This is a genomic window from Brachybacterium sp. p3-SID1565, from assembly GCF_025143785.1.
In the GTDB taxonomy this organism is placed as follows: domain Bacteria; phylum Actinomycetota; class Actinomycetes; order Actinomycetales; family Dermabacteraceae; genus Brachybacterium; species Brachybacterium epidermidis.
The window spans coordinates 1-55502 of sequence record NZ_JAMBDS010000007.1; the positions used below are offsets into that span (position 1 = coordinate 1).

Annotated in this window: 54 protein-coding genes (1 of these 54 running past the window's edge); 30 read left to right on the forward strand and 24 right to left on the reverse strand. The window is 71.5% G+C overall.

Annotation, left to right across the window (positions count from 1 at the left end; genetic code table 11):
* Nucleotides 1-36: 36 nt before the first annotated feature.
* Together M4D54_RS03035 and M4D54_RS03040 are read right to left on the reverse strand one after the other, a co-directional pair.
* The gene (locus M4D54_RS03035; protein ID WP_259890226.1) at nucleotides 37-1059 is read right to left on the reverse strand and encodes a siderophore ABC transporter substrate-binding protein; all 1023 of its coding nucleotides are present in this window, start codon (nucleotides 1057-1059) and stop codon (nucleotides 37-39) included.
* 178 nt (nucleotides 1060-1237) lie between these two features.
* On the reverse strand, nucleotides 1238-2008 hold the full coding sequence (locus M4D54_RS03040; RefSeq protein ID WP_259890227.1) for an IclR family transcriptional regulator: 771 nt from the start codon (nucleotides 2006-2008) through the stop codon (nucleotides 1238-1240).
* A gap of 251 nt (nucleotides 2009-2259) precedes the next feature.
* Here M4D54_RS03040 and M4D54_RS03045 point away from each other — a divergent pair, with 251 nt between their 5' ends.
* From M4D54_RS03045 to M4D54_RS03055, 3 genes are all read left to right on the forward strand, one after another.
* A complete protein-coding gene (locus tag M4D54_RS03045; protein ID WP_259890228.1) occupies nucleotides 2260-3612 on the forward strand; it encodes an MFS transporter in 1353 nt (450 codons plus the stop codon).
* A 72-nt stretch (nucleotides 3613-3684) separates the two neighbouring features.
* Entirely contained in the window at nucleotides 3685-4614 is a 930-nt protein-coding gene (locus tag M4D54_RS03050; protein ID WP_259890229.1) for a hypothetical protein, read from the forward strand.
* Nucleotides 4615-4873: 259 nt separating this feature from the next.
* Nucleotides 4874-5629 carry a VIT family protein gene (locus tag M4D54_RS03055; RefSeq protein ID WP_259890230.1) on the forward strand — a complete coding sequence of 252 codons (756 nt, stop codon included), beginning with the start codon at nucleotides 4874-4876 and terminating at the stop codon, nucleotides 5627-5629.
* A gap of 28 nt (nucleotides 5630-5657) precedes the next feature.
* Here the strand turns inward: M4D54_RS03055 and M4D54_RS03060 are convergent, their stop codons facing one another.
* The gene (locus tag M4D54_RS03060; RefSeq protein ID WP_259890231.1) at nucleotides 5658-6077 is read right to left on the reverse strand and encodes a hypothetical protein; all 420 of its coding nucleotides are present in this window, start codon (nucleotides 6075-6077) and stop codon (nucleotides 5658-5660) included.
* A gap of 341 nt (nucleotides 6078-6418) precedes the next feature.
* On the opposite strand from M4D54_RS03060, the gene M4D54_RS03065 reads away from it, so the two are divergent.
* From M4D54_RS03065 to M4D54_RS03075, 3 genes are all read left to right on the forward strand, one after another.
* Nucleotides 6419-7936: a cytosine permease gene (locus M4D54_RS03065; protein WP_259890232.1), complete on the forward strand. Its 1518-nt coding sequence runs from the start codon at nucleotides 6419-6421 to the stop codon at nucleotides 7934-7936.
* Between the two features lie 157 nt (nucleotides 7937-8093).
* Nucleotides 8094-8321: a hypothetical protein gene (locus M4D54_RS03070; protein ID WP_204411306.1), complete on the forward strand. Its 228-nt coding sequence runs from the start codon at nucleotides 8094-8096 to the stop codon at nucleotides 8319-8321.
* Nucleotides 8322-8330: 9 nt separating this feature from the next.
* Nucleotides 8331-9110: an SDR family oxidoreductase gene (locus M4D54_RS03075; RefSeq protein ID WP_259890233.1), complete on the forward strand. Its 780-nt coding sequence runs from the start codon at nucleotides 8331-8333 to the stop codon at nucleotides 9108-9110.
* Between the two features lie 570 nt (nucleotides 9111-9680).
* Here M4D54_RS03075 and M4D54_RS03080 read toward each other — a convergent pair.
* Nucleotides 9681-9947, reverse strand: coding sequence for a hypothetical protein (locus M4D54_RS03080; RefSeq protein ID WP_259890234.1), 267 nt, complete (start codon nucleotides 9945-9947; stop codon nucleotides 9681-9683).
* 216 nt (nucleotides 9948-10163) lie between these two features.
* On the opposite strand from M4D54_RS03080, the gene M4D54_RS03085 reads away from it, so the two are divergent.
* Nucleotides 10164-10766 (forward strand): cysteine hydrolase family protein, encoded by a 603-nt coding sequence (locus tag M4D54_RS03085; protein WP_259789303.1) that lies wholly within the window; start codon nucleotides 10164-10166, stop codon nucleotides 10764-10766.
* Nucleotides 10767-11279: 513 nt separating this feature from the next.
* Nucleotides 11280-11825, forward strand: coding sequence for a DUF488 family protein (locus tag M4D54_RS03090; protein WP_259890236.1), 546 nt, complete (start codon nucleotides 11280-11282; stop codon nucleotides 11823-11825).
* Here M4D54_RS03090 and M4D54_RS03095 read toward each other — a convergent pair.
* Complete coding sequence (locus tag M4D54_RS03095) at nucleotides 11822-12730, reverse strand: sulfite exporter TauE/SafE family protein (RefSeq protein WP_259789300.1); 909 nt, start codon at nucleotides 12728-12730, stop codon at nucleotides 11822-11824. The two genes, M4D54_RS03090 and M4D54_RS03095, sit on opposite strands and share 4 nt — an antisense overlap.
* A gap of 105 nt (nucleotides 12731-12835) precedes the next feature.
* Here M4D54_RS03095 and M4D54_RS03100 point away from each other — a divergent pair, with 105 nt between their 5' ends.
* The 3 genes from M4D54_RS03100 to M4D54_RS03110 are packed head-to-tail and all read left to right on the forward strand — an operon-like array spanning nucleotide 12836 to nucleotide 15300.
* Nucleotides 12836-14011: a phosphotransferase family protein gene (locus M4D54_RS03100; protein ID WP_259890237.1), complete on the forward strand. Its 1176-nt coding sequence runs from the start codon at nucleotides 12836-12838 to the stop codon at nucleotides 14009-14011.
* A complete protein-coding gene (locus M4D54_RS03105) occupies nucleotides 14004-14834 on the forward strand; it encodes a fructosamine kinase family protein (protein ID WP_259890238.1) in 831 nt (276 codons plus the stop codon). Before M4D54_RS03100 ends, M4D54_RS03105 begins: the two co-directional genes overlap by 8 nt.
* Nucleotides 14835-14847: 13 nt before the next feature.
* Nucleotides 14848-15300 carry a pyrimidine dimer DNA glycosylase/endonuclease V gene (locus M4D54_RS03110; protein WP_259789297.1) on the forward strand — a complete coding sequence of 151 codons (453 nt, stop codon included), beginning with the start codon at nucleotides 14848-14850 and terminating at the stop codon, nucleotides 15298-15300.
* Nucleotides 15301-15309: 9 nt separating this feature from the next.
* Here M4D54_RS03110 and M4D54_RS03115 read toward each other — a convergent pair whose 3' ends face one another.
* Nucleotides 15310-16836, reverse strand: coding sequence for a hypothetical protein (locus M4D54_RS03115; RefSeq protein WP_259890239.1), 1527 nt, complete (start codon nucleotides 16834-16836; stop codon nucleotides 15310-15312).
* Between the two features lie 177 nt (nucleotides 16837-17013).
* Entirely contained in the window at nucleotides 17014-18357 is a 1344-nt protein-coding gene (gene gdhA / locus M4D54_RS03120; protein WP_259890240.1) for an NADP-specific glutamate dehydrogenase, read from the reverse strand.
* 279 nt (nucleotides 18358-18636) lie between these two features.
* Here gdhA and M4D54_RS03125 point away from each other — a divergent pair, with 279 nt between their 5' ends.
* Nucleotides 18637-19158 carry a hypothetical protein gene (locus M4D54_RS03125; RefSeq protein ID WP_259890242.1) on the forward strand — a complete coding sequence of 174 codons (522 nt, stop codon included), beginning with the start codon at nucleotides 18637-18639 and terminating at the stop codon, nucleotides 19156-19158.
* A gap of 53 nt (nucleotides 19159-19211) precedes the next feature.
* Here M4D54_RS03125 and M4D54_RS03130 read toward each other — a convergent pair whose 3' ends face one another.
* The 7 genes from M4D54_RS03130 to M4D54_RS03160 all read right to left on the reverse strand — a co-directional run bounded on the left by M4D54_RS03130 (nucleotide 19212) and on the right by M4D54_RS03160 (nucleotide 25070).
* On the reverse strand, nucleotides 19212-19412 hold the full coding sequence (locus tag M4D54_RS03130; RefSeq protein WP_259789293.1) for a helix-turn-helix transcriptional regulator: 201 nt from the start codon (nucleotides 19410-19412) through the stop codon (nucleotides 19212-19214).
* Nucleotides 19413-19422: 10 nt separating this feature from the next.
* Nucleotides 19423-19839: a hypothetical protein gene (locus tag M4D54_RS03135; protein ID WP_259890243.1), complete on the reverse strand. Its 417-nt coding sequence runs from the start codon at nucleotides 19837-19839 to the stop codon at nucleotides 19423-19425.
* A gap of 80 nt (nucleotides 19840-19919) precedes the next feature.
* Nucleotides 19920-20648: a glycerophosphodiester phosphodiesterase family protein gene (locus M4D54_RS03140; RefSeq protein WP_259890245.1), complete on the reverse strand. Its 729-nt coding sequence runs from the start codon at nucleotides 20646-20648 to the stop codon at nucleotides 19920-19922.
* Nucleotides 20645-21547, reverse strand: coding sequence for a glycerophosphodiester phosphodiesterase family protein (locus M4D54_RS03145; protein WP_259890246.1), 903 nt, complete (start codon nucleotides 21545-21547; stop codon nucleotides 20645-20647). Before M4D54_RS03145 ends, M4D54_RS03140 begins: the two co-directional genes overlap by 4 nt.
* A 2-nt stretch (nucleotides 21548-21549) precedes the next feature.
* A complete protein-coding gene (locus M4D54_RS03150; RefSeq protein ID WP_259890247.1) occupies nucleotides 21550-22950 on the reverse strand; it encodes an ABC transporter substrate-binding protein in 1401 nt (466 codons plus the stop codon).
* Nucleotides 22951-23082: 132 nt separating this feature from the next.
* Entirely contained in the window at nucleotides 23083-23985 is a 903-nt protein-coding gene (locus tag M4D54_RS03155; RefSeq protein WP_259890248.1) for a carbohydrate ABC transporter permease, read from the reverse strand.
* Nucleotides 23982-25070 (reverse strand): carbohydrate ABC transporter permease, encoded by a 1089-nt coding sequence (locus M4D54_RS03160; RefSeq protein WP_228018779.1) that lies wholly within the window; start codon nucleotides 25068-25070, stop codon nucleotides 23982-23984. Before M4D54_RS03160 ends, M4D54_RS03155 begins: the two co-directional genes overlap by 4 nt.
* Nucleotides 25071-25484: 414 nt before the next feature.
* On the opposite strand from M4D54_RS03160, the gene M4D54_RS03165 reads away from it, so the two are divergent.
* The 12 genes from M4D54_RS03165 (at nucleotide 25485) to M4D54_RS03220 (ending at nucleotide 40638) form a co-directional block, all read left to right on the forward strand.
* Nucleotides 25485-26507 carry a LacI family DNA-binding transcriptional regulator gene (locus M4D54_RS03165; RefSeq protein WP_193865047.1) on the forward strand — a complete coding sequence of 341 codons (1023 nt, stop codon included), beginning with the start codon at nucleotides 25485-25487 and terminating at the stop codon, nucleotides 26505-26507.
* Nucleotides 26508-26737: 230 nt separating this feature from the next.
* On the forward strand, nucleotides 26738-27808 hold the full coding sequence (locus tag M4D54_RS03170) for an LLM class flavin-dependent oxidoreductase (RefSeq protein ID WP_193865046.1): 1071 nt from the start codon (nucleotides 26738-26740) through the stop codon (nucleotides 27806-27808).
* Between the two features lie 187 nt (nucleotides 27809-27995).
* Entirely contained in the window at nucleotides 27996-28943 is a 948-nt protein-coding gene (locus tag M4D54_RS03175) for a hypothetical protein (protein ID WP_259890249.1), read from the forward strand.
* Between the two features lie 338 nt (nucleotides 28944-29281).
* Entirely contained in the window at nucleotides 29282-29935 is a 654-nt protein-coding gene (locus tag M4D54_RS03180) for an S-layer homology domain-containing protein (RefSeq protein ID WP_259890251.1), read from the forward strand.
* 318 nt (nucleotides 29936-30253) lie between these two features.
* Nucleotides 30254-33880, forward strand: a complete 3627-nt coding sequence (locus M4D54_RS03185; RefSeq protein WP_259890252.1) for a S41 family peptidase — start codon at nucleotides 30254-30256, stop codon at nucleotides 33878-33880.
* 6 nt (nucleotides 33881-33886) lie between these two features.
* Nucleotides 33887-34132: a hypothetical protein gene (locus M4D54_RS03190; protein ID WP_259890254.1), complete on the forward strand. Its 246-nt coding sequence runs from the start codon at nucleotides 33887-33889 to the stop codon at nucleotides 34130-34132.
* 131 nt (nucleotides 34133-34263) lie between these two features.
* Nucleotides 34264-35364 (forward strand): WD40 repeat domain-containing protein, encoded by a 1101-nt coding sequence (locus M4D54_RS03195; RefSeq protein ID WP_259890255.1) that lies wholly within the window; start codon nucleotides 34264-34266, stop codon nucleotides 35362-35364.
* Nucleotides 35365-35440: 76 nt separating this feature from the next.
* Entirely contained in the window at nucleotides 35441-35965 is a 525-nt protein-coding gene (locus M4D54_RS03200; RefSeq protein WP_259890256.1) for a hypothetical protein, read from the forward strand.
* A gap of 153 nt (nucleotides 35966-36118) precedes the next feature.
* The gene (locus M4D54_RS03205) at nucleotides 36119-36829 is read left to right on the forward strand and encodes a hypothetical protein (protein WP_259890257.1); all 711 of its coding nucleotides are present in this window, start codon (nucleotides 36119-36121) and stop codon (nucleotides 36827-36829) included.
* A 138-nt stretch (nucleotides 36830-36967) separates the two neighbouring features.
* Nucleotides 36968-37660 carry a copper chaperone PCu(A)C gene (locus M4D54_RS03210; protein ID WP_259890258.1) on the forward strand — a complete coding sequence of 231 codons (693 nt, stop codon included), beginning with the start codon at nucleotides 36968-36970 and terminating at the stop codon, nucleotides 37658-37660.
* Nucleotides 37657-39006: a Dyp-type peroxidase gene (locus M4D54_RS03215; protein WP_396121468.1), complete on the forward strand. Its 1350-nt coding sequence runs from the start codon at nucleotides 37657-37659 to the stop codon at nucleotides 39004-39006. Before M4D54_RS03210 ends, M4D54_RS03215 begins: the two co-directional genes overlap by 4 nt.
* Nucleotides 39007-39150: 144 nt before the next feature.
* Nucleotides 39151-40638, forward strand: coding sequence for a gluconokinase (locus M4D54_RS03220; protein ID WP_259890259.1), 1488 nt, complete (start codon nucleotides 39151-39153; stop codon nucleotides 40636-40638).
* A 114-nt stretch (nucleotides 40639-40752) separates the two neighbouring features.
* Here the strand turns inward: M4D54_RS03220 and M4D54_RS03225 are convergent, their stop codons facing one another.
* The 7 genes from M4D54_RS03225 to larE all read right to left on the reverse strand — a co-directional run bounded on the left by M4D54_RS03225 (nucleotide 40753) and on the right by larE (nucleotide 47180).
* Nucleotides 40753-42090: a mannitol dehydrogenase family protein gene (locus tag M4D54_RS03225; protein WP_259890261.1), complete on the reverse strand. Its 1338-nt coding sequence runs from the start codon at nucleotides 42088-42090 to the stop codon at nucleotides 40753-40755.
* 2 nt (nucleotides 42091-42092) lie between these two features.
* Nucleotides 42093-43538, reverse strand: coding sequence for a glucuronate isomerase (gene uxaC, locus M4D54_RS03230; protein ID WP_259890262.1), 1446 nt, complete (start codon nucleotides 43536-43538; stop codon nucleotides 42093-42095).
* Between the two features lie 164 nt (nucleotides 43539-43702).
* Nucleotides 43703-44704: a LacI family DNA-binding transcriptional regulator gene (locus M4D54_RS03235; RefSeq protein WP_259890263.1), complete on the reverse strand. Its 1002-nt coding sequence runs from the start codon at nucleotides 44702-44704 to the stop codon at nucleotides 43703-43705.
* A gap of 51 nt (nucleotides 44705-44755) precedes the next feature.
* Nucleotides 44756-45076, reverse strand: coding sequence for a multidrug efflux SMR transporter (locus M4D54_RS03240; protein WP_193865035.1), 321 nt, complete (start codon nucleotides 45074-45076; stop codon nucleotides 44756-44758).
* Nucleotides 45073-45501 (reverse strand): SMR family transporter, encoded by a 429-nt coding sequence (locus M4D54_RS03245; RefSeq protein ID WP_311199664.1) that lies wholly within the window; start codon nucleotides 45499-45501, stop codon nucleotides 45073-45075. The genes M4D54_RS03240 and M4D54_RS03245 overlap by 4 nt, the downstream gene beginning before the upstream one ends.
* Nucleotides 45502-45535: 34 nt before the next feature.
* Nucleotides 45536-46315: a nickel pincer cofactor biosynthesis protein LarB gene (gene larB, locus M4D54_RS03250; RefSeq protein WP_259890264.1), complete on the reverse strand. Its 780-nt coding sequence runs from the start codon at nucleotides 46313-46315 to the stop codon at nucleotides 45536-45538.
* A complete protein-coding gene (larE, locus tag M4D54_RS03255) occupies nucleotides 46308-47180 on the reverse strand; it encodes an ATP-dependent sacrificial sulfur transferase LarE (protein ID WP_259890265.1) in 873 nt (290 codons plus the stop codon). The genes larB and larE overlap by 8 nt, the downstream gene beginning before the upstream one ends.
* A 192-nt stretch (nucleotides 47181-47372) precedes the next feature.
* On the opposite strand from larE, the gene M4D54_RS03260 reads away from it, so the two are divergent.
* Complete coding sequence (locus M4D54_RS03260; protein WP_259890266.1) at nucleotides 47373-48422, forward strand: Gfo/Idh/MocA family protein; 1050 nt, start codon at nucleotides 47373-47375, stop codon at nucleotides 48420-48422.
* A gap of 76 nt (nucleotides 48423-48498) precedes the next feature.
* Here the strand turns inward: M4D54_RS03260 and M4D54_RS03265 are convergent, their stop codons facing one another.
* Nucleotides 48499-49839 carry a lactate racemase domain-containing protein gene (locus tag M4D54_RS03265; protein ID WP_259890267.1) on the reverse strand — a complete coding sequence of 447 codons (1341 nt, stop codon included), beginning with the start codon at nucleotides 49837-49839 and terminating at the stop codon, nucleotides 48499-48501.
* A gap of 306 nt (nucleotides 49840-50145) precedes the next feature.
* Here M4D54_RS03265 and M4D54_RS03270 point away from each other — a divergent pair, with 306 nt between their 5' ends.
* Nucleotides 50146-50391 carry a hypothetical protein gene (locus M4D54_RS03270; RefSeq protein ID WP_228018777.1) on the forward strand — a complete coding sequence of 82 codons (246 nt, stop codon included), beginning with the start codon at nucleotides 50146-50148 and terminating at the stop codon, nucleotides 50389-50391.
* Nucleotides 50392-50403: 12 nt separating this feature from the next.
* Nucleotides 50404-50718, forward strand: coding sequence for a CueP family metal-binding protein (locus M4D54_RS03275; RefSeq protein WP_228018852.1), 315 nt, complete (start codon nucleotides 50404-50406; stop codon nucleotides 50716-50718).
* A gap of 13 nt (nucleotides 50719-50731) precedes the next feature.
* Here M4D54_RS03275 and M4D54_RS03280 read toward each other — a convergent pair whose 3' ends face one another.
* A complete protein-coding gene (locus M4D54_RS03280; RefSeq protein WP_396121469.1) occupies nucleotides 50732-52669 on the reverse strand; it encodes a heavy metal translocating P-type ATPase in 1938 nt (645 codons plus the stop codon).
* A 30-nt stretch (nucleotides 52670-52699) separates the two neighbouring features.
* On the opposite strand from M4D54_RS03280, the gene M4D54_RS13790 reads away from it, so the two are divergent.
* Both M4D54_RS13790 and M4D54_RS03285 read left to right on the forward strand, forming a co-directional pair.
* Entirely contained in the window at nucleotides 52700-52996 is a 297-nt protein-coding gene (locus M4D54_RS13790; protein ID WP_193865028.1) for a hypothetical protein, read from the forward strand.
* A gap of 182 nt (nucleotides 52997-53178) precedes the next feature.
* The gene (locus M4D54_RS03285) at nucleotides 53179-54558 is read left to right on the forward strand and encodes a LarC family nickel insertion protein (protein ID WP_193865027.1); all 1380 of its coding nucleotides are present in this window, start codon (nucleotides 53179-53181) and stop codon (nucleotides 54556-54558) included.
* Between the two features lie 11 nt (nucleotides 54559-54569).
* On the opposite strand, the gene M4D54_RS03290 is transcribed toward M4D54_RS03285, so the two are convergent.
* Nucleotides 54570-54953, reverse strand: a complete 384-nt coding sequence (locus M4D54_RS03290; protein WP_193865026.1) for a hypothetical protein — start codon at nucleotides 54951-54953, stop codon at nucleotides 54570-54572.
* Nucleotides 54954-55255: 302 nt separating this feature from the next.
* Here M4D54_RS03290 and M4D54_RS03295 point away from each other — a divergent pair, with 302 nt between their 5' ends.
* Nucleotides 55256-55502, forward strand: the 5' portion of a protein-coding gene (locus M4D54_RS03295) for a hypothetical protein (protein WP_193865025.1). Its footprint extends 122 nt past the window's final position; the window shows 247 of its 369 coding nt (coding positions 1-247); it begins with the start codon at nucleotides 55256-55258; its stop codon lies beyond the right edge, outside the window.

A 55502-nucleotide genomic window follows, 5' to 3' on the forward strand; every position in this document is an offset into this window, starting at 1 on the left:
CGCCGTGATGGTCGATGCGGGTGGTTCTCAGGCTGATCAGGCCTTCTTCTCGAGCGCATCGGCGAAGGTGCCGAAGAACTCGGTGTAGGTCTGGATGCCCTCGTTGGTGTAGGTATCCGTCGGCATGTACACGATGTTGCCCTCGGTCACGGCGGTGACGCCGGCGAGCGCCTCGGAGGCCTCGAGCACCTCGGCGGCCGGCTCGTAGGCGGGGTCGTCGGCGTTCACGGCGGCGTCGCGGTCCATCACCAGGATCCAGGTGGGGTTCGCATCGGCGATGGCCTCCACGGAGATGTCATCTCCCTGGTGGTCGTCGCTGGCGGCCTCGACCTCGAGGGCGGGCACCAGATCCAGGGCGTCGAAGACCCAGCCCAGGGTGCGGCCCTTGCCGGGGGCGATGTAACCGATCTCACCGCCGGAGACGTTCACGGCCATGACGGTGTCGGAACCGTTGTAGGCGCCGGTGACGCGCTCCATGGCGGCGTCGAGATCCGCACCGAGCTGCTTGGCCTCGCTCTCCTTGCCGAAGATGGTGCCCAGAACGGTGGTCTGGCGCTTGAGCTCCTCGGCGAAGGGCTTGTCCTCGCGCGGATCCAGCTCGAGGATCACGGCGTCGGGCGCCAGGCGCTCGAAGTCGGCGTGGAACTCGGCGAAGCGCTGGCCGTTGATGATCAGGGTGGGCTCGGCGGCGACGACGGCCTCGAGCTTGGGCTCGCGGTGGTTGCCCAGGTCGACGATGGACTCGTCGTCCTTGTAGCTGTTGCTCGCGGGCATCAGCGCGCGGGCCGCTGCGGTGAGGGTGACGCCCCAGGTCTCGAGGGTCTCGAAGGTGCGGTTGTCGGTGGCGACCACCGACTTCGGCGGCACCTCGACGGTGTGGGTGCCGTTGTTGTCCTCCACCTCGACGGTGCCCTCGCCCGCGCCGCCAGCGTCGGAGCCGGAACCCCCGGCCGCGGCCCCCTGGCCGGATTCGGTGGTTCCGCCGCAGGCGGTCAGGGCGAGGCCCACGGTGGTGGCCACGGACAGGGCGCCGAGGCGACGGCGGGAGATCGAGGTCATCGGTGTTCCTTGAGATGGAAAGCAGGGAGATCACGGGCCCCGGACGGGCCGGGATGCGCACTTAGGCTAGCCTCACCTGTCCCCATTACGCCACTGCCATGTTGCGAAATTGGCGAGCGCTGGCGTGCGCACGCGATCCACGCTGGTGAGAGGACCGATCCAGGCTTGCGAAAAACGGTCAGCCCGGTCGCCTGCCTGAGACCACGCGCGCGATCTCGTCGGCCGCTTCCCGCACCCGCTCCGCCAGCAGGGAGCCCCGATCCTCCTCCGACCGACTGCTCTCCCAGGTCAGGGCCACGGCCGCGAGCGGCCACCCGGCCTGGTCCAGCACGGCTGCGGCGACGGAGCGGAATCCGTCGGTGACCTCGCCCGACTCCCAGGCCACCCCGTCGGTGCGCACCTGCTGCAGCAGCTCCCTCAGCTGCCGCGGAGTGGTCGGGGAGGGGGCGTCGGTGCGGCGCAGCAGCTCCTGACGTCCCGGGTACAGGGTGCGCAGCTGGGCAGGGGTGAGCTGGGCCAGCATGGCCCGCCCGGTGGCGGTGAGGTGAGCGGGAAGTCGCACACCGATGTCACTGACCAGGGACGTCCGTCCCCGGGCGCGCTCCTCGACGATGTAGAGAACGTCACTTCCGGAGAGGCTCGCGAGGTGCCCGGATTCCCCGGTGGCGTCCACCAGGCGCTCGACCACGCCTCGCCCCACCCGGGCCAGGGGTGCATGGCGGGCGTACCCGGCGGCGACCTCGTAGGCCGCCGGCCCGATCGCGTACCTGCGCTCCTGCGGCAGGTGCAGCACGTACCCGTGCTCCACCAGCACAGTCAGCAGGTCGTAGGTGGTCGATCGGGGCAGGTCCAGCTCGGAGGCGATCCGGGCGGCCGGCAGCGGGCTGCGCTGGCGGGACAGCAGGCTCAGCACCCGCAGGGTCGCATCGGCCGCCGGCACCTTGGTCATGGCCCCATCCTGCCCCGACATCACCTGCGCCGCGGCAGCTCCCCTGCCCGGACCCGCGGCGTGATGCTGCCTTCCTCCTGACCCGATCCCCTTGGGCGCCGCCGACCCTGCTCGGTACAGTGGTCCGGCTCGCCGCCGCGGATGCGGACGCGGGCACCCGCTTGCACCGCACCCGGCCCTGCCCCGCTCCCAGCGGCCGTCGGCCCGGCCCGGTCCCTGGCGGGAGGAACGTCCCGAAAGACCTGACTCCCATGGTCTCCTCCGCACCCGGCGCTCTCGCGCGCTACCGCTCCCTGCCCTCGATCGCCTCCGGCCCCTGGATGGCGCTGGCGATGGCCGCCCGCGCCCCGTACGCGATGATCCCGCTGGGCACGATGACGGCGATCACCGTCTCCACCGGCTCGATCGCCACCGGCGGGCTGGCCTCGGGCCTGGTCGCCGCTGCCAGCGCGGTGGCCGGCCCCCTGATCGGCCGCGCCGCCGATCGCTCCGGTCAGCGCCTGGTGCTGACGATCCTCACCCCGATCAACGCGCTCGCCCTGAGCCTGCTGCTGGTGGCGGCGCTCTCCTCCTGGGACGGTCCGCTGCTGTGGGCGATCTGCCTGCTCACCGGTGGCTCCGCCGTCCCCGTCGGATCCTTCACCCGTGCCCGCTGGGTGGAGCTGGCCCGCGACCCGAAGGACCTGGGCACGGCCCTGTCCTACGAGTCCACGGTGGACGAGCTGAGCTTCGTGCTGGGCCCGGCCCTGGTGGGCATCGCCGCCTCCACCGCGTTCTCCGCGGCGCCCCTGGCGATCGCCGCGGCCCTGGTGGCGATGGCCGGCATCCCCTTCGCCGTGACCACCCCGCGCCGTGAGCGCGACGGGGCCGGCCTCACAGACCGCAGTGCCGATGGCGCGCCCGATCCCACCGATCGCGCGGCCGCGCGCCGCGTCCCCGCGCGCACCGTGACCGGGGAGATCCCCGCCGTCGGGTCGGTGCCGCCCGAGGCTCCGTTCGCCGAGCACCCCGCCCCCGCCTCGGTGGCGGATGCGGCCCCGGCCCCGTCGATCCATCGGGTGCTGCTGGCGGTGCTGCCGGCGATCGTGGTGATGGTGTGCATCGGCGCCTTCTTCGGGTCCGTGCAGGCCGGCACCACGGAGCGGGCCGACATGCTGGGTGCGGCCGGCTCTGCGGGCATCGTCTACGCCTTCATGGGCCTGACCTCTGCGCTCACAGCCTTGCTGGTGGTGCTGTTGCCGGACTCGGTGACCCTGGCCGCCCGGGTTCTGATCGGCGGCGCGGGCATGGCCGCGTTCGTCGCACTGACGGCGCTGATGGGCACGCTCACCACCACCGGGGCCACGCTGATGCTGGCGGGCCTGTTCATCGGGCCGACGATGGTCACGGCGTTCTCCCTGACCGAGCGGCGCACCCCGCCGGGCGGGACGGGAGTGGCGATGACCTCGATGCAGTCCTCGGTGACGGTGGGCCAGGCGGCCGGCGCCTCCCTGGGCGGCGTGCTCGCCGCGGCGATCGGAGCGCAGGGCGCCTACGGCCTGGCCGCCGCCGTCAGTTTGGTGATCGCCCTGGTGGGCGGGTTCGTGGTGCTGCGTCGGCGCTGAGCACCGAGCTGCCGATAGTGTGATGCCATCCGGGCAGATCGGAGCACCAGAGCTGGGTCAGGGGAGGACGCGATGACACACCCGTCGGGGAACCAGCAGGGACCTCACCTGCCGGATTTCCACGGCGGGGAGCGGCCGCGCGGCCGTGGCAGCGGGCGGCACGGCGAGGTCGACGACCTCGATGGGAACCACCGCTCGGCCGGCCGGCCGCGCCTGCCCCTGGCCCGGGCCGGCATGGCGGCGGGGGCGGTCGCGGTGCTGCTGGTGATCGCCCTGATCGTGCTGGCGACGACCCTCTTCCGTCCCTCCGACGAGCCGCCGGAGGCGGCCCGGCCCGCGGTCTCCGAGCCGGAGCGGCGCGAGCCGGCCGGCGGCGAGTACGTGCCCGAGGGGGAGGAGTCCGAGCCCGACTCCGAGGAGGTCACCACGATCACGGCCCCCACCGAGGAGTGCGAGTTCCACCCCCAGGAGGAGTCCGAGCCCCAGTCCGGCAGCCGGCGCACCAGCGGTGATCTGTCCTTCACGGTCGCCGCGGGGTGGGGGGAGACCGGCGTGGACTGGAGCGAGTCGCTGCCGTACGCCACGGACGTGGCCTCGGCGGACAGGCAGGTGGACGAGGGCTACTACGCCCTCGCCCAGGTGGGCCAGGTGGAGTGGCCCCAGGAGCAGGGCGGCTATCCCGGCCCGGAGCGCGCGGCGATGGCGTACGTGCAGTGCCATCTGACCCGGCCGGAGGGCATCGCGGTGTACGGGGAGGAGCCGCTGATGACCGAGTACGTCTCCGAGGCCACCGAGGTGGATGGCCACGAGGCGTGGATGGTGCGCGGCGTGGTGGAGCTGAAGGAGCCGGGCACCATCACCGAGTACGGCTCGGTGGAGATCGTGGCGATCGTGGTGGAGACCCCCAGCGGTCCGGCCGTGTTCAAGGTGTCCGCCCCGGCGGACGTCCCCGACCGCGCGGCCGACGTGGACGCGATGGTGGACAGCATCAGCGTGGGGTGAGTGCGTCGTCGGGGGCGAGCCCCGGCCCTCGGGGGTGGCGTACAGCTGCGTCGAGGCCGACGGGGTGACCTCGGCGAAGCCCACCTGGTGAGCCCAGGCCAGCAGGCGCCGACCGGCGTCGGGGGTGCCGCCGTTGGCGTGGGCGGCCCGCAGGTACAGCTCGCGCCGATCCGAGCACCGCCGAGTGTCCCGCACACAGCTGGTGAGGTAAGGCGAAGCTTGCTTGCGCAGCGCTCTGAACAGGAGTTTCATCAGTTCCATGAACACCGAGCACACCCCTCCCGCCCCCGTCCTCGCCACGGCCGACTCGTCGGGGGCGCCCCGGCGCACGACCGGGTACCAGCAGCGCCTGAACCAGCTGCGGGCTGCGGTTCTCGGCGCGAACGACGGCATCGTCTCGGTGGCGGCGACCGTCGTCGGCGTCGCGGGCGTGACCACGGCGACCGGTCCGATCCTCGCGGCAGGCACCGCCGCTGTAGTGGGCGGAGCCATCTCGATGGCGCTGGGTGAGTACGTCTCGGTCTCCAGTCAGTCCGACTCCGAGAGGGGCAGGATCGCCACGGCCGAGAGAGAGCTGGCCACTGACCCGGAGGCGGCGCGCGAGGAGCTCGCCGAGCACTGGCAAGAGCTGGGCCTCACGCAGGAGACCGCCGAGCAGGTGGCCTCGGAGCTGCACCGGCGCGATCCGCTGGCCGCGCGCCTCACCATCGCCGGTGACATCGATCCGGACGACATCGTGAGCCCGTGGCACGCAGCGATCGCCTCCTTCCTGGCGTTCTTCCTGGGCGCGCTCCTGCCGATGGCGGCGATCCTGCTGCCCCCACCGGATCTGCGGATCCCGGTGACGTTCATCGCGACGCTGATAGCGCTGGCGCTGACGGGCTGGATCGCCGCGAAGGTGGGCGATGCGAACCCGGTGCGCGCCTCCCTGCGCGTGGTGATCGGCGGCGCGCTGGCTCTGGGGATCACCTTCGTGATCGGCTCCCTGCTGGGGTCGGCCGGGCTCGACATCTGAGCTGGCGCACCGGCCGCGCCGTCCCGTCTCAGATGCGGGGCGGCGCTCCGTTGGCGGCAAGGTGGTCGAGCAGGCCCACGATGTGCCCGCACCAGTCGCTGTTGCCGAGGCCCACCTTCACGGTCATGGGCTTCCCGTTGCGCCGATGCACGTGCACGCGGCCGGTGATCCACTTCTTCTCGAAGGAGGCGCCCGCGACATCGGCGGCGACCACCTGATCCCGTACCCTCCAGCCGCGGAACATCCCGTACCAGGCGTGCACCACGCGCCGGTCCGTGATCACCAAGAACGGCCAGGAGTCGCCCACCATCCTGCACATCAGGATCTCGTAGACCGTTTCGTCCGGTTCCAGGACCTGCTCGGGCAGCGTGATCGTGAGGCCGCCTCCGCGCTGAGGGTTGCGCATGTCGGCAGCGAGGAACGTCTGCTGCGCCCGGGTCCACGCCATGCACCCACGGTAACGCCCCGCCCACGTTCACCCCGCGGGCACCCTCGGCGGTGGTGAGGCGGGGTCCGGGCCGAGGGGTGCGGGGCACGCAGTTCCTTCCGGGGTGCAGGGACGGTGCGCGCTGGGCGAGGGTGGCTCCCACGACGCAGCTCGTGGCGTGCCCCCGTCGGCCGGGTCGCCGGTCTGCGAGGATATGCCCACGCATCCACTTCCTCTCCTCACCCTCGGAGGCGACTGTGTCGTCCACTCCCCCCTCCTCAGACCGCCTCGGTGAAGCACCCCGCTATCCCGGCACCGGCCCCGACGGGCCGCGGAGCGGCGCAATCCCGCCCGGCGCCCCCGTGGCCACCACCGCCACCGCCGGCGGCGGGCTGATCGAGACCGCAGGCATCGAGATCATCGGCGAATCCGAGCGCACCGCGAAGCCGCGGGACCTGTTCTGGCCGTGGTTCGCCGCCAACGTGTCCGTGTTCGGCATGAGCTACGGCTCCTACCTGCTGGGCTTCGGCATCTCCTTCTGGCAGGCCACGATCGTGGCGCTGATCGGCATCCCCATCAGCTTCGCCCTGTGCGGGCTGGTGGCGATCGCCGGCAAGCGCGGCAGCGCGCCCACGATGGTGCTCTCCCGCGCGGCGTTCGGCGTGCACGGCCAGAAGGTGCCAGGCATCGTCTCCTGGCTCACCTCGATCGGCTGGGAGACCAGCCTCGCGATCACGGCGGTGCTCGCCACCGCGACCGTGCTGCGCACCCTGGGTCTGGCCTCCGGCGGGGTGGTCACGGTGATCGCCGCGATCCTCATCGCCCTGCTGATCGTGACCGCCTCGGTGCTGGGCTACCACACCATCATGAAGCTGCAATCGGTGCTGACCTGGGCAACCGGCGCCATGACCATCCTGTTCATGATCCTCACCATCCCCCACATCGACATGGCTGCGGTGGTGGCCGCCCCGTCGGGTCCGCCGCAGGCGATGATCGGCGCACTGGTGATGGTGATGACCGGTTTCGGGCTGGGCTGGATCAACATCGCGGCCGACTGGTCGCGCTACCAGAAGCGCTCCACCTCCGACGGGAAGATCGTCGCCTGGAACACCATCGGCGGTGCTGCGGCCCCGATGGTACTGGTGATCTTCGGCCTGCTGCTGGCCGGGTCCGATCCGGCCCTCAGCGAGGCGATTGCCGATGACCCGATCGGTGCGCTGATCTCGATCCTGCCGATCTGGGCGCTGATCCCCTTCTGGATCGTGGCGGTGCTGACCCTGGTCTCCGGCGCGGTGCTGGGCATCTACTCCTCGGGCCTGACCCTGCTGAGCCTCGGGATCGACATCCCCCGCCCCGCGGCCGCCGCGATCGATGGCGTGATCCTCACGATCGGCACCATCTGGGTGGCGTTCTTCGCCTCCAGCTTCATCGGGCCCTTCCAGAGCTTCCTGATCACCCTCGGTGTCCCGATCGCATCCTGGGCCGGCATCCTCATCGCCGATGTGCTCACCCGCCGCGCCGACTACGACGAGGCCGCCCTGTTCGATGCGAACGGCCGCTACGGCGCCTTCGACTGGACCTCCCTGATCACCATGGCGGTCACCTCGATCCTGGGCTGGGGCCTGGTGGTGAACTCCTTCGCCGAGGACGCCCCGTGGAACAACTGGCAGGGCTACCTGCTGGAGCCGCTGGGCCTGGGCACCTTCGTGGAGGACCCTGCCGGCTCCTTCTGGGACGGCAAGTGGGCCTACGCCAATCTGGGCGTGCTGCTGGCCCTGGTGCTGAGCTTCCTGGTCACCCTGGTGGCGCGCCGCGGGAAGATCCGCCGTCAGGAGCAGGGCGCGGTGGCGCGGGGCGAGGCCGTGCTGAGCGCGGACTGAGGCGCCGGGCCCGGCGAGATCCGCGTGGTCGTTGTTCGCGGTCCTCGTCGGCGTCCATCCACATCCCTCCAGCGGGGGTGGCGGGCCCGGCCATAGGGTCAAGGGACGATTCCAGTGGAGCGCGGGGCCGGGCAACGGCGCCGGGAAAGAGGAGACGATGGCCCACAAGCCCGTCACGGTGACCGCGGCCGAGCGTCAGGTGACCTGCACACACTGCCGCGGTGTCTGGTTTTGGCCGCGGAACGTGGTGATGAGCAGCGGCACGGCGACGTTCTTCGACCTCGACGCGTTCAGTCCCCAGGTCACCATGCTTTCCTGCTCCGGCTGCGGGAAGGTGGAGATGTTCCAGCCGTCGACGATCCAGCTGCACCAGCATCCCGGATAGCGTCGGCCCATGCACTCCAGGTCTCCACTCCCCGGCACCGCTCTGATCACTGGCGCCGGCCGTCGGCGGAACATCGGATCCGCGATCGCGCGCGGGCTTGCGGCCGACGGCTTCGATCTGGCCCTGTCCTGGTCCGCGCAGTACGACCAGCGGGTCAACCGCGAACACTCCGACGTGGAGCTGCTCGCCCAGGAGCTGCGGGAGGCCGGGGCCCGGGTGGAGCTGTTGCCCGGGGACCTCTCCGACCCGGAGGTGCCCGCCGCTCTGGTGGAGGCGGCCCGGGAGGCGATCGGCCCTCTCGGTGCGCTGGTGATGTGCCACTGCGAGTCGGTGGACTCCTCGATCCTGGACACCACGGTGGAGAGCTTCGACCGGCACTACGCGGTCAACGTGCGCGCCACCTGGTTGCTGCTGAAGGCCTTCGCCGAGCAGGTGGAGCCCGGCACCGACACCCCCGGCGGGGCGGCGATCGCCCTGACCAGCGACTACACGGTGCACAACCTCCCCTACGGCGCCACCAAGGGGGCGCTGGACCGCCTGGTGCTGGCCGGCACCGCGGAGCTGGCAGATCGCGGCATCCGCACCAACGTGATCAACCCCGGACCGATCGACACCGGCTGGATGACCGAGGAGATCCGCGCCGCCGGTGCCGCGGCCACTCCGGGCGGGCAACTGGGCGGGCCGGAGACCGTCGCTGATCTGGTGCGCTTCCTGCTGTCCGAGCAGGGCGGCTGGATCCGCGGCCAGCTGCTGTTCTCCAACGGCGGGTTCCATACGCCGGCGGTGTGAGAGTCGTGTGGAGCGCCCAGCGAGGCGACTCACCCAGAGAGGGGACTCATCTGTCAGACGGCCCTCCTAGTGTCGGAGTCCGATGGACGCGTACGATCAATGACGAGGGAGGACTTGCCATGACTTCATCAACGGTACAGATTCTCGACCAGGCAGAAGCACGTCGACGCCTTGCGAGTTTGACGATGATGATCGATGACGTGGATTCATTCAAGGCGCGCGGCTACCGATACGAGCTGGATGCAGCCGACGCAGCGCTCTACGACGAGATCCGCACTCTCGAGTACCTGCTCGATGAGGGATGAAACCTCACGACTTCAGTTCGACGCGCAGGAGTTCGCTGACGAGTTGACTGCGACTGTGCGCGCAGTGTCCCCTCAGTGCAGGCCATTCTCTGCTACCTCGGTCGGCAATCGTGTGGTTGTCCAGCAGTCGCCGAACATCGGCATTCCGTTGATGGTCAGCGAGAGCCTGCTTATCACTCTCAAGGTCCGATACCAGTGCCGCTGGAGCGACGCGGGCAGGTTCCTCACCGTGGACAGCTCGAGCATCAGTGCGTTTGCCGGCACATCAGACCGGCAACCAATTTTCAGATACGAATACGAGCGTGGAGCGCGGACCGTCCCGGCCGCACACCTCCATGTCCATGCGCATCGGGATGCCTTCACCTACACGATGACCAAAGCCGGGGTGAGCACGGCCCGGAGCGGGCGCAGGGCCGCCGGTGATCAGGTCCCATCCCTCCAGGAGATTCACTTCCCACTCGGGGGTCACCGTTTCCGACCTGCATTGGAGGATGTCCTTGAGATGCTGATCGACGAGTTCGGAGTCGATCATGATGGCCTTGCGCGTACGAAACTCGCTGAGGGAAGGAAGCGGTGGCGTCTGGTGCAGACGCGCGCGGCGGTCCGCGATGCTCCTGAAGAAGCTGCCGAGACCCTCCGCGACTTGGGATATTGCGTGGAGCTTCCTGACGGCGCCACCCCTCCGCCGGGCCGGCGAGACCGACTCATGTCGCCGTGATCGATCCTCATTGCGCCTACAGTGCCTCGTATGAACACCGTCGCGCCTGGTACCCCCACTCCTGAGACTGCCCCCTGGTTGCTGGTCGTGGACCCGCAGCGGATCTTCGCCGACCCGGCCTCGGAGTGGGCCTCCCCGTTCTTCCCCTCGGCGATGGGGAACATCCGCGCCCTGGCCGCCCACGTCGGTTCCGAGCGCACCCTGGTGACCCGCTGGCTGCCCACCGCCGATCGCGACACCGCCTGGGGCGCCTACTTCGCGGCCTGGCCTTTCGCCGACGTTCCCGCCGAGGACCCGCTGTACGAGCTGGTGGAGGATGCCCAGGCGCTCTCCGCGCACCCCACCGTGGACGAGCCCACCTTCGGCAAATGGGGGCCGAAGCTCGCGTCGCTCGTAGGCCGCGCCCCGCAGCTGCTGGTCACGGGGGTCTCGACCGACTGCTGCGTGATCACCACCGTGCTCGCCGCGGCGGACGCCGGCGCGCACGTGACCGTGGTGACCGACGCCGTCGCCCACTCCACGGCCGAGAACGGGCAGGCGGCACTGCAGGTGATGGGGCTGTTCCCGCCCCAGGTGCAGCTGCGCTCCACGCGGGAGGTGCTGGAGTCGGTGCCACCTCGGCCTGGGGCCTGAGTCTTGGTCTCCCGTGTCGAGGCCGATGGCGGGAGGCTCACCCGGAATGCGGGGCGAGGGCGGACATGACCGTCACGGTGCGCTGACCGGCCCCCCCCGCTCCCGCGCACGAATGCGAGCGCTTCGCGCACCAGCGGCAGCCACGCCTGGTAGGCCTGGTCAGGCGTGTCGGCGGAGGGCAGTTCGAACCACTCCTTCATGGTGCGAGTTCCCATGGTGACCGGGGCGGCTTCGCCGGCCGCGATCAGTTCCTGCCCCCGGGCGTTGGGGAGCTTCACGATCAGTTCGCCGTCGAACCCCAGGAAGGCGAAGATCGTGCCGTCCAGCCGCAGGCCGGGGCTGCGGAACATGGTGCCCACCTCGACGTCGCCCTGGGGTGCCGCGAGACCCCCCACGTCGAGCGGCCCCGGCCAGTCACGGATCAGCGGTGGTTCCACCCGGCCAGGGTACGTACGGCCCTTCCGTCCCACCGCCCTCGGTCCGCACCGGTACCCGGCGTGCCATGCTGGGTCGATGGCCCCTCCCCTGATCACCGTCGGCCACGGCCGTCTGGACCGCGACGAGCTCACCGCGCTGCTGAGCAGCGCAGGAATCGAGCGCCTGGTGGACGTGCGCCGCTTCCCCGGCAGCCGGGCGAACGACGCCGCAGCCCGCGGCCAGGTCGAGGAGATCTGCGAGGCCGCCGGCATCGAGTACCGGTGGGAGGAGCGCCTGGGAGGCAGGCGCCGACTCACCACGGAGCAGGATGCCGCCTCCCCGGACACCTGGTGGCGCGTGGCCGCGTTCCGCGCCTACGCCGCCTGGACCCGCGAGGACGACTTCCGGGCCGCGATCAGCGATCTCACCGTCGACATCGAAGTGGCGCGCACCGCGGTGATGTGCTCGGAGTCGGTGTGGTGGCGCTGCCACCGCCGCATCATCGCCGACGTGATCGCACTGGAGCGCAGCATCCCGGTGGAGCACCTGATGCACACCGGCCGGCTCAGCGCGCACGAGCCCAGCGAGGGCGCCCGTCTCGATGGGAGCGGACGCATCCTCTGGGACGGTGCGGACGCCTAGCCCAGCAGCGTGGCGCCCAGGGTCACCGCCGCCACCCCGCCCAGGAGGGTCGCGAAGATCAGGGTGAGGGTGGAGGGGCGGGCCTTGGCCGAGAGCGGGCCGCCCAGCATTCCGCCCACCGCGGAGCCCGCCGCGAACAGCAGCGTGACCGTCCAGTCGATGGAGACGTGGGTGCCGATGCGCGCCAGCAGGCTGACCACGGTGGCCACGATCATCACCAGCAGGCTGGTGCCGGAGGCGCGGCGCATGGCCAGGCCCAGGGCGATCACCAGCATCGGCACCACGATGAACCCGCCGCCCACACCGAAGAAACCGGTGAGGAAGCCGGTCAGGGTGGCGGTGACGACCACGACCGGCAGGCGCCACCTGCCCGGTCCTGCCCTGTGGTGGGCGGGCTTGCCGTGGTGGGTGGGGGTTCCATCGGCGGCGATCACGGTGTCGGGCCCGGGGGCGTCCAGCACCGGGTCGTCGTGGGTGAGCAGCGGCTGGTCCGCTTCGGAGGTGCCGTGCGCCGCCCGTTCCAGATTCTCCTGCCGCCTGCCCCGGACGCCGCGCACGGCCATCAGCACGGCGACCGCCACCAGCATCGAGCCGAACAGCACCAGCAGCAGCTGCGGGTCCACCAGCACCGACAGACGCGACCCTGCCACGGCACCGACCACCGAGACACCCGCGAAGACGAGCCCCTCGCGCCAGTTCACGTTCCCATTGCGGGCATGGTGCGGGATGCTGAACAGCGCCGTGACAAGCACGATGATCAGACTGGAGGCGGTGGCGGAGTGCGGATCCTGCGCCAGCAGGAACACCAGCACCGGCACCGCGAGGATCCCGCCGCCCGCACCGAGCGCGCCCACCACCAGGCCCACGCCCACGCCCACGGCGATCGCGAGCAGTGCCAACTCCATGGGGGAAAGCCTCCGCGGTGAGGAACGGGTGCGAGCGTCGATCGGCGCCGGATCCATCGTAGATCCGCGCGGGACAGTGGGATAATCGACCGGCAGGAGGCACCGATGCAGAGCACCCACCCGCAGGACCCGTCCGTCGCTCCCGATCCCGTGAGCGCCGCCATGGGCGAGCGACTGCTGCAGGCGTGGCGCCACGGGACGCTGGTGCTGCCCTTGCGCGACGAGAACTCCCCGGTGCGCCTGCCCGGCCTGCACACCTCGGTGCTGCCGGCCTCGCTGTCGGGCCAGGCCCGGGTGTCCCTGGTGGGGGTGGGCGAGCGCTTCGCCGCCTGGCGCCTGGTGCCGCAGCAGAACGCGCCGGTGATCGTGCGGATCCCGCACGTGGCACCGAGCGAGCTGCACCAGAGCCTCTCCCATGAGATCGCGGCCCTCACGCTGATCCCTCCGGAGGTTGGCCCGGATCCCATCGCCTTCTACGACGACGCCGCCACCAGCCCGATCGGGCACCCCTATGTGGTCGCCACCGACATGCCGGGCTCGACCGCCGCGCCCGAGGCCTGGACACCGATGCAGCTGGAGCTGCACGCCCGCCACCTGGCCCGCCTGCACACGGTGGCGGCACCGGGGCGAGGCCCGGTGTCCCTGGGAGTGGACCCGTGGTCGCAGATCCCGCCCGGCCCGGCGTCGCTGCTGGGCGAGGTGGAGCAGCTGGTCGCCCAGTGGCGGGACCGGTACGGGTTGGTGATCGCGGAGCACGGCCTGGAGCCGTTCCTGGAGGCCGCCCTGGAGGCGGTGGCGGGGATCGAGCCCGAGATCGCGGCGATGTCGACGTCGTCCTCGGGAGGTTTCGTGCTCGCGCACGGTGACCTGTGCGCCACCAATGTGCTGTGGAGCAGGCCGGAGCTCGGACGTGAGCACCCGGTGGTGCGCTACATCGACTTCGAGTGGGCGCAGGCCGACGATCCCGCCCGTGACCTGGCGATCATCGGCGGCAGCGTGCACGGCGGGCCCTGGTACGTGCCGATGGACGAGCAGCGAGTGACGCGGTTCGTGGAGTGCTACCTGCAGGCCCGCGCTGAGACGGGGGAGGTCCCGGAGGCGGTGGCCGACGTTGCGGCGCTGCGCCGCCGCATGCACGCCTGGACCGCGTACGAGCGCACGGCGATGCTGGTCCACGTGGCCTCCGCGGCCTCCACCCGGGTGTCGCATCAGCGAGTGCTGCCGTGCCTGCGCTCCACCCTCGCCGCTCACCTGGAACTCGAGGACCGGGCCGATGGCTGAGCAGGAGCAGGCGGGCGCAGGACCCCGCGCCGAGCGGGCCTCCTTCGTGAAGTCCCGTTCCGGAGCCCCCTCGGGGTTCTTCGCGGCCGAGGCCGATGGTCTGCGGTGGTTGGCCGAACCGGGTGCCGTCCCCGTCGTGGAGGTGCTGGAGGTGCGGGAGGACGCCCTGCACCTGGTGCGCCTGGAGTCCGCTTCGCCGGATGCCGAGGCCGCCCGCGACCTCGGCGCCCGCCTCGCGCGGCTGCACGACGCCGGTGCCCCGGGATTCGGCTGGGCGCCGGGGGATTCGGCCTGGTTCGGGCCGCTCACCGATCCCTTCGAGGTGTCCAGGGACTCCCGCGAGAGCTTCGCCCGCTTCTGGGCGGAGGACCGTCTGCGGCCCCTGCTGGCCTCCTGCGCCGCCACACTGGGCAGTGACGGCAGCGCTCGGGTCGAGGCCGCGATCGACGCGATCGCGGACGGCTCGTTCGACGGGATCTGCGGGCAGGAGCCGGAGCCGCCCGCCCGGGTGCACGGCGACCTGTGGTCCGGCAACGTGATGTGGACGGGCGGGGGTGCCGTGCTGATCGACCCGGCCGCGCACGGCGGCCACCGCCTGGAGGACCTGGCGATGCTGTCGCTGTTCGGCGCCCCGCACCTGGAGCAGATCTACGCCGGGTACGAGCAGGCCCATCCCCTGCCGCAGGGCTGGCGCGAGGACCTGCCGGCGCACGTGCTGTTCGGACTGCTGGCCCACGTGCACCTGTTCGGCTCCGGCTACACGTCTCAGGCGATCTCGACGGCCGACGCGGTCAGCGCCCGCGCGCGGCGCGTGGCCGGCTGAGGGGAGGAGGACCGTGCGCTTGTGGAGCCTGCACCCGTCCCTGCTGGACCGGGCCGCCCTGGTGGCGGGCTGGCGTGAAGCGCTGCTGGCCCAGAAGGTGCTGGCCGGCGGTACCCGCGGGTACACGAACCATCCGCAGCTACACCGCTTCCTCGCCCACCCCGACCCCATGGTGGCGATCGGCGCCTACCTCAGCGCCCTACAGGAAGAGGCAACCGACCGCGGCTACCGCTTCGATGCGACCCGGATCCTGCGGCCACCCGGTGCCGGCACCCGCTCCCACCCCGTCGAGGCCATCCCGGTGACCAGCGGGCAGCTGGAGTACGAACTGGAGCACCTGCGACGCAAGGTCACCGCCCGCGCACCCGAGCACCTGCCGCACCTTCCCACCGTGGGGACCACGCCGCGGGCCCACCCGCTGATGCGAGTGGGCCCGGGGGACGTGGAGGACTGGGAGGTTCGCTGACCGGGAGGGTCAGTGGCCGTGGTCCTCGTGGCCGTGGTCCTCGTGGCCGTGGTCCTCGTGACCCTCATCAGCGTGGTCGTGGTCATCGTGACCCTCATCAGCGTGGTCGTGGTCGTCATGACCCTCCTCGCCGTGGTCGTGGCCCTCGTGGCCGCCGGCATCGCTGGCACCGGAGCCGTGCTCATCGTCCGCGTGCGCGTCATCCTCATGGTCGTGGGCGTGCCCCACCGTGTACTCGCCCGAAGCGGTGCCGGTGGTCACCTGGATCTCGTGCGGCTCCACGGTCAGCTCCAGCTCGCGGTAGGTCTTGCCGCTGGCCACGTCCACCATGGTGATCTTCTTGGAGGCGGGGTCCACCACGAAGGCGGTGCCGTCGGCCACGGCCATCATGGGGCCGGGGGTCTGCCACTCCTCGGGCTCGGTCCACTCCGCGGCGACCGGCACCTCGTGCAGGATCTCACCGGACTCCGGGTCGAGGATGTTCAGTTCGCCGTCGTAGGTGAGCACCAGGGCCTCGCCGTTCGGGCCGCGGTCCAGGGAGCGGAACCAGTAGGGCGAGCCCAGGTCCACGGTTCGCATGGTGGCGTCACGGGTGTCGATCAGGGCGATCTCGGTGGGGCGCTCGATACCGCCGGCCGGGTCCTTCTCCACCTTGTGGTCCGCCAGCACGATCGGCGAGGAGGGATGGCCCTTCTGGTTGCCGGAACGCTGGTACTCCTGGTCCACGGCGACCTTGTGGAACTCGCCGTCGCGGTAGACGACCGGTCCGTTCTCGCAGCCGATGGAGATCACGTCACCGGACTCGGTGGGCTGCGCGGCCGCCTCGCCATGGATGCCGGGGCAGTCGTCGGTCTCGGCCACGACAGCGCCGGAGGCATCCTTGACCTGCACGGTGCTGCGCTCGTCCTCGGTGCCCTGGGTGAGCAGCAGCCCCCCGTCCTCGAGCGGCACGGCAACGCCATGGTGCGGATCCTCGGTGCTGGTCTCCTCGACCTCGCCGAGGGAGCCGTCGGCCAGGGAGGCGGGATCGAACAGGGTGATGGCACCGGTGCCGTCGGCGAACAGGGCGGTGCGGCCGGCATGCGGGACCACGTGGCCCGGGTGGGGCGCCGCCACGCTGATGTCGGTGAGCGCGGGGTCCTGCACGTAGTAGTGGAAGTGGTCGCCATGGCCCTGGGCCAGCAGACCGGTGTCGTACATCGTGAAGCCGTCCGCGGTGCTGAGGGCGACATGGCGGCCGTCACCGGCCGGGTTCAGCCGCACGTAGCCCTCCACCTCGGCGGTGCCCAGCTCGGTGCCGTCCGCGGAGTCGATCGTGGTCACGCCGCCGTCGTGGGCGAGCACGATGCGCGGGGTGAGGGCAGCGACCTCGGTGCGGTCCGAGCTGGTGGCGGTCTGGCCGTCCGAGGCTCCCCCGCCGTCGGAGGCTCCCCCACCGGTAGTGGCGCTGGGGCTGCAGGCGGCCAGGGCGAGCACGCCGATGCCGAGCAGCGACGCCGCCCGACGACTAGTGATAATCGTTCGCAGTGATGTCATGCACTGCAGGCTACCAGCGCATGAGAACCATTCCCATCTGACGAGGTGAGTCGGCCATCACAGGCGGTGTCTCGGTGCAGGCAGCGGTCGCTCGACGCCCGACGGCCGGCACCGCAGGGAAGCGATGCCGGCCGTCGAGGGGTCGGTGTGCGGGAGGGAGCCCCTAGGGCTCGGGGATCAGATCACGCCGAAGGCGATCATCGCATCGGCCACCTTGCGGAAGCCGGCCACGTTCGCCCCCACCACGTAGTCACCCGGACGCCCCGCCTCCTCGGCGGTCTCCAGGCAGGTGGTGTGGATGTTCTTCATGATCTGGGTGAGGCGCTCCTCGGTGTGCTCGAAGCTCCAGGTGTCACGGGAAGCGTTCTGCTGCATCTCCAGCGCGCTGGTGGCCACGCCGCCCGCGTTCGCGGCCTTGCCGAGGCCGAAGGCCACGTCGGCCTGGCGGAACACGCTGACCGCTTCGGGGGTGCAGGGCATGTTGGCACCCTCGGAGATGGCCTCGACGCCGTTCTTGACCAGGGTGCGGGCGGCATCAGCATTGAGCTCGTTCTGGGTGGCGCTGGGGATCGCGATCGCCACGGGCACGTCCCACACGCAGCCGTCCTTGACGAAGCGAGCGCTGCCGCCGCGACGCTCGGCGTACTCGTGAATGCGACCGCGCTCCACCTCCTTGATCTGCTTGAGCAGCTCCAGGTCGATGCCGTCCTCGTCGACCACGTAGCCCGAGGAGTCCGAGGCGGTGATCGGCACGCCGCCCAGCTGGTGGGTCTTCTCGATCGCGTACAGGGCCACGTTGCCGGAGCCGGAGACGGCCACGCGACGGCCCTCGAAGGAGGAGCCGCGGGCCCGCAGCATCTCGTCGGCGAAGATGGCCGCCCCGTAGCCGGTGGCCTCCTTGCGCACCAGGGAGCCGCCCCAGTCCAGGCCCTTGCCGGTGAGCACACCGGCCTCGTACCTGTTGGTCAGGCGCTTGTACTGGCCGAACAGGTAGCCGATCTCGCGCGCGCCGACCCCGATGTCACCGGCGGGCACGTCGGTGTACTCCCCCAGGTGGCGGTGCAGCTCGGTCATGAAGGACTGGCAGAAGCGCATGACCTCGCCGTCGGAGCGCCCGTGGGGGTCGAAGTCGGAGCCGCCCTTGCCGCCGCCGATGGGCAGACCGGTCAGGGAGTTCTTGAAGATCTGCTCGAAGCCCAGGAACTTCACGATGCCCAGGTTCACCGAGGCGTGGAAGCGCAGGCCCCCCTTGTAGGGGCCCAGTGCGGAGTTGTACTCGACGCGGAAGCCGCGATTGACCTGCACCTCACCCTTGTCGTCCACCCACGGGACGCGGAAGATGATCTGCCGCTCGGGCTCGCACATGCGCATCAGGATGCTGCGGTCGTTGTACTCGGGGTACTTGCCCTGGATGACCTCGAGGGACTCGAACACCTCGCGGACGGCCTGGTGGAACTCGGGCTCGCCGGGGTTGCGGCGCAGCACCTGGTCGTAGGTGGCCTGGAGCGTCGAAGCGAGCATCGCGGTCCTTTCGGATGGCCCCGGTGCGGGGCGAAGCAGTCACAGCGACCCCAGAGTACGGAGTCCCGCGGGGGTGGCGTCGGGACTGTCCATATGCACTCACCTGGTGAGACCCCCTGGTCGCGGGGTATTGACCGCGCATGACCTGCACAGAAGCATGGTGGCAAGGCCCGGCCGATCAGCGGTCCGGCGCGAACGGACTTGGGGGAGACCATGTTCACAGGACTCAGGAACCATCACCGAAATGGTCGTGGCCTGCGTCGGCTCAGCGCAGGGTGCGTGACGCTGCTCGCCGTCGGCGCGGTGGCCGCCTGCGGCCCCGACGAGCCGGAGGAGACGACACCCGCGGATCCGCCGTCGGTCGAGGCGTCCGCGGACCCCACCGAGCAGCCCGCCGATGAGGGTGGCAAGGCCCGCCCCGGCGGCGAAGGGGCCGACGACGGGGACTCCGGCGGCGAGGGGGCTGACGACGGGGACTCCGGCGGCCGGACAGGCGCCGATGCCTGGCGTGCCCCGTTCGACGAGGTGGGTCACGAGTGGAGCAACGGCTGGGTGGCGCTGCCGGCGTCGGCCGAGGACATCGAGTCGATCCTGGGAGAGACGGCCCCGGAGATCCGGGAGGGCACCGAGAGGGTAGACCTCCTGGTGGACTGCGCGGACGGCATCGACGGGACCAGCCTGGAGACCACCTGCACGGTGACGGCCGCGGACGAGGAGCTGAACCTGCCCGAGGTCACCTGGCGGGTCATCGGCGAGGTCGAGGAGGGCGGGGCGGACCTCACCGTCCGCAACGAGGGTTGAGAGGGACGGGGCATCGGCCGCCTCACCGCGCACGATCCTGGGACCCCTCCTGGTCAGCCCTCCGAGTCGGGGTGGAAGATCTCCTCGATCTGCTTCTCGAATGTCTCGGCGATCTTGAACGCCAGCGGGAGTGAGGGGTCGTACTTGCCGTTCTCCAGGGCGATCACCGTCTGCCGGGAGACGCCGAGGGCAGTGCCGAGCTCGGCCTGGGACCAGCGGCGGTCGGTGCGGAGGGCCTTGATGTCGTTGCGCATGTCGGCCCTCTCAGCGGTAGCGGATCGCGGAGACGATGGTGCCCAGGATCCACGCGACCATCAGGATCGAGAAGGCGAAGATCCAGTTGAGCTCGGGCAGCACGTAGAACTGCAGCACGCCCACGGCCAGGATCAGCGGGGTGGAGATCGCGAAGGCCAGGAGGATCGCTTCGGCGATCTTGGCGCGCTCGAACTCGTCGCCACTGCGGTACATCAGCACGTTGGCCCAGGCCATCAGCCCGATGCCGGGCAGGACGATCAGCGCGGCCCACCAGGCGGGGATCCCGATGGAGGGGGCGAAGCCGGCAGCGGCAAGGCCGAGGCCGTAGAACACACCGCCAAGGGTGAACAGGAGTGCGAAGGTGCGGGTCGTCTTCGTGCCAGGGCTGGTGGTCGTCGTGCGGGGGGTGGGGGCATCGGTGTTCATGTCAGAAAATGTAAGGGTCGCTTGACATGCATGTCAAGCACCCTTGACAACAGAGCCGTGCAGCCCTCCCTCCGGCCGCGTCACCGGTGCGTCGATCGCTCCGCGAGCTGCTCCTTCACCCATCCGGGATCGTCGGTGGTGATGGAGTCGACGCCGCAGGCCAGGGCCACTGCGAGCTGCTCCGGGGTGTTGATCGTCCACGGGTGCACACGCAGTCCCGCCTCCCGCGCAGCACGCGCCGCGGCCAGGCACAGGCCGTCGATTGCGGGCCCGATGGCGGTGGCGCCCAGCTCCCGGGCCGTGGCCAGCGCCAGCTCGTCGATCGTCCTCACCAGGTAGGAGACGGGGGTGTCCGGGCTGGTGCGTCGGATCTCGGCGAGCGCCTCGGGGTGGAAGGAGATCACGGTGGAGGCGGCCTGGGTGGAGCCCTCGTCCAGCTGGGCCAGCAGCTCTCCCACGACGCGGGCGGCTGCGGGCACCTTGACCTCGATGAACAGCGGCACGGTGGTGAGGTCCAGCAGCTGCGCGAGGGTGGGCACGTGCTCGTCGTGCTGGAGCCGCACCCGCCCCAGCTCATCAGCGGTGAGATCGGCGATGGCGCCGGTGCGCAGGGGGGAGTACGGGTTCGCGGTGCGGTCGATGGTCTCGTCGTGCATGACGATCACCTGCCCGTCACGGCTCAGGTGCACATCGCATTCGAGCAGGTCAGCACCGTCGGCCAGGGCCCGACGGAACGAGGACAGGGTGTTCTCCGGGGCCAGGTGGGCAGCGCCGCGGTGGCCGACGACGAGGGGCTGGGTGCGTGTCATGCCCCGATCCTCTCGGATTCCCGGCCCGGGAGGCCGGCATCCGGTGATCCGGCCCCGGCGATGATCTCGCGGGCCCACCGCGGATCGTCGACGGTGATGGTGTCGCAGCCCAGCTCGAGTGCCCGGTGCAGCTCCTCCTCGGACCGAGCGGTCCACAGGTTCAGCTCGATGCCGAGCTGCCGCGCGCGCACCACATCCGCCTGACGGGCGTCAGCGATGCGCACACCGATCTGGGCGACGTCGAGCTCCACGGCCGTGGTGAAGAACTGCTCGGAGGTCTCCGTGGTGGTCAGCAGGCGGGGGATGTGCGGGGCAACTGCCCGCGCTTCCTGCAGCACCTCCGGGTGGAAGGAGATCACCATCGCGGGGGCCGATGCTCTCTCCGCGAAGTCCTGGTCCCGGAAGTACGCGGTGAGGGTCTGCATCACCAGCGCGGTGGCGGCAGGGGCCTTCACCTCGACCAGCAGCGGGATCCGGGTGCCGCCCTCCCCCACAGCGACATCGAGCACCTCGGTGAGCGTGGGGATGCGCTGGTCCATGCCCACCCGCACCCGGTCCAGCTGCTCGCGGGTGAGCTCCGCGACCGATCCGGTGCGCAGCGGCGAATCGGGCTGGGCGGTGCGGTCGATGGTGGCGTCGTGGATGATCGCGTCGCGGCCGTCGGCGCTGAGGTGCACGTCGCACTCGAGCAGCACGGCCCCGTCGGCGATCCCGCGGCGGAAGGAGAGCAGGGTGTTCTCGGGGACGAGCGCCGCAGCGCCGCGATGGCCCACCAGCTGCGGGATGTGACGGTCGGGCCGTGCACCGGCCGTGCCGGGGGCGCCGCTGCGCGACGCCCCCGCGGCGCCTGAGGTGCCAGAGCTGGGCACGTCCGATGCGCTCGTGGCGAGCGTGTTCATGCTCAGATCCTCTCGAAGTCGATCTTCTCGATGTCCTCGCGGTTGTCGTCGAGGATCTCCTGCAGGGAATCCTTGATGGAGCCCAGCGCCGTCTTGGGGTCGGTGCCGTCACCGTGCACCTGTGCGACGGCCGTGGAGATCTCCGTGACCGCCGACTGGAACCAGTTGGTGTAATCGGCGGTGCGGGCGTTCTCCAGCTGGTTGAGGGCCACCTCGTAGTTGGGGTTCTTCGCCACGAGGTCCTTGACCTCCTGGGTGTCGCGGGCGGCCTTGACGATCGGCACGTAGCCGGTGCCGATGTGCCACGTCGCGGAGTTCTCGGGCGTGCCCAGGAAGCGGAACAGCTCAGCGCAGGCGTCCTGGCGGTCCTTCGAATCAGCGCGGACGATCGACAGCCCGGAGCCGCCGGTCGGCACGGCCTTCTCCTGGCCCTCCTTGGCGAGCATGTAGGCGGTGCCGACCTCGAACTTGTCGCCAACGGCCTTCGTGGTGCCGGTCAGGCCTGCGGTCGAGCCGCGGATACCGGCGGTGACACCGGACTCGAAGTCGGTGCCAGCAGACTTGGCCATGTAGGCGACCTTGTCCTCGTGGGTCAGCTTGCGCTGGAACTCCAGCCACTCGATCCCCGGCGCTTCGTCAATGGTGACCTGGAAGTCGTCGTCACTGTTGCGGCCGCCGAAGCCCCAGATATCAGCCTGCGAGTGCCAGGCGTCGTCGGTGGAGAAGGCGAGCGCGCTCAGCGGCCGCCCCTCGACCTTGATCGAGGAGAGCTCCTTGCCGAACTCGGCGAGATCCTCCCAGGTCTCGGGGCCCTCTTCCGGCAGTCCGGCTTCCTGGTAGCGGGTGCGGTTGAAGTAGAACAGCGGCGTGGAGCGGGCGAAGGGCACGAGATAGGTCTGGCCCGCGGCCTTGCACTCGGGCGTGTAGTTGTCGATGTAGTTGTCGAGCTTCCACTCGTCATCGAAATAATCATCCAGCGGGGCGAGCGCGTCGGAGAAGTAGAACTGCAGCCACTGCATCTCGGGGAAGCAGACGATGTCGGGCACGGTGCGGGCCTGCAGCGCGGCGGTGAACTTCTGGTTCAGGTCGGCGTAGCCGCCCACGGATTCGGCGACCGCGACGATGTCGTTCTGCGACTCGTTGAAGGCGGTGAACAGGCCGTTGAGGACTTCGAGGTTGTTGCCGGTGAAGGGCGCCCAGAAAAGGATCGGGGTGCGGTCCTTGTACTCGTCGGGCACGGTGATGTCGGCCTGGCCGAAGCCGTCGCGGACGGGCTGGTCAGCGCCCTCCGAGCTGCCGCCATTGGGCGAGCCGCAGGCGGCGAGCGAGGCGCCGGCTGCGCCGAGCCCGAGAGCGGTCAGGATGCTGCGACGCGACGGGGAGAAGGAACGGGGGCTGGTCATGGACATCTCCTTGGGAAGGTCTGATCGGGTCGGGTCGTGGGATGGAGGTCGAGGTGGGACAGGGGCGGCGGCGCAGGGCCGACGCTGGGGCGGATGCGCCGTGAGGCGGCGATGTCCAGTGACAGGGCCGGGTCACTTCAGGGCACCGGCGGCGAGACCGCCGATGATCCGTTTCTGGCCGAGGAAGAAGAGCACGAGCATCGGCAGCGACACGAAGACGGTGCCGGCCATGATGGCGCCCCAGTTCGAGTAGCCCTCCTGGCTGCGCAGGAAGAGCAGGCCGATGGGCAGCGTGCGCATGTCCGTGGTGCTGGTGACGATCAGCGGCCACACGTACTCGTTCCATTTGCCGGCCATGACGATGAGGCCGGCGGTGAGGATCATCGGCGAGGACAGCGGCACGGCGATGGTCATCATGCGGCGCAGGTGCCCGGCGCCATCGATCTCCGCTGCTTTCATGATGTCCACGTCGATGGTGCGCATGTGCTGCAGCAGGAGGAACATGGCGAAGGCGCTGGCGATGCCGGGCAGGATCAGACCCTGGTAGGTGTTCAGCCACCCGAGGTTCGCCACGGTGATGTAGTTGACGATCAGCGTGACGTGGCCGGGCAGCATCATCGACGCGATGATCAGCACGAACACGATCCTCTTGAAGCGGAACTCGACGAAGGCGAAGGCGTAGGCGCACAGGATCGCCAGCAGGATCTCCAGCCCGGTGCCCACGACCGTGGTGATGATGGAGTTCAGGTAGAAGCGGTCGAACGGCGCGGTGGACCAGGCTTCGGCGAAGTTCGCCAGGGTCGGTTCGGTGGGGATCCACTGCAGCGGCCAGGTGTAGATGGCGTCCTGGGGTTTGAAGGCCGACGAGAACAGCCAGTACAGCGGAACGAAGAACATGGCGATGATGCCGATGATCCCGACCATGAAGAGGGCGGTCCGCCACGCCGGTCGACGCGGGCCGCGGGCGCGGCGGCGGAGCGGGGCGTCAGCGGTGTCGCGGATCTCGGACGAGTTGGTGGTGGCGTGGGTGCTCATGAGTCGTAGTTCACCTTCTTCTCTCCCACACGGACCTGGACGAACGTGAGGATCAGCAGAATGACCAGCAGGATCGTGGCGGCGGCAGAGGCGGAGCCGATGTCGAACTTCTGGAACGCCTCCTCGTAGACCATCCAGCTCAGGGTCGACGAGGAGTTCCCGGGCCCGCCCCCGGTCATGATCGAGATGATGTCGAAGGCCTGGGCGGCGGAGATGACGCCGGTGATGGACAGGAAGAACGTGATGGGGCTGAGCAGCGGCAGTGTCATGTGCCGCAGCAGCGTCCAGCCGTGGGCACCGTCGAGGGCTGCGGCCTCGTAGATATCGCGGGGCAGGTCCAGGATCGCGGTGTAGCAGATCACGGTGACGAACCCGAGCCGCTGCCAGGTGTAGGCGATGGTGATCGCCCACAGCGACCAGTCCGAGGTGGTGGTCCAGGCCGGTGAGGAAGCACCGACCAGGGAGAACAGCCAGCGCGAGAGCCCATAGTTGGGATCGAAGATGAACAGCCACAGGGTGCCGACGGCTGCGCCGGGCAGCATGTGCGGGGCGAAGGCCATGGTCTGGGCGAATCCGGTCAGCGGCAGTTTCGTGGCCAGCAGGCTGCCCAGGAGGATTCCGCCGATGATCGAGCCGACCACGCTGACGCCGGTGAAGATGAGGGTGTTCAGCAGGACCTGGCCGAAGGCGGGGTCGGTGAACAGGTCCTGGTAGTTCTCCAGCCCCACCCATTCGGGGGTGGGCTCCACGAAGTCCCATTCGGTGAAGCTGAGGCCGATGTTGTACAGCGAGGGGTAGTACGAGAACACCAGGATGGCCACCAGGTTGGGGGCGACCAGTGCCAGGAACAGGGCCGCGTCGCGGCGGGTGCGGCGGCGGCGCTGAGGGGATCGCCTGCGCTGCTCAGTGCGTGCCCGGATGGCGTCGTTCCCACGGTGCGGGGGATGGCCGGTGCTCCCGGGTGCCTCCGTGGAGTTCGCCCCGTGAACGGCGGCAGTGGAGAGCCCGTTGGCGGCGTCGGTGGGCCTCGCGCCCGACGGGGCAGCGGTGCGCGATGACGGTGACCTGCGGGTCGAGGTGGTCATGAGAGCGCTCCCAGTTCTGTGCTCGCTGTGAAGCGGTCCCGGTGCCCGTCGGGCTCCGGTCGGCGGGGACGACCACAACCTAGGGAGGGCCGCGAAGGTCGCGCCAGTACCCCTTTGACCTGGGTTAATGCCGCGTTAACGCACGATGGCAGTGCAGGTGGGAGCGCTCCCACCAGCGTTGGTTCACGGACGATTCGTCGGGATTTGCACCTCCCGTCCCCGCTCGTCCACTGCCTCGTCACCGGATGTGCGTCAGAAGTTCACCGTTTCCCGCCCTGGTCGCGTACACCACACGGGTCGACTTCACCGGACCGTCATCCCTAGGCAGAGGTCCCGTTCACGGACTCGACTACCCTGCTGCGATACCGATCCAGCCCCCGGTGCCGAGCGCTGCGATCCGGCAGGAGGGAATGCATGGGAAGGTCACGTCCACCGACGATGCAGGACGTCGCACGAGCGGCAGGGGTCTCGCGCTCCACCGTCTCCCGCGTGTTCCAGAACGGCGGCGAGAAGGTCTCCCCCGATGCCCAGATCCGCATCCACGAGGCCGCCCGCGCGATGGGCTACGTGCACAACCTCGTGGCCAGCGGGCTGGCCGCCCGCAGCAACAGGCAGCTGGGACTGCTGATCCGCGACGCCACCAACCCGGCCTACGGCCATCTGCACGCGGAGATGCACCGTGCGGTCCTGGCCGCCGAGCGCACCCTGGTCTCGGTCACCGCCCACCGGCACGACTACGGGGGCACGGAGATCGAAGGTCTGCATCGGCTCATGGGGCTGCGCGTGGCGGGAGTGTTCGTGGGCACGGGCGTCACCGCTGCCGAGGATCTCGCCGAGACGGTCACCGGGATCCCGATGATGATCGTGGGTCGTCCGAACAGTCATCCGCGGATCGAATCGGTCAGCTACGACGAGAAGGCGCACGGTCGCGACATGGCGGAGCAGATCGCCGCCGCCGGCCATCGCCGTGTCGTGGTGCTGGAGGCCCCCGTCCTCTACTCCCGGGTGTTCGACCTGCGCATGCGCAGCCTGGTGGACCGATGCACTGAACTGGGGGTGTCTGCGGTCCCGGTGGACCTGCTGCCCGTCGAGCAGGGCGTGGGGCGCGCCCTCGACGTCGCCCGGGAGGAGCGGGCCGGCTGCATCGTCTGCCCGGTGGACTACGTGGCGCTGGAGCTGCTGCGGGCGGCCGCCCAGCGCGGTCTGCGTGTTCCCGAGGACGTCAGCACCGTGGGCTTCGACGGGCTGGGTGACGGACTGGATCTGATCGGCCTGGCCACGATGCAGCTGCCGGTCCGGCAGGTCGTCCGCGATGCCGTGGTCCGCATGGAGGAGCTGCTGGAGGGGGCGGACCTTCCGGTGCGGCACTCACTGCACACCGGCACGTTCCTTCCCGGCCGCTCCCTCGGACCCCCGCCGGCCGGTCACAACTGCTGACCTGTCCCACCCCCGGCCGGACGGGACGCTCCCGTGGGGACGTTCCCGTTCCAGGATTCGCCCCTCGTGGAACGGGAACGTCCACGTGGGCCTGGAGCGCTGCGGCCGCAAGCCGGGCGCCCGCTCGCGCGACCCGCCTCTTGAGCTCGTCCCATGTTGAGCTCGTCCCATGTTGGGCTCGTCCCACCCATTGATCGAATATTCAATCACCGTGTACGGTGGTGGCCATCATGCGTGCCTTCGGATTCCTCAGCTTCGGCCACTACGGCCACGCCGCCGCCCACGGCGGTCTCTCCGCCCGGCAGATGCTCCACGACGCGATCGACATCTCCGTCGGCGCGGAGGAGCTCGGCGTCAACGGCGCCTACTTCCGCGTGCACCATTTCGCCACCCAATCCGCCTCTCCGATGCCGCTGCTGTCGGCCGTCGCAGCCCGCACCCAGCGCATCGAGGTGGGCACCGGCGTGATCGACATGCGCTACGAGAACCCGCTGCAGCTGGCGGAGGAGGCGGCCGCGCTGAACCTGATCGCCGATGGCCGGGTGGCGCTCGGGGTGTCCCGGGGCAGCCCCGAGCCGGCCGACCGCGGCTGGGAGGCCTTCGGCTACACCGGCTCCACCGACCCGCGGGGCGCGGACATCGCCCGGGAGAAGTTCGAGCTGTTTCTGCGGGCCGTGCGCGGCGAGCCGATGGCCCGCGCCTCGCAGCAGCCCTACGGCGCCCCCGTGCAGCCAGGGGCAGGACTGCGCATCGAACCCCATTCCCCCGGTCTGATCCAGCGGATCTGGTGGGGTGCGGGCTCGCGCGACAGCGCCGAGACCGTCGGCCGCCAGGGGCTGAACCTGATGAGCTCGACCCTGCTGACCGAGGCCACCGGCGCCTCCTTCGGCGAGCTTCAGGCAGAGCAGATCGATCGCTTCCGTTCCGCTTTCGCCGAAGCCGGCCACACGCACCGGCCGCGAGTGTCCGTCTCCCGCAGCGTGTTTCCCGTGGTCACTCAGCAGGATGCGCTGACGTTCGGGCTGCGCTCGGGCAGCGGTGCCGATCAGATCGGCATCATCGACGGGCACCGCTCCACCTTCGGCCGCACCTACGTGGGCGAGCCGGATCAGCTGTTGGAGCAGCTGCGCGCCGATGCTGCGGTGATGAGCGCCGACACACTCATGCTCACGATCCCCTCCCAGCTGGGGGTGGAGCTGAACCTGCACATCCTGGAGAACTTCGCGCAGCACGTGGCCCCCGCCCTGGGATGGCAGCCCAACACCGCCGGTCCCGTGGAGGGCGACCCCGCACAGCCGTGAGCGGGTCTCAGCTGACGGCGCGCCCCACGCTGTCACAGACATGAGCGCAGCGGGTGCTGTCGGCCCGTGATCAGGACCTCGCCCCGGTCTTCGCAACACCCCTCGCCCGCCCGCACCCGCTCCCGTACAGTGGGCAATCGCGGGCGCCGGTGGGAGCGCCCGCCGTCAGCCGAAGGGGAGGTCAGCGATGCCTGGGCCGCTGTCCCCCGTTGCCCCCGCCGAGCCCGGCACCGGCAGCGACTCGGCCCCCGGCACGGACGCCTCCCGCCACCTGCTGAACCCGGCTCGGAACGCGCACCCGATCACCCTGTGGGGCTCCTCCTCGATGAGCTCCGAGGGCGGCGCCGAGGGCACTCCCCGGCCGATCCGGATCCACGAGCACCTGGCACTGGCCGCCGCCCCCACTCCCGTGCACGCCTTCGGGGTCGGTGCCACGCAGTCCGGGCACGCCCTGCTGATGCGCGGCCTGGCCCGTCCTCGTATCAGCCCTGATCAGGGGACCGACAACTCGGGCGCGGTCCCCGTCCACCTGGACACGGACCTTCCGGCCTTCGGTCCGCTGCGCTGCCCAGGAGAGGTGGACGGCGTCGCGGGCACGCTCGATGCCACCTCCGGCAGCTGGCAGTTCGTGACCGATGACGCGGCCGCCTCGTTGCGCAGCGGCACCTTCCGCTCCTCCCTCGCGGAGGTGGCCGACGGCTCCCGACAGGTGCTGTGGCTGGGCAAGAACAACATCCTGCAGGTGGACACGGTGCTGGAGCACACCCAGCGCATGTGGGATGCCGCCGCGGATCCTGCCAACGACACCCTGGTGCTGGGGCACTGGCCCACCGAGCACGATGCGGCCGGCTCCCCCACCGGCGAAGCCCTCACCGCGGTCAACTCCGCGCAGAAGCAGAGGTACGGTGCGCACTTCGTGGATCTGCAGTCCCTTCTTTTGAGCGAGGAGGGACTGACAGCGCCTCCGGTCGCGCACCTGCGGCTGCTGGAGCAGGCCTCCACGCACGAGGCGATCGAACGCGGGGTGACGCCGCCACTGCTGGTCGCCACGGACCACATCCACCTCAACGGCTGGGGGAACCTGCTGGTGAGCTGGGCGATCGTGCGCAGGATGAGGGAGCTGGCATGGCTGTGAACCATCCTGCGCCCCACCGGCCCGCCGCCCCGCCTCGCCTTTCCGCCCCGCCTCGCCTTTCCGCCCCGCCTCGCCTTTCCGCCCCGCCACGACGTCCCGCCCCGCCGCGCCTCCGGCCGGGCCGCCCGGGTGTGGGTCCGGTCCTGCCCCCGGCCGCGCCACCTCAGTCGGCAGCATCGTCCCTGCCGAGCGCCCCGGCGCACTCGGTGGCTGCTGCAACGGCACCTCCCGCCCCGGCCGGCACGGCCACAACCGGCACCAGGCCCGCCCGTCGCTCTGTACTGCTGTTCGGTTCGGCTGCGGCCGCCGTGGCAGTGCCCATTGCGGGCCTCGCCCTTGTGACCAGGAGCTCGACCACCGATGACCCCGCCGCTGCACGGGCCGGCGGCATCCCCTCCCCCGGCCAGGTGCGGCCCGCGCTCGCCTCCTTCATCGACGTCCCAGCCGACCACCCGGCTGTCGAGGCCATCGCGTGGGCGCACGGAACGGGAGTGCAGCCCGGCCTGGAGGACGGCACTTACGCACCGGATTCCGAGGTCACCCGCGGGGAGCTCGCCGCTGCGCTGCATCGCCTGGCCGGTGCACCGGTGATCGACGTGGACGCCACACCGACCCTGCTCACAGACGTGCCGTCGGACCCCGAGCACGCCGCCGCCGTGCTGTGGCTGCACGGGCGGGGCGTGATCTGGGGTGATGCGGAACTGCGCGTGCATCCCGATGCCGCCGCCACGTGTGCCGAGGGAGCCGTGATCCTCACGGATCTGCTGGCACCGGCGTTGGTCGGGGCGGTGGTCGACGCAGCCCCGGCGCTCCAGGCGGTCCTTGCCGTGCTCGGCGGCTCGCACACCGTCGGGTCCGGAGACAGCAGTGCGACCCGAGGTGTCGCGGGGCTCAACGACGAAGCTCTCCGCGCCGTGGATCCGGATGCCCCGCTCACCCGGGCCCATCTCGCCCTGGCACTGCACCAGGTGGAGATCGCCCTCGTGAACTGACTGCAACGGCACCCCATCGATGCCGGCTCGGGGGAGCCGCGAGGCGGCCGAGCAGAGGCGAGCGAGGAAGACGTGGCAGAGCAGAGGCGAGCGAGGAAGACGTGGCAGAGCAGCGGCGAACGGGGAAGACGTGGCAGAGCAGCGGCGAACGAGGAAGCAGCACACACACCCCGTGGCCTTGCGGGCGATCGACGCCCCCTCCCGCAGCCGACACACGAGGAGTTGGCGCAATGGCGCCGTCATTTCGCCAACTATCACGATCTCGACCCGCCCCGGCCAGGTATGACGCACGCCACGCGCACGCATAGGCTTGCCGGCATGCCGATGACGCCTGCGCATGCCGCTTACCTCCGCCATCCCGATGTCCACGGCGACACAGTCGCCTTCACCGCCGCGAACGATGTGTGGCTGGCCCCTCTCGCCGGTGGCCGTGCCTGGCGGCTCACGGACGAGGGCGCGCCCGTGTCCTACCCTCGCTTCTCCCCGGACGGCGCGCACGTCGCCTACACCTCCCGCACCTCCGGCGGCCCCGAGGTGTGGGTGATCGCCTCCGACGGCTCCACCGCGCCCCGTCGCCTCACCACCTGGGGCCGCCCCTCGACCCGCGTGGCCGGGTGGCTGTCCGACGGGCGCGTGCTGGCCGCCTCCAGCTACGGAGCGCCCCTGGCCCGCGACATGCAGCTGTGGGCGATCGACCTCGAGGGCACTGCCGTCCTGCTTCCCCTGGGGCGCTCGGCCGAGGCCGCGATCCACCCGGACGGCACCACCGTGGTCGTCACCCCGTGGCGCCGCGAGCAGTCGGCCTGGAAGCACTACCAGGGCGGCACGGCCGCGAAGCTGTGGATCTCCCACGAGGTGCTCGCGCTGGACGCCTCCCCGGATCAGCACGCCGCCCGCCCCTGGGAGCCGCTGCTGGACGAGCTGCTGGCCTCCAAGACCCGGGTCGCCTGGTACGGGGACCGCCTGGTGTTCGCCTCGGACACCCCGGGCGCAGGCGCCGCACTCACGGATCGCGCCACCGCGAACCTCTGGTCGGTGCGGGCCGACGGCACGGACCTGCAGGTCCACACCTCGCTCACCTCCGAGACCGGGTACCTGCGCGAGCCCGCCACCGACGGCACCAGCATCGTGTTCACCTCCCGGGGCCGCCTGTTCGCGATGGACTCCTTGGACGCTGAACCGCGCGAGGTCGAGGTGCAGGCCACCGGCGTGGGCGCCTCCCGTCTGGCCCGTCCGGCGTCGGCCACCGAGAACCTGCTGGCCATGCGGCCGGTGCACGATGCCCGCGCGAGCCTGGTGGAGTGGCGCGGCAGCGCCCACGTGCTCACCCACCGCGGTGGGCCCTCCCGCCTGCTGGCCGGTGCCTCCGGGCTGCGCATCCGCGAGGTGCGCCCCCTGGGCCGCTCCCCCTTCGCACTGCTGGTCACCGACGAGCAGGCGCAGTCGGACCGCGAGGACGGCGGCGTCGGCTCGGACGTCCTGGCGGTCGCCCGCCTGGACGGCAGCGGGAAGCCCACCCTGCTGGATGTGGGCGATGTGGGCCGGATCCTGCACGCGATCCCCTCACCGGACGGCTCCAAGGTGGCGATCTCCACCCACGACAACCGGGTGCGCCTGGTGACGCTGCGCGGCATCGAGGACCCCGCGCTGACCTCTCACCGCGGCCGCAGCGCCGCGGCACGCACCACCGGTGAGGCCGGCCCCGAGTCCTGGCAGCAGGACGATGCCACCCCGCCCGAGCCTCCGCGCCTGGACCGCGTGCGGGAGGTGGGCCGCTCGAACGGCGGCGAGATCCGCGACCTGGCCTTCTCCCCGGACGGCCGCTACCTGGTGTGGGCCGAGCCGAACTCGTGGCTGCTGGGCCGGTTGATGATCTCGGACACCGAGGACGCCGACCCCACCGGCCGGGCCCTGACCTCCGGCAAGTACCAGGACGCCGCCCCGGCCTTCAGCGCCGACGGCAAGCACCTGGCCCTGCTGTCGATGCGCACCTTCGAGACCATCTACGACGACATGGTGTTCGACCTGGGCTTCGTCAACGCTGAGCGTCCGTTCCTGATCCCTCTGGAGCGCACCACCGCCGATCCCTTCGGTCCCCACCCGGACGGCTGGTCCGCCTCCGAGGAGGAGCCTTCGGGGGAGGGCAAGGACGGCCGGGGCACCGGCCCGTCGGCCCACGGATCCGGAGCCGACGGTCAGGGCGGGGCCCACAGCACCTCGCAGGGCGCGCAGGCGGAGGCGGCCGATCAGCCCGCCGGGGCCACCAGCCCCGCCGGGGCAGGCGATGCCCAGCGGCCGCCGCGCACGCACGTGGACCTCGATGCCGTCGAGTCGCGGATCGTGCCGTTCCCGGTGGAGTCCGGGAAGTACTCGCACCTGACCGCGGTCAAGGGCGGCTTCGTGTGGCTGCGGCACCCGCAGCTGGGCATCCTGGGCTCCGCCCGGGCCGGCGTTGAGGGCGGGGCGCCCACCCCCAGCCTCGAGCACTGGAGCCTGGCCGACCGCAAGCTGACCGTGCTGGCCGAGGGCGTCACCGACGTGGCGGCCTCCGGGGACGGGGAGTCCCTGGTCATCAAGCAGGGCAAGGACTGGGTGCAGGTGCCCGCCTCCCGCAAGGCGGAGGACCAGGACCCGGCCCGCATCGCGATCGACACCGCCCGCCTGCGGCTCACCGTGGACCCGGTGGCCGAGCGGCGCGGCATGCTGTGGGACAACTACCGGATCATGGCCCAGCAGTTCTGGCGGGCCGACATGGATGGTCAGGACTGGCACGCCATGACCTCCTGGTACGAGCCGGTGCTGGAGCGCGTGGTCACCGACGACGACTTCCAGGACATGTTGTGGGAGGTGGTGGGTGAGTTGGGCACCTCCCACGCCTACGTGCAGGGTGCGGTGTACACGGCGGATCCGCCGATGCTGCCCGGGTACCTGGGAGCGGATCTGGAGCGGGCCGGGGATCGCTGGGTGATCACCCGCATCCTGCCCGGCGACTCCTCGGATCCGGACGCCCGCTCCCCGCTGCTGGCCCCCGGTGTGGCCGCCCAGGTGGGCGATGCGATCGTGCAGGTGGACGGTCGCGAGGTGGGCCCGGACGGTGTGGAGCCGCTGCTGATCGGGGCGGCGAACCGTCCCACCGAGCTGGTGCTGGAGCGCGAGGGCGGGCACCGGCGGGTGGCGGTCACCCCGCTGCCGGACGACACCCAGCTGCGCTACCAGGCCTGGGTGGCCTCCCGCCGGGAGCGGGTGGAGGAGCTCTCGGGCGGTCGACTGGGCTACCTGCACATCCCGGACATGGTCTCCTCCGGCTGGGCGCAGATGCACCGTGACCTGCGGGAGGCCTCCACGAAGGAGGGCATCGTGGTGGACGTGCGGTACAACGCCGGCGGCCACACCTCGCAGCTGGTCACCGACCGTCTGGCGCGCCGCGTGCTGTCCTGGGACTATCCGCGCCACGAGGCCCCCGGCACCTACCCCGAGTTCGCCCCGCGCGGCCCGGTGGTGCTGGTGACCAACCAGGAGGCCGGCTCCGACGGGGACATCGTGAACGCGGTCTCCCAGGCGATGGGGATCGGCCCGGTGATCGGCACCCGCACCTGGGGCGGCGTGATCGGCATCGACGGCCGCTACGACCTGGTGGACGGCACCGGCATCACCCAGCCCAAGTACGCCAGCTGGTTCGAGGGCGTGGACTGGTCCATCGAGAACTACGGCGTGGAGCCGGACATCGAGGTGCCCTACCCGCCGGGCGCCTGGGTGGCCGATGCCGATCCGCAGATCGCACGGGGCGTCGAGGAGGCCCTGGCGCTGCTGGAGCAGAAGCCGGCCGCGGTGGCACCGCCGCTGCCGCCGGCCCGGTTCGCCTCCCCCTCGGCATCCACGACCTCGCCCGCACCCCGGCCGGCGTCCACGGAGCCGTCCGTCCCTGACCCCACCGAGGAGGGCTGACAGCTCATGAGCGCGGACATCGACCGCAGGATCCTCGACCTCCCGGTGAGCGTGGCGCACGGGGAGGACCGCAACTCCATGATGCTGGACCTGCCCGTGGGATCGATCGGCGAGCACGCCGACACGGGCGGGGTGTGGGAGCACCTGACGCAGCCGGAACTGCTTGCCGGCTTCGCCGGTGACCTCACCTTCGAAGAGCTCCAGCGGTACCAGCAGGACGCCGGGGTGCCAGTCAGTGAGAAGCGCACGTGACCGGCCGCCGATCATCGCGGCCAAGCACCGCACCGCAGCATCGGCTCCGTTCGCTCCGCGGGGCGCGCGCCCCGTTCCGCCGAGGCCGTCGGCTGCTCCTCCTGCTCGCCGGCGGTCTGCCGGCCGGTGCGATGCTCGCGGCCTGCGGTCCCGATGACGACACGCCGCCCGTCGGTGGGTCCGAGCTGCGGGCCAGCACCTGCCACCAGGGCCGCACGGTGGAGCCCCCCGCACCGGCCGAAGGGGTATCGGGCACGTCCGAGGTGGCGGTCGACCAGTCCGTGCTCGCCCCCGTCGGCCTGGCCGTGTCCCCGGACGGGGCCATGATCGCCGCCAACGCCGGTCGGGGACGCAAGGCGACCGGTGCCTCCGAGACCGCCGGAACGGTGTTGTGGAACGCCTCCGATGGCTTGGTGGCACGGCGCTTCGACAACGACCTCTCCGGGGCGATCGCGTGGAGTCCGGACGGTTCACTGCTCGCTGTGGGCGGCCCTCAGCACATCGAGCTGACCAGCCCGGATGGTGAGGTGTTGTGGACCCTGGACGGTCACGGCCCCCGGCTCGAGGGACTTGGCCGCTCCTCGATCCACGCCCTCTCCTTCAGCACTGACGGCAGCACGCTGGCCTCCGTGGGGCCGGACGGCACCGTAAGGCTGTGGACGGGGATCGGCAGCGGGTGCGCGCCGGCCCCGGTCCTCGATGTGCGCTCGCTGCTCCCGCTGTCCCTGAGCATCAGCCCGGACGACACCACCCTGGCGGTCTGCGGCACCGCCGCCCCCGTCCAGCTGTGGAACCTCGGGACCGCCGAGCGCATCTCCCAGGTGGAGGGACCGGAGTTCGCTCCCCGCGCTGTCGCCCACACCCCCGACGGCACAGTCCTGATAGGGACCGGGATCCCCGCCGAGAGCACGGCCGACAGTCCCGAGGAGGCGCGCCTGTACGCCCTGTCCCCGAGCGGCGACCTCCAGGAGGCTCCTCGGCCACCAGGGCTCGCCGCCGACACGATCGCCGTGACCGCCGACGGCAGCCGTGTCGCCGTCGGCAGCACCACCGACATCCAGGTCATGGTCTGGGACCGCTCCACCGGACAGCACGAGAACCTCCCCCGGGCCACTGGAGCGACCGGCCCCCTGGCGTGGTCGCCCGACGGCAGTGTCCTGTACGGCGCCTCCGCGTCCCAGGGTGTGATCGCCTGGGACGGCACGACCTGGACCACCTTGGAGACCCCGTGACCCCGCCCGCACCCCGACGTCCAGGGCCGCCGGAACGGTCCGGACGACACCGCCGGAACACGACGAAAGAGGCACCGTGACTTTTCCCAACATCATGGAGGACTTCCTCCGCGACCCGACCCCGGAGCATCGCGATCGACTGCGGGCGGCCATCATGGACGCCCCCCGGTACGACCCGCTGGTCTCGATCGCCGGTCTGCTCGCCGACGGATCAGGCACGGACACGAGCACCGATGAGGCGGCGGCGGCCCGTGCTGTGATCGACACGATCTGGGAGCACATGCCCGCGCTGTTCCTCAGCCCGCAGGCCCACCTCCACCTCGCCCGTGCCTACAGCACCGTCGGTGCCCACAAATTCTCCGAGAGGGAGCGCAAGCTGGCCGCCCTGTCGCTCGACAGCATCCGCGGTGACGGCACCGGCGGAGAGGACTCGCCCTACCAGGTGCTCCGCGTCGAGGACGAGTACGACCTGCTCGCCTCCTCTCGCCTCCGCTCCGTCGGGCAGACACTGCGGGAGAGCGACGAGCGTGCGTTCGACATCCACACCCTGGAGGACGGCGCCTCCCTCTGGTTCGAACTGCTCTGGCGTCGCCGGTCGTGATACCGGCACCCACGGGGATCGGCGACGACCTCCGTGGTATCCGGCGGCCCGCTGGCCCCTCCGCGGCCCCACGGCCTGTGCTGGACGGACGGATCACGGGTATGGTCTCGGTCCAGGGCTGCCCAGAGGGTCGCCCTGGGCCACAATGGGGGCATGTCCTCGAGCCGTGAGCCCCTGCGCCTTGTGCGGGGGGCTGCTGCCGCGACGGTCGTCACGGCCGTCGCGCTGACCGGCCACGTGCTGGGTGGGGGCCTGGTGCCGTCCTTCCTGGGCGTGCTGCTGCCGTGGTGGCTGTCGGTCGCGGTGTGCACGGTGCTGGCCGGCTCCCGGTTCTCCCTGCCGCGGATGTCACTGGCGGTGACCGGCTCCCAGGCCCTGTTCCACGGCCTGTTCATGGCCGGCACCCCGGGCGATCCGTCGGCCCATCTGGTGGCCCCGCCCGGGGATCACCTCGGCCACGGTGTCCACCACGGACATCTCGCTCCGGGAGGCGACGCCCTTGCCTCTCACGCCATCGGGCCTGTGGCCGAGACCCCTGCTCACACGGCCCACGGTGTGGGCGACCTCGCCCAGCACGCCCTGCACGGTGATCACGGCGGCGCGGCGATGATGCTGGGCCACCTGCTGGCCGCGGCCCTCACCACCGTGCTGCTGCACCGGGGCGAGAGCATCCTCCACCGCTGCTTCACCCTGGCCGCACGGCTGGGGCGCTTCTGGATGCGCCCTGCCGCCACCCCGACGATCCCGGTCCTCGTGACCCGTCCTCGTCGCGCGGCATCCGCACCCCTGCACCTGACGCACACCCAGCGCGCCCAGATCGAACCCCAACTTCGACGCGGTCCTCCCCTGGTCCTGGCCGCCTGACCTCTTCGGTCGGGCCGATCATCCACGGCACGCTCTGCGCGCACCAGACCATCTTCGACGCTCCCCCGCCGCCCGTGCGCGCCGCTTTCCGTGCGTCCAGCGCCGCGGTGGTGCGAGCCGTTCCCGGAAGGGCCCCTCATGTCCCGCTTCACCCTGCCGCGCCAGCTGCTCCCCACCCCGACGCCACCCGCACCGTCTGCCCCGCAGCGCGGTGCGGCAAGGTCCGACGCCCGGTTGTCTCGGCGCGCTGTCGTGCGCTCCGCCCTCGCTCTACCGCTGATCGGACTGGCGCTGACCGCCTGCGGCACGGACGAGGGTGCCGAGGGCTCGGACCCCGCTTCGTCGGACGACCCCGGCGCCGAGGCCACCACTGATCCGGCCGCCCCGCACTGCCCCGTGACCATCACTGATCCCTGGGTGAAGGCCGCCGAGGAGGGCATGACCGCCGTGTTCGGCACCCTCACCAACACCTCCGGCACCGAGATGATCCTGCTGGGTGCCTCCACGGATGCCGCCGACGAGGTCGAGCTGCACCAGACGGCCTCGGACGGCTCCGGCGGCATGAGCATGGAGGAGAAGGAGGGCGGCTTCCCCATCCCGGCCGGCGGCGAGCTGCTGCTGGAGCCGGGCGGGGACCACATCATGCTGATGGGTCTGACCGCGCCGCTGCTGCCCGGTGACGAGGTGGAGCTGGTGCTGCAGTTCGAGGGCGGCACCGAGCACCCCATGACCGCCACCGTCAAGGACTTCGCCGGTGCCCAGGAGAACTACGGCGGCATGGAGGAGCCCAGCGACGGCGGCGGTGAGCACGGCACGGAGGAGCACGAGTGACCCCCGAGCCGCGCGCACGTCAGCCGCACACCCGCGAGGCCGGCTCCCCCGAGGGGGGCGCCCGCGAGGGGCGCTCCCGCGGGCCCCGCACCCCCGCGGAGCTCGACCCCCGCGCGACGAACCAACCGGGACGCCGCGGCCTGCTGCTGGCCGGTACCGCCGGTGCGGGCGCCCTGGGCGTGGGGGCGGCGGCCGTCGGCCTGGACCGCGCCCTGCGCGGATCGGGCCCGACATCCGGGCCCGCCGATCAGGCCGAGGCGCCCCTGCACGGTGAGGCCACCCTCCCCTTCCACGGGGCGCACCAGGCGGGCGTGGGCACGCCCGCCCAGGCCTCGTCGTCGTACCTGGCCCTGGACCTGCACGAGGAGGTGGACCGCGCAGGCATCATCCGCATGCTGCGACTGCTCACCGACGATGCCGCCCGCCTCACCCAGGGCCGGCCGGCCCTGGCCGACACCGAACCGGAGCTGGCCACCGCACCGGCCCGCCTCACCGTGACCTTCGGCTTCGGGCCCGGCCTGCTGGAGCGGGCACAGGTGGAGGTGCCCGCGTGGCTGGGTCCGCTGCCGGCCTTCGAGATCGACGAGCTGCAGGAGGAGTTCTGCGGCGGTGACCTGCTGCTGCAGGTCGCCTCGGACGATCCGCTCACGGTCTCCCACGCGGCACGGATGCTGCTGAAGGACTCCCGTGCCTTCACCACGGTGCGCTGGGTGCAGCAGGGCTTCCGTCGGGCCCACGGCACCGAGCGCCCGGGCGTCACCCAGCGCAACCTGTTCGGTCAGGTGGACGGCTCGGCCAACCCGCAGCTGGACAGCAACCACTTCGACACCGTGGTGTGGATCGACGAGGGCCCCTTCGCCGGCGGCACCTCGATGGTGATCCGCCGGATCCGGATGGACCTGGACGGTTGGGACGAGGCCGATCCGGCCGCGCGTGAGCAGTCCACCGGCACGAAGCTGTCCAACGGTGCACCGCTGAGCGGCCAGGAGGAGAGCGACCACGCCGACTTCGAGGCGCGCAGCGAGCACGGTTTCCCACTGATCCCGGAGTTCTCGCACATGCGGCGGGCCCGTGGGGTGGACGAGGGCGTGCACGACGAGATCTTCCGCCGCCCCTACAACTACGAGGACCCGCCCGCTCCCGGCAGTGGGGCGCTCTCGGAATCGGGGCAGATCTTCACCTCGTTCCAGGCGGACCTGGAGGGCCAGTTCATCCCCATCCAGCAGCGGCTGTCGGACCTGGACCTGCTGAACATGTGGACCACGCCGATCGGTTCGGCGGTGTTCGCGATCCCGCCGGGCTGCGCGGAGGGTGAGTTCGTGGGGCAGGCGGTGATCGGGGACTGAGCGGGGGCCCGGCCGCGGTGGCAACAGGCGGCGTGTCCGGGACCGCCACAGCCCCTGCCCCTATCCTGAACGGGACGGACCCCGCTCCCGGCATCGCTGCCCGAGGAGCGCCGGAACAGACCCCAGTCGCAGGAGACCCACGCCATGCCCCGTTTCGCCATTCCCGATGAGGATGCACTGGCCCCCCTCGTGATCGGCCTGGACGTCGGTTCGGGCGGCGCCCGAGCCGGGGTGTACGACGCCACCGGCCGGGAGGTCGGCAAACGCACCCACAAGCAGCCCCACGGCTTCACCGTCGGTGATGACGGCACCTCCACCATCGATGCCGACGTGATCGTCGAGGGCCTGCGCACGGCTCTGGGGAAGGTCCTGTCGGATCCGCTGCCCGGCCCCGTGATGGCGATCGGCTTCGACGCCTTCGCCTCCTCCCTGGTGGTGGTCGACGAGGCCGGCGAGCCGCTGACCCCGTGCATCACCTACGCCGACACACGCTGCCGCACTCAGGTGGCCGCGCTGCGCGAGAGCCTGGACCCGGTGGCGCTGCACGAGCGCACCGGCGCCCGCCTTCACTCCTCGTACACGGCACCGCGCCTGGCGTGGCTGCGAGAGGAGCACCCCGATGTGTTCTCCCGCGCGCACCGGTTCATGGCGCTCGGCGAGTACGTGGCCCTCAAGCTGCTGGGGACGCCGGCCCTGGGCACCGCCTCTGCGGCCTGGTCGGGGATGATCGACCGCCGCACCGGGCAGTACGTGCCCGAGCTGCTCGAGGCGGTCGGCGTGGACGCGGCGATGATGGGCACCCCGCTGGATCCCTCCGATGCCCTGCCCCTGGCGGGCACCCCGCTGGCGAAGGAGTTCTCGCAGCTGAAGGAGGCCGTGTGGGTGCCGGTGATCGGGGACGGCCTGGCGGCGAACATCGGCATCGGTGCACTGGGCCCCACCACCTGGGGCATCTCCACCGCCACCTCCGGTGCGATCCGCCAGCTGATCACCGGGGAGACGCCCACGCTGCCGACGGGCCTGTGGGCCTACCGCGTGGATGCGGATCGCACCCTGGTCGGCTCCGCCATGAGCGACTGCGGCCGGGTGCTGGACTGGGCCCGCAACCAGTTCTCCCTGGCCGACGACATCTCCACCTGGGACACGGACGAGCTGTTCGCCGCGGCACCGGAGTCCTCCACCCCGCTGGTGGTGCCGTTCTTCTCCGGCGAGCGCGGCACCCAGTGGCGCGATGGCGCCCGTGCCCTGTACGCGAACGTGTCGGCCTCCACCACGGCGGAGGACCTGCTGCGCGGCTCGATGGAGGGCGTGGCCCTCAGCTACCTTCGCATCGCCGATCAGCTCACGGAGATGGGCGGGACCCCGGAGCGGATCGTGCTCTCCGGCGGCATGACCGAGGCGATCCCGGCCTGGCTGCACCTGCTGGCCGACGCCCTGGGTGCACCGATCGACCACGTGGCGATCTCCCGCTCCACGATGCGCGGCTCCGCCGTGCTGGCGCTCGAGCAGGCCGCCCCGGGCGTCGAGGTGGCCGAGGCCCCGGTGCGCAACCGCATCGAGCCGCGCCCCGAGCACGCCGACTACTACCGGGAGCGCCTGGACCGCTTCGAGAAGCTCGCCGACCTGGCCTGACTTGCCGACCCGGCCCGGGCTGCACCGTTGCTTCCAGCAGCACTCCGGGGCCTCGGTGCGGGACCCGCTCGCGACACGTGGCCGGGCCACCCGCGCGGCGGCAGAGGGTAGGTTTCAGCCCCGCGGGAGGCGCTTCTCCTCCGCCGCCACCTTCGCGACCAGTTCATCGGCGGTCTCACCCTCGACGCCCAGCAGCGCCACCAGGGCTGTCACCCGCGCGGTGTCGTCCTCGAGCGCGGCGGCCTGGGCGATGTCCTCGGCCCGCGGATCGGCGACCTCGTGGCCATCGCGGCTGCGCTCGGTGACCCACAGGGTCCAGGCGGCGATGGCGGCGACGGCACCGGGAGCCTTGTCGGGACCGCCGCGCTCGGCGATCACCGGCAGAGCCCGCACCTGCAGCTTCTCGGACCCGTCGGCGGCGATCCGGATCAGCGCATCGGCCAGGCGGGGGTTGCGGAAGCGCTCCTCGAGGGCGGTGGTGTAGGCGTCCAGCTCGTCCTCGGGCAGGGGCAGCGTGGAGCGGGCCTCGGACCACAGGGTCTCCACCAGGGCCCGCACCTCGCGGTGAGCGATCGCCTCGTCCACGCGCTCACAGCCGGCGAGCTGCCCGGCGTAGGCCATCAGGGAGTGGGAGCCGTTGAGCAGGCGGAGCTTGCGCAACTCATGCAGCTCGACGTCGTCGGTGAGCTGCACCCCGGCCTTCTCCCACTCGGGGCGTCGGCCTCGGAAGGCGTCCTGCACCACCCATTCGGTGAAGGGCTCGGTCACCACGGGCACCTGGTCGGCCAGGCCCGTCTCGCGCAGCACCAGGTCCTTCTCCTCCTCCGAGGCCGAGGGGGTGATGCGGTCCACCATGGTGGAGATGACGTCGACGTGGTCGTCGAACCAGGCGCGGGTCTCCTCATCGGCCGCGTCCAGCACGGCCTTCTTCAGCACGGCTCCGTTGCCGGAGAGGTTGTCGCAGGAGACCAGGGCGATCGGCTCGGTGACCCCGGCCTCGCGGCGGGCCCTCAGCGCCCCGGCCAGTCGTGCGGTGGCGGAGGTGGCGGGGTCGTTGCCGGCGCTGTAGCCCTTCTCGGTGATGGTCAGGGTGACCACCGCGGTGAAGGGATCCGCGATCAGCCGGTCCAGCGCCTCGACGTCGGAGGCGGCGAAGGCCTCGTCGATCACGTCGATGATCTCGACCTCGTCCCGCTCGGGACCGCGCACCACCAGGCCGTACTTCCCGCTCTGGGAGTTCAGCGCCTCGGCCATGGCGGGGCTGCGGCCGGTGAAGACGGCCACCTCCCAGCCTCCGGCCTGCTGAGTGGCCACCAGGGTGTGAGCGCGGGCGAAGTTGCCGATGCCCAGGTGGACGAGGCGTCCGAATGCCTCAGGAGCGGCAGCCCCGGCCGAGCCGGCCGCCTCGGGAGCGGCGGCGCCGGTGGGTGCAGTGCTGGCAGGTTCCGTCATGATCAGTTCTCCTTCGCGGCGGGGCTGCCCTGCGGCAGACGGAACACCTCACGGGGATGGGTGGCCGGGAGGGCGTCGGCGATGTCGACGGCATCCTCCAGGCGCATGCGGTGCTCGGCCACGAGGCCGGCGAGGTGGTGGGAATCGATCCGCCGTGCCATGTCGTGGCGGGCGGGGATGGAGCAGAACGCACGGGTGTCGTCGATGAACCCGCTGGTCCGGCTGTAGCCGATGGTCTCCGAGACGGCGCGGCGGTAGCGCAGGATCGCATCGGGCGCATCGATGAACCACCACGGCGCACCGGCGTACACGGAGGGGTAGAAGCCGGCCAGTGGGGCGATCTCGCGAGAGAACACCGTCTCGTCAATCGTGAACAGCACCAGGCGGAAGGCGGGGTCCAGGCCCACGTCGTTCAGCACCGGAGCCAGGGACGTCACGAACTCCACGGAGGTGGGGATGTCGGCGCCCACGTCGGCACCGAACTTCTCGAACGTCCCCTGGTGGTGGTTGCGGTGCACGGCGGGGTGCAGCGTCATGACCAGGGAGTCGTCGGCCGCCATGCGGGCCTGGTCGGCCAGCAGGTGGCGGCGCAGTGCCGCGGCCGCGTCGGTGTCGATCCGCCCCTCACGGGCCTCGGTGTACAGCCTGCTCGCCTCGGCCTCCTCCAGCCGGGCGGTGCCGGGGTCGGCATGGGCGTGGTCCGAGGAGACCGCGCCGTGGTCGCGGAAGTACTGGCGGCGCGCCCGCATCGCACGGTCGTAGCCCTGGTAGGTGCCGGTGTCCTCCGCTGCGGCCTCGCCGAGGGCATCGGTGAGCTCGCGGAAGTCGGCCCGGGCGGGCTCGAGGTACTTGTCGGGCCGGAAGGTGGGGATGACCGAGCCGGTGAAGGCCTCGTCGGCCGCGAGGGCCCGGTGGGCGGAGAGGTCGTCGACGGGATCATCGGTGGTGGCCAGCACCTGGATCCGGAACTGGTCGAACAGGGCGCGGGGTCGGAACTCCGGCCGGGCCAGCTTCTCGGCGATCTCGTCGTACATCGCATCGGCGGTGCGGGGGCTCAGCACCGTCTCCAGGCCGAACACCTGGTGGAACTCGTGCTCCATCCACAGCCGCGAGGGCGTGCCGGCGTAGGCGTGCCAGTGCTCGGCCAGCAGTCGCCAGGCGGCGCGGGCGTCCTGCTCCTCGAGGGGTCCGCGGCCGACGCCGAGTTCGGCGAGGTCCACGCCGCGGGCGTGCAGCAGACGGGTGACGTAGTGGTCGGGGGTGATGAACAGGCTGGTGGGGTCGCGGAACGGCTCATCGTCGAGCAACAACCGGGGGTCCACGTGGCCGTGCGGGGAGATGATGGGCTGATCCCGCATGCGCTGGTAGAGGGTCCGGGCGATCTCGCGGGTCGCGGTGTCCGCGGGCAGCAGGCGGTCCTCGTGCGGCGTGTAGGCATCGTTGCTCATGGGCCCATGATCCCGGGCCTCATCCGCCCCGCGCCCGGGGTTGTCATCGGTTGCCGCTCGCCGCGCACAGGTCCGCACCCGCCACGGCCCGGCTCACTGCCCCTGCCACGGCCCGGCTCAGCGCCCCCGCCACGGCCCGGCTCAGCGCCCCACCGCGCCCTGGCTCAGTGCCCCCGCCGCGGCCCGGTGGAGCCCCGGACGACCAGGCGCACCGGCTGCGACCCCTCCAGCGGGGTGCGGTGCGCCGAGGGGTTCTCGATCCGTCGGATCAGTCGGTCGACGGCTGCGCGTCCCTGGGCGCGCTTGGGGGTGGCGAGCGTGGTCAGGCCCCCGCCGACGAAGCGGGCCAGGGGGATGTCGTCGTGCCCGATGACGGACAGCTCACCGGGCACCCGCACCCCTGCCCGCAGGGCGGCGACCAGGAACCCCAGCGCGATCAGGTCGTTGTAGCAGATCACAGCGTGGGGAAGGACGCCGTGGAGGTCCTCGAAGGCCTGCTCGCCGCCGGAGGTGGTGGGCGGGTAGGGCCCGTGCCGGCGGATCTGGATGCCGTGCGCCTTCGCCGCGGACCGCGCCGCGCGCCACCGCTCCGCGTCGGACCAGGAGTTCACGGGGCCGGCCACGTAGGTGACCAGGCGGGTGCCGTTCTCGGCCAGGTGGGCCATGGCCTGGGCCATGCCGTGCTCGTAGTCGGGGGTCACGGAGTCCAGGCCGGCCACGCGCCGGTTCATCACCACCACCGGGATGCGCTTGGTGAGGTGGTTGAGGGTGGCGTCGGAGAGCCGGGTGCCCGCGAGCACGATGCCGTCCACCACGTCCACGGCGCTGAGCAGGCTCTGCCGCTCGCGGGCCTCGTCCTCGACGCTGTCCAGCAGCAGCAGCATGTGGTCGTGCTCCTTCACTGCCTCCTGCATGCCGGAGATGAGCTCGGCGAAGTAGGGGTTGGTGAGATCGGGGACCTCGATCCCCAGGCGGTCGTGGCGCTGACCGCGCTCCTGAGCGGGCGGGGGTGCGCTGCGGTAGCCGAGCTCCTTGGCCGCAGCCATCACCTTCGCGTGGGTGGCGGCACTGACCCGGCCGGGACGCGAGAAGGCACGGGACACCGTGGAGGGTGCCACCCCGGCGTGCGCGGCGACGTCGTAGATGGTCACGCGGTCTTCGGTCATCCGCCCACGTTAGTCCCCCCAGGTGGCAACCGGCGGCAATCTTCCTGTCGGTCAGTGCCCGGCGCCCAGCTCGATCAGCAGTACCCCTGCGCCGATCATGCCGATACCTGCGATCATCAGCGGTGTCATCGGCTCGTGGTGGATCAAGCGGGAGAAGATCGCGGTCAGCGCCACCCCGGCCGCCGTCCACACCCCGTAGGCGACGCCGAGCGGCACGCCGGTGCGCAGCGCCCCGGTGAGGAAGACGAAGGCCAGCACGTACCCGATCAGCACCACGGCGTACAGCCGGGCCCGGCCGGTGGCGGCGGACTTCAGGGTGAGGGTGGCGCTGACCTCGCTCAGCACCGCGCCGATCATGAACACCCAGCTCATCGCACCTGCTCCCCTGCCGCCGGCACCGCAGCCGCCCGCCGTGCCCGCTGGGCGCCGACCTCGATCGCCAGCACTCCGGTCACCACCAGGGCGATCCCGGCGGCCATCATGGCGTTCAGCTGCTCGCCGAAGATCCAGGACGACAGCACCGCGGTGCCCACCACGCCCATCGCTCCCCAGATCCCGTAGGCGACGGCCAGCCCCATGCCGCGTCGCAGCACCACCGCCAGCAGTCCGAAGGCGCCCGCGTACCCGGCCACCACGACCACGTAGAGCATCGGCTGGGCGATCGCACCCTTGAGCGAGAGGGTCGCGGCCATCTCCACCACGATGGCACCGGCCAGCAGCAGCCAGGTGAGGGCCGCGGACCGACCGGCGGGCCGATGCGGGGCGGTCGCGGGAGAGGGAGCGGGGGCGGTGGTCACCGCAGAACCGTACCCAGCACGGGCGTGCGCGCAGTCAGCGGTCGTTGGTGTGGCTGGGCACATCTGCCGGCGCCCAGCGGGCGATCTGGGCGGCGAGGTGCCCGGCGCCGTAGCCGTTGTCGATGTTGACCACGCCGATGCCGGGCGCGCAGGCTGACAGCATGGTCAGGGCGGCGGTCACGCCACCGCCTGCCACGCCGTAGCCGACGGAGGTGGGCAGAGCGACCACGGGCGCGCTGATCTGACCGGCCACCACGGTGGGCAGGGCCCCGTCCATGCCGGCGGCGACCACCACGCAGGCGGCCTCGCGCAGCTCGGGCAGGCGGGCCTGGAGGCGGTGCAGGCCGGCGATGCCGATGTCGGCGATCAGGCGGGTGGGGCGCCCCAGGTGACGGGCGGTGAGCTCGGCCTCCCGGGCCGCGGGCAGGTCGCTGGTGCCTGCGCAGGCCACGATCACCAGTCCCCCGGTGGGCGGGGGCGGCTCGGCGGGCCACGCCACCATCCGGGCCTCCGGTTCCCAGTGGGCATCGGGCAGCGCTGCGAGCACGGCCCGCGCCCGCTCCTCGTCCGCGCGGGTGAACAGCACGGGGCCGAGGTCGGTGGCGAGCTCGGGCTGCTCGCGGGCGATGCGGGCGTACTCTGCGGCGATCGCGGTGAGGTGAGCGAGGCTCTTGGCGTCGCACAGCACGGCCTCCGGGGCCCCGCGGCGGGCACCGCGGCCCAGGTCCAGCTCGGCGACCCCGTCGATCCGCCCGTCGATTCGCCCGTGGGTCCGCCCGCCGGCCTGCCCTGCGTGCTCAGCGTGCTCAGGCACGGGGGACTCCTCGCTGGTCCAGCAGGGTGAGGGTGAAGGCGCCGGACTGCATGCCCTTCAGGTCCACGGCGGCGAAGCGGAACCCGGCGCCGGTGGCGGCGCGGTGGATGGCGGTGCGCACCTCCGGCTCGACGGAGCGGGCCAGAGCGTCCGCCGGCAGCTCGATGCGGGCCACGTCGCCGTGGTGCCGCACCCGGGAGTCGGCGAAGCCGAGCTCGCGCAGCGCCTCCTCGACGGTCTCCACCTGGCGCAGCTTCTCAGGGGTGACCTGCTGCCCGTGGGGGATCCGGGAGGCCAGACAGGGCGCGGCCGGCTTGTCGGCGCACGGCAGTGCGAGGGCGCGGGCCACGGATCTGACCCGGGACTTGTCCAGGCCGGCCTCGGCCAGGGGGCGCAGGACGCGGTGCTCGGTGGCGGCGCGCGCACCGGGCCGGTCCGGGCGCAGGGCGTCGTCGGCGTTCTCGCCATAGGCGACCGCTGCCAGGCCCAGCTCGCTGACCAAGGCGTCGTCGATGCGGGAGAACAGCTCGTCCTTGCAGAAGTAGCAGCGGTCCACGTCGTTGGCGATGTAGCCGGCCTTCTCCCCCTCGTGGGTCTCGACCTCCACGACGCGCACGCCGATCACCGCGGCGGTCTCGTGGGCGCCGCGGCGCTCGGCGGCGGCCAGGGACGGGGAGATGCCGAGCAGTGCCACCACGTTCTCGGCGCCGAGTGCGCGCACGGCCAGGGCCAGCAGGGTCGCGGAGTCCACGCCCCCGGAGTAGGCGACGCCGAGGGGTGCAGCGCCCTCAACGAGCGTGGCCACCCGGTCGGCGGCGGCGAGGTCCTCGCCGGCCAACTGTGTGGGGGTCATGGACGCGGTCATGGGATTCCTTCGCTCGGTCTCGCTCGGGTCCCGCAGGGACGGGCGCCGTTCAGCCTACCCACCTGGATGCCCGCCGGTCCGGGGCGGCCATGTGCTGCCGCGGGCCCGGCGACAAGGCACGGCAATCGGTAGCCTGGCAGCGTCCCCGCGCCGGATCCTGGTGGATCCCGTCCCGCTCGACGAGGAGAACAGATGCGGAACCTCCGGACTGCCGTGATCGGCTGCGGCGACATCTCCCCTCTCCACATCGACGCGATCGCCCAGCTGCCCGGTGCGGAGCTGGTGGCGGTGTGCGACACCGACCCGGGACGCCGCGCTCAGGCGGCCCAGGATGCCGGGGTGCCCGGCACCGCCACCCTCACCGAGACCCTCGAGCGGTTCTCGCCGGACGTCGTCCACCTGTGCACCCCTCACGACCAGCATGCCGACCTCGCCATCGAAGCCCTGGCCGCCGGGGTCGAGGTGCTCACGGAGAAGCCGCTGGCCTCCACACTGGAGGACGCCCGTCGCATCGTCGATGCTGCCGCCGCTCCCGGGGCGCCGCGCATCGGGGTCTGCTTCCAGAACCGGTACAACGCCACGGTCCAGGAGGCCCACCGGGTGCTGACCACCGGTGAGCTGGGGGCGCCGACGGGGGCCGCCGCGACGGTCGCCTGGCACCGCACCCCCGGCTACTACCGGGCCAGGCCCTGGCGCGGCACCTGGGCGGGCAGCGGCGGCGGACTGCTGATCAACCAGGCCATCCACACCCTGGACCTGCTCCAGTGGCTGCTGGGCGGGGTCTCCGCCGTCGTCGGCTGCGCCTCCACCGACGTGCTGGGCGGCACCATCGAGGTGGAGGACACCGCGACGGCCACCCTCACCCATCCGTCAGGCACGCACAGCGTCCTGCTGGCCACCAATGGGGCGCCCACGAACCTGCCCGTCCGGATCGACATCGTCTGCGAGCGCGGAACCCTGCAGATCGCACGGGAGCTCACGGTGCTGCCCACCGACGGGGAGCCGCGGATGGTCGTCGAGCGCGCGGCCCCGGCAGGGGCCCGCTCCTACTGGGGTGCCTCCCATGCGGCCTTGATCAGCGACTTCTATGCCGGCCACGGCAGCGGTGAGCCCTTCTGGATCTCACCGGCCGAGGCGCTGCCCGCGCTGCAGGCGCTCAAGGCCGTCTACGACTCCCCGCGCGGGTTCCCGGGCCGTCCCGGTGCCGAGCTGGACCGGGACAACCCGCTGCGGGCCGTCTGACCCGCGGGTCGAGCTCAGCTCCCCTCAGGCTCAGACCCCCCGGATCAGACCCCCTCGCGCGCTCAGACCCCCCGGCTCAGACCCCCTCGCGCTCCGAGGCAAGGCGGAACAGCACCTCGCCGGCGTGGTCGATCACCAGGGTGTCGGGGTCCTCGCGCAGGGCATCGATGTCCAGGCTCGCGGGGTCCACGTAGGTGACGTTGTACGCCTCGCACACCTCCTGGGGGATGGAGGTGGCGAAGGAGCGCCGCACGCGCTGCTGCTCCACCCCCGTCTCCGGGTCGTAGGTGCCCAGGCCCGTGACGTGCGTGGAGTGCGCGAGCTCGCCCCAGGGGTGGTCCTTGAAGCGGTCCCACTGCTTGGTGAAGTACTCGATGTTGTGGTACCCGATGTCGCGCAGCCCGGGGTGCATCGCGGCCACCTCGGTGATGTGGGGGGCATAGATGATCACCTCGCCGCCGTCGGCGCACACCGGCTCGGACTTGTAGAAGCCCTTGGCGCCGGTCCAGATGTCCTCGTACATCTCCGGCACCAGCGCCACGATGCGCTTGAACGGCTTCTCCACGTAGGTGATGTGGGTGAGCGCGGAGATCCTCGCGATCGCGGCCCACGCCGCCTGGGGGTCGCCGAAGGCGAGGGCGTTGAGGTCCTTGCCGCCGGAGATCACGTCCATGGTGAAGCAGAGCTTGTCGGTCTCCACCAGGTCGCTGGCGGCGTCGATCAGCTGGCGCACGGGGGTGATGCCCAGGGTGCCGATGATGCGGCTGGCGGTGATCAGGGCCCCCACCCAGTGGGACACGTCGATCACGTCGTGCACGGAGCAGCCGGGAAAGAAGTACTTGTTGCCGCCGGAGAATCCCACCACCTCATGCGGGAACACGGGGCCCACGATCAGGTCCACGTCGGACTCGACGCACAGCCGGTTGATCTGCACCCGCATGGGGGTGTCGGCCAGCAGTCCGGCGGTGAGCTCGCTGATCCGCTCAGCGGGGATCTCGCCCAGGTCCGCGATCTGCTCGGGGTCGTCCCAGGCGTGGTTGACGATCTTCCAACCGGGGTAGGCGGCCGCGATGCCGTCGGCATCAGGGGCGCCGACCAGGCGGGCGATGGCCTCTGGTGCCATGGCGGCGTGGGTGCCCAGGGCGATCAGCACCGTGACGGAGGCGGCGCGGCCGGCGAGCGCAGCGTGGATCGGCTTCAACACCCGCGGCAGGGGCACGGAGCGGGTGCCGTCGGGGATGATCAGGCACACGCTCTTGCCGTCGAGGTCCTGGCCGGCCAGCTGCTGGGCAACGAACTCGTCGATCTGCTCCTGGGCGAGGATGCCGCCCGGGCCTCCGAGGAGGGCGGCGCGTTCGGCCAGGCCCTCGGGGATCGGGTGGATCGCGGGCTGCTGGGTCGCCGTCGTCTCGCTCATGGCTCCCACTATGCGCCGTGGCCTGGCCGGGAACAAGGACGGCCCGGCCCATGTCCGTCTCCGAGCTGCCGCCGCGGCCGCCCGAGGCGTCGGAGCTCGCGACCCTCGCAGCCCACCCCTTGGTGCTCCACGCCCTCACCTCACCGCATCGGCGGTGCCCGGACGGCCGAGCAATCGGCGTGGCCTGGCTGGCCGAGGCGCGGACTCGCGTCGACGGGTGGGGCCGCGGGACCGCGGTCCCAGCTCGCGCATACCCTGCCCGGGTATGGTCGGGGCGTCCTCGCCGTCGTCCCGAAGGATCCTCCGATGACTCTCGCCCTGCCGCGTCGGACCCTGCTCGCCGCCCTCGCCGCGACCCCGCTGGCGCTCGCCGGCTGCTCCGCCGGCCCGTCGGCCGCGGAGGAACTGCTCTCCGCCCACGACCTGCCCGCCGGCACGGCCCGCGAGGTGATCGACGCGCTCGAAGCGCTGCCGCTCGACGAGCGGCCCTCGGAACTGCTCGCCTCCGTTGGCACCGACGTGCTCACTCTCTCCGACACCGCAGGGCGGTAGGCGACCCTCGAGCTGCCCGCGGAGGAGCTCTACGTCTCGGTCGCGCCGTTCGTGTCCAGCACCCATGAGTGCTTCCTCCACAGCCTCACCACGTGCCTCGGCGAGCTGGCGGAGGAGGAGCTCGCGGTGCGGGGCGAGGACGCCTCCGGGACGGTGCTGATCGACGAGGAACGCACCACCGCACCGAACGGCTTCCTGGGCCTGTGGCTGCCCCGGGAAACGGAGCTCACGCTCACCCTCGCCGGAGCGGCAGGCGAGGCCACGACGACGCTGCGCACCGACGCCGAGGCCCCCACCTGCATCACCACGATGCAGCTGGGGGCCTGAGCAAGGCAGGGCCTCAGCGCCGGGCGGCGACCGCCTCGGGACGCAGGTCCAGACGGCGCAGCAGCTGCGCGTTCAGCGCCACCACGACGGTCGAGGCGCTCATCAGCAGCGCGCCGACGCTCATCGGCATGACGAACCCGATCGGGGCAAGCACACCGGCGGCGAGCGGGACCGACAGCAGGTTGTACCCGGCCGCCCACCAGAGGTTCTGCCGCATCTTGCGGTAGGCGGCGCCCGACAGCTCGATCACCGACAGCACCGCGCGCGGGTCCGAGGAGGCGAGCACCACCCCGGCCGAGCCGATCGCGACGTCGGTGCCGGCACCGATCGCGAGGCCGACGTCGGCCCGGGCGAGGGCGGGGGCGTCGTTGACGCCGTCGCCGACCATCGCGACCTTGCGGCCCTCGTCCTGCAGCGCGGCGACGCGGCTCGCTTTGTCCTCGGGACGCACCCCGGCGAAGATCCGGTCGATGCCGAGCTCGGCGCCGACGTGCTCGGCGACGTTCTGCGCATCGCCGGTGATCATGACGACCTGGATGTCGCGGGCGTGGAGCGCGTCGATCGCCTCTCGGGACTCCCGGCGCACCGCGTCGACGAGCTTGAGGGCGCCGACGGCCTCGCCGCCCTGCAGCACGTGCAGCACGATCGCGCCCTCCTCGCGCCAAGCGGGGGCTTCCTCGAGCTCCGCGGCGCCGGTCTCCTCGAGCAGGCGCGGCCCGCCGACGCGGATCTCGTGCCCGTCGACCTGCGCGCTCACGCCGAGCGCGGGGGCGGAGGCGACCTCGGAGGCGGCGGGGACCGCGACCCCGTCGGCCGCGGCCCGTTCACGGATCGCGCCGGCGAGCGGGTGCTCGCTCTCGGACTCGGCCGCGGCCGCCAGGCCCAGCAGGTTCTGCTCGTCGAGCCCGCTGCCGGGGGCGACGGCGATCTCGGAGAGCTCGGGCTCGCCGCGGGTGAGGGTGCCGGTCTTGTCGAACAGCACGGTGTCCACGGTGCGCATGCCCTCGAGGGCGAGCCGGTCGGTGACGAGCACGCCGGCGCGGGCGGCGCGCTCGGTCGCGAGCGAGACCACCAGCGGGATCGCCAGGCCCAGCGCGTGGGGGCAGGCGATGACCAGCACAGTGACGGTGCGGATGACGGCCTCGTCGGGCATGCCCAGCAGCGCCCAGACGAGCGCGGTGATGACGGCGGCGCCGAGCGCGAACCAGAACAGCCAGGCGGCGGCCCGGTCGGCGATGCGCTGGGCGCGGGAGGAGGAGGACTGCGCCTCGGAGACCAGGCGCTGTATCCCGGCGAGCGCGGTGCCCTCTCCCGTCGCGGTGACCTTGATGCGCAGGTTCGAGTCGGTGGCGACGGTGCCGGCGACCACGCGGTCTCCCGTCGTGCGCGGGACGGCCCGGGACTCGCCGGTGATCATCGACTCGTCGACGTCGGCGCGGCCCTCGACGATGGTGCCGTCGGCCGGGATCGAGGCGCCGGGGCGGACCAGCACGACATCGCCCTCGCGCAGGTCGGAGGGGGCGACGGTGACGATCTCGTCCCCCTCGATGCGCTCGGCCTCATCGGGCAGCAGCGCCGCGAGGGAGTCCAGCGCGGAGGAGGTCTGCGCGAGTGAGCGCATCTCGATCCAGTGGCCGAGCAGCATGATCACGATCAGCAGCGCGAGCTCCCACCAGAACTCGAGCTCGTGGTGGAGCAGGCCCAGGGTCGCGCCCCAGGAGGACAGGAACGCGACGGTGATGCCGAGGCTGATCAGCAGCATCATCCCCGGTGCGCGGGAGCGGAGCTCGGAGAGCCCGCCGCTGAGGAACGGCTTCCCGCCCCACGCGTACATGACGGTGCCGAGGATCGGTGCGATCCAGCCGAGACCCGGCACGTCAGGGATCGTGTAGCCGATCAGGTGCGCGAACATCGGCGAGAGGCCGACGACCGGCACCGCGAGCACCAGCATGATCCAGAACATCCGACGGAACTGCGCGACGTGATCGCCGTGCCCGCCATGTCCCCCGTGCCCGTGGTGCCCGGCGTGCATGTCGTGACCGGCGTGCGCGTCGTGACCGGCGTGCGTGTCGTGGCCGCCGTGATCGTGGTGAGCCCCGCTCCCGTGATGCCCGGCTTCCATGTCGCGCCCGGCGTGCGCGTCATGGCCGTCGTGGCCCCCGCGGCCCTCGTGCTGGTGCGTGCCCCGATCGCCGCCCTCGCCGCCGAGAGCGACGTGGGAACCCTGTCGTCCGTGCCCCTCGTGATGCGTGCTCATACCGAGACCATTTACCCCTAGGGGGTATTGACCAAGGGCGGGGGGCCGACGCCACCCACCACTCCTCACCGAACGCCGGCCTGGTGGCCGCCATGCTGGCGCTGGGCGAGGTCGCCGTAGAGACCGTAGGGGTCTCCGACGAGGCGTGAGCGACCGCGACGGCCTGCTCGATCTCGGCGAGCCCGGGCCGATACGATCCGGTCATGGATCCCGCCACGCCCCGCACCGCCTATCTCGACGCGACCGCCGGGATCGCCGGCGACATGCTGCTCGCCGCGCTCGTCGACGCCGGCGCGGACCTCGCGGGCGTCCAGCGCGTGCTCGACGCGCTGGTCCCGGACTCGGTGCGCTTCGTCCGCTCCGACGTTGACCGCGGCGGGCAGCGCGCGGTCAAGGTCGACGTGGAGGTGCTGGTCGACGACCCGCCGCACCGCACCTGGGCCTCGATCCGGGAGCTGCTGGAGCGTTCCCGTGGGAACGTCGACGTCCCTGAGCGCACCGTCGACCTGGCGCTGGCGGTGTTCGGCCGACTCGCCGAGGCGGAGGGCGCCACCCACGGGGTGCCGGCCGACGAGGTCCACTTCCACGAGGTGGGAGCGCTGGACTCGCTGGCCGATGTGATCGGCGCCTGCGAGGCGTGGCGGCAGTTGGGCATCACCGAGGGCACCGCGAGCGTGATTGCGGTCGGCTCCGGGCGCATCCGCGCCGCTCACGGGGACATCCCGGTGCCGGTGCCGGCCGTGGCCCGCCTGGCCATCGGCTGGCCGACAGTGGCCGGGGAGATCCTGCCCGGGCGCGGCCATCACCACGCGCACGACCACGACCACGACCACGACCACGACCATCATCACTCTCACGACGAGCACCTCCCTGCCCACGCACAGGGCGGCCCCCACGCGCACGGCAGCCGGAAGGTCCCCCCGGGCGTCGCCCCCGGCATCGGCGAGCTCGCCACCCCTACCGGAGTGGCCCTGGTGCGCGGCCTGGCCACCACGGCGGGCCCACAGCCGGCGATGACGGTGCTGGCCCTCGGGATCGGCGCCGGCACGAAGGACACCCCGGGCCGACCGAACGTGGTGCGCGTGCTGATCGGCGAGCCCGTCGGCCATCCCACCGGCTCGCCGCTCCACGACGTCCATGACACCCCCACCTCCGCCGTGCAGATCGAGGCGAACGTGGACGACTTGGATCCGCGCCTGTGGCCAGGGGTGGTCGACGCTCTCCTGGACCACGGCGCGCTGGACGCGTGGCTCACGCCGATCGTGATGAAGCACGGCCGCCCTGCCGTGACCGTGCACGCCCTCGCCAGGCACGACGCCGCCGATGAGCTCGCCGATCTGCTGATGCGCTCCACGGGCACGCTTGGCGTGCGGATGCATGCCGTGGAGCGCCGCATCCGCACCCGGTCCTTCGAGCACGTCGAGGTGCGCGGCCAGCGGATCGCGGTGAAGGTCGCCCGCGACGACGACGGCACTGTGGTGCGGCGGGAGCCCGAGTTCCGGGACGTGGCCGCTGCGGCCCGCGTCGCGGGGCTCACGGAACGGGAGATGCTCCACCTGGCGCGCACCGCGGCGGAGGGGTAAGCGCCGTGTGATCAGATGTAGGTCTCGAACGCCAGGAACTCGCCTGGATCGCCAGTGCGGCACAGGTTCAGCTCATAGAACTGCACGTTCTCCACATCCCATCTGCACGCGGTGGGGTGCACGTCGCTGACGTCGTCCCCGGTCTCGCCGGCTTCCTCGATCAGCTGGTCCAGGTGGGCGGCGTCGCCACCATCGGCTGCCCGGGTATACGTCTCCGGGTCGAACAGGCTTCCGGGCGCTGGATCAGGAACTCGGATGCGGTAGATGGTGACGAAGTCGGTCGTGAATCCCCCGTCGGAGCGCGCCACCATCGTGAACTCGGCATCCGCGGGCAGCTCTATCCCGGACTTCTGCTCGAAGACGGCCCGCCAGTCAGGTTCCTCGACGGCATCCATCAGGCTGCACCCGGTCACTCCCACGCCGAGGATCACCGCTGCGAGAAGGCTCCGCGCACTCCTTCCCCTGCTCGTCCTCAGCTCTTGGATGTCCATGGCGACCTCCGTCGGGTCCAGTGCCTGACCGTGCTCTCCACCTGACCGTAAGGGGCCGCCGCCGATGCGTCTCGACATCCACCATGTCCGCGCTGAACCTGCACCAGTCCTCCCCTGCGCCGACCGCTTGCCCGGTGATTCACCTGACGGATCCGCTGTCCTGGCGGATACTGTGCAGGGACATCCGCCGCTCCCCAGGAGGAATCATGGCCGCCCTGTCCGACACCATCAGCCTCGCGATCGACAAGGCCCTCGCGGCCCCCCACGGCCGCCACGCCGAGATCCTCGTGAACGACGGCCCGCTGCGGCAGACGGTCATCGCCCTGAAGAAGGGGGTACGCCTGGCCGAGCACAACTCCCCGCCTGCGGCGTCCATACAGGTGATCCGCGGGGTCCTCCAGGTCTCCGGCGAGGACGAGGTGGTGATCCAGGAGGGTCACGTCGAGGCCCTCA

What these genes read in the sequence shown, in the direction of transcription:
- M4D54_RS03130 (WP_259789293.1), bottom strand. Translation starts at nt 19,412, where the DNA reads ATGCGCAACGACATCAAGGCCCTCCGCACCGACCGCCGCTGGTCCCAG.
- M4D54_RS03240 (WP_193865035.1), bottom strand. Translation starts at nt 45,076, where the DNA reads ATGAGCTGGGTGTTCATGATCGGCGCGGTGCTGAGCGAGGTCAGCGCC.
- M4D54_RS03190 (WP_259890254.1), top strand. Translation starts at nt 33,887, where the DNA reads ATGAGCGCGGACATCGACCGCAGGATCCTCGACCTCCCGGTGAGCGTG.
- M4D54_RS03060 (WP_259890231.1), bottom strand. Translation starts at nt 6,077, where the DNA reads ATGGCGTGGACCCGGGCGCAGCAGACGTTCCTCGCTGCCGACATGCGC.
- M4D54_RS03165 (WP_193865047.1), top strand. Translation starts at nt 25,485, where the DNA reads ATGGGAAGGTCACGTCCACCGACGATGCAGGACGTCGCACGAGCGGCA.
- M4D54_RS03150 (WP_259890247.1), bottom strand. Translation starts at nt 22,950, where the DNA reads ATGACCAGCCCCCGTTCCTTCTCCCCGTCGCGTCGCAGCATCCTGACC.
- M4D54_RS03040 (WP_259890227.1), bottom strand. Translation starts at nt 2,008, where the DNA reads ATGACCAAGGTGCCGGCGGCCGATGCGACCCTGCGGGTGCTGAGCCTG.
- M4D54_RS03070 (WP_204411306.1), top strand. Translation starts at nt 8,094, where the DNA reads ATGGCCCACAAGCCCGTCACGGTGACCGCGGCCGAGCGTCAGGTGACC.
- M4D54_RS03055 (WP_259890230.1), top strand. Translation starts at nt 4,874, where the DNA reads ATGAACACCGAGCACACCCCTCCCGCCCCCGTCCTCGCCACGGCCGAC.
- M4D54_RS03105 (WP_259890238.1), top strand. Translation starts at nt 14,004, where the DNA reads ATGGCTGAGCAGGAGCAGGCGGGCGCAGGACCCCGCGCCGAGCGGGCC.
- M4D54_RS03260 (WP_259890266.1), top strand. Translation starts at nt 47,373, where the DNA reads ATGCGGAACCTCCGGACTGCCGTGATCGGCTGCGGCGACATCTCCCCT.
- M4D54_RS03085 (WP_259789303.1), top strand. Translation starts at nt 10,164, where the DNA reads ATGAACACCGTCGCGCCTGGTACCCCCACTCCTGAGACTGCCCCCTGG.
- M4D54_RS03080 (WP_259890234.1), bottom strand. Translation starts at nt 9,947, where the DNA reads ATGATCGACTCCGAACTCGTCGATCAGCATCTCAAGGACATCCTCCAA.
- M4D54_RS03270 (WP_228018777.1), top strand. Translation starts at nt 50,146, where the DNA reads ATGACTCTCGCCCTGCCGCGTCGGACCCTGCTCGCCGCCCTCGCCGCG.
- M4D54_RS03290 (WP_193865026.1), bottom strand. Translation starts at nt 54,953, where the DNA reads ATGGATGCCGTCGAGGAACCTGACTGGCGGGCCGTCTTCGAGCAGAAG.
- M4D54_RS03045 (WP_259890228.1), top strand. Translation starts at nt 2,260, where the DNA reads ATGGTCTCCTCCGCACCCGGCGCTCTCGCGCGCTACCGCTCCCTGCCC.
- M4D54_RS03160 (WP_228018779.1), bottom strand. Translation starts at nt 25,070, where the DNA reads ATGACCACCTCGACCCGCAGGTCACCGTCATCGCGCACCGCTGCCCCG.
- M4D54_RS03100 (WP_259890237.1), top strand. Translation starts at nt 12,836, where the DNA reads ATGCAGAGCACCCACCCGCAGGACCCGTCCGTCGCTCCCGATCCCGTG.
- M4D54_RS03075 (WP_259890233.1), top strand. Translation starts at nt 8,331, where the DNA reads ATGCACTCCAGGTCTCCACTCCCCGGCACCGCTCTGATCACTGGCGCC.
- M4D54_RS03235 (WP_259890263.1), bottom strand. Translation starts at nt 44,704, where the DNA reads ATGACCGAAGACCGCGTGACCATCTACGACGTCGCCGCGCACGCCGGG.
- M4D54_RS03095 (WP_259789300.1), bottom strand. Translation starts at nt 12,730, where the DNA reads ATGGAGTTGGCACTGCTCGCGATCGCCGTGGGCGTGGGCGTGGGCCTG.
- uxaC (WP_259890262.1), bottom strand. Translation starts at nt 43,538, where the DNA reads ATGAGCAACGATGCCTACACGCCGCACGAGGACCGCCTGCTGCCCGCG.
- M4D54_RS03195 (WP_259890255.1), top strand. Translation starts at nt 34,264, where the DNA reads ATGCTCGCGGCCTGCGGTCCCGATGACGACACGCCGCCCGTCGGTGGG.
- M4D54_RS03155 (WP_259890248.1), bottom strand. Translation starts at nt 23,985, where the DNA reads ATGAGCACCCACGCCACCACCAACTCGTCCGAGATCCGCGACACCGCT.
- M4D54_RS03225 (WP_259890261.1), bottom strand. Translation starts at nt 42,090, where the DNA reads ATGACGGAACCTGCCAGCACTGCACCCACCGGCGCCGCCGCTCCCGAG.
- M4D54_RS03140 (WP_259890245.1), bottom strand. Translation starts at nt 20,648, where the DNA reads ATGACACGCACCCAGCCCCTCGTCGTCGGCCACCGCGGCGCTGCCCAC.
- M4D54_RS03115 (WP_259890239.1), bottom strand. Translation starts at nt 16,836, where the DNA reads ATGACATCACTGCGAACGATTATCACTAGTCGTCGGGCGGCGTCGCTG.
- M4D54_RS03185 (WP_259890252.1), top strand. Translation starts at nt 30,254, where the DNA reads ATGCCGATGACGCCTGCGCATGCCGCTTACCTCCGCCATCCCGATGTC.
- M4D54_RS03220 (WP_259890259.1), top strand. Translation starts at nt 39,151, where the DNA reads ATGCCCCGTTTCGCCATTCCCGATGAGGATGCACTGGCCCCCCTCGTG.
- gdhA (WP_259890240.1), bottom strand. Translation starts at nt 18,357, where the DNA reads ATGCTCGCTTCGACGCTCCAGGCCACCTACGACCAGGTGCTGCGCCGC.
- M4D54_RS03050 (WP_259890229.1), top strand. Translation starts at nt 3,685, where the DNA reads ATGACACACCCGTCGGGGAACCAGCAGGGACCTCACCTGCCGGATTTC.
- larE (WP_259890265.1), bottom strand. Translation starts at nt 47,180, where the DNA reads ATGACCGCGTCCATGACCCCCACACAGTTGGCCGGCGAGGACCTCGCC.
- M4D54_RS03280 (WP_396121469.1), bottom strand. Translation starts at nt 52,669, where the DNA reads ATGCTGGTGCTCGCGGTGCCGGTCGTCGGCCTCTCGCCGATGTTCGCG.
- M4D54_RS03285 (WP_193865027.1), top strand. Translation starts at nt 53,179, where the DNA reads ATGGATCCCGCCACGCCCCGCACCGCCTATCTCGACGCGACCGCCGGG.
- M4D54_RS03210 (WP_259890258.1), top strand. Translation starts at nt 36,968, where the DNA reads ATGTCCCGCTTCACCCTGCCGCGCCAGCTGCTCCCCACCCCGACGCCA.
- M4D54_RS03035 (WP_259890226.1), bottom strand. Translation starts at nt 1,059, where the DNA reads ATGACCTCGATCTCCCGCCGTCGCCTCGGCGCCCTGTCCGTGGCCACC.
- M4D54_RS03135 (WP_259890243.1), bottom strand. Translation starts at nt 19,839, where the DNA reads ATGAACACCGATGCCCCCACCCCCCGCACGACGACCACCAGCCCTGGC.
- M4D54_RS03090 (WP_259890236.1), top strand. Translation starts at nt 11,280, where the DNA reads ATGGCCCCTCCCCTGATCACCGTCGGCCACGGCCGTCTGGACCGCGAC.
- M4D54_RS03145 (WP_259890246.1), bottom strand. Translation starts at nt 21,547, where the DNA reads ATGAACACGCTCGCCACGAGCGCATCGGACGTGCCCAGCTCTGGCACC.
- M4D54_RS03170 (WP_193865046.1), top strand. Translation starts at nt 26,738, where the DNA reads ATGCGTGCCTTCGGATTCCTCAGCTTCGGCCACTACGGCCACGCCGCC.
- M4D54_RS03175 (WP_259890249.1), top strand. Translation starts at nt 27,996, where the DNA reads ATGCCTGGGCCGCTGTCCCCCGTTGCCCCCGCCGAGCCCGGCACCGGC.
- M4D54_RS03265 (WP_259890267.1), bottom strand. Translation starts at nt 49,839, where the DNA reads ATGAGCGAGACGACGGCGACCCAGCAGCCCGCGATCCACCCGATCCCC.
- M4D54_RS03205 (WP_259890257.1), top strand. Translation starts at nt 36,119, where the DNA reads ATGTCCTCGAGCCGTGAGCCCCTGCGCCTTGTGCGGGGGGCTGCTGCC.